55 protein-coding genes (1 of these 55 cut by a window edge) are annotated in these 55,726 nt (G+C 65.4%); 30 read left to right on the top strand and 25 right to left on the bottom strand.

The window, feature by feature from the left end:
- Together FHY06_RS23580 and FHY06_RS23575 are read right to left on the bottom strand one after the other, a co-directional pair.
- A protein-coding gene (locus tag FHY06_RS23580; RefSeq protein ID WP_184606472.1) for a Bug family tripartite tricarboxylate transporter substrate binding protein crosses the window boundary here: on the bottom strand, positions 1-717 show its 5' portion. 279 nt of this gene lie to the left of the window's left edge; only the first 717 of its 996 coding nucleotides appear in the window; its start codon is at positions 715-717; the stop codon falls past the left edge of the window.
- A 609-nt stretch (positions 718-1,326) separates the two neighbouring features.
- Positions 1,327-1,860 (bottom strand): TetR/AcrR family transcriptional regulator, encoded by a 534-nt coding sequence (locus FHY06_RS23575; protein ID WP_221404372.1) that lies wholly within the window; start codon positions 1,858-1,860, stop codon positions 1,327-1,329.
- 126 nt (positions 1,861-1,986) lie between these two features.
- Here FHY06_RS23575 and bdcA point away from each other — a divergent pair, with 126 nt between their 5' ends.
- The gene (gene bdcA / locus FHY06_RS23570) at positions 1,987-2,706 is read left to right on the top strand and encodes an SDR family oxidoreductase (RefSeq protein ID WP_221404371.1); all 720 of its coding nucleotides are present in this window, start codon (positions 1,987-1,989) and stop codon (positions 2,704-2,706) included.
- A gap of 5 nt (positions 2,707-2,711) precedes the next feature.
- On the opposite strand, the gene FHY06_RS23565 is transcribed toward bdcA, so the two are convergent.
- Both FHY06_RS23565 and FHY06_RS23560 read right to left on the bottom strand, forming a co-directional pair.
- Positions 2,712-3,689: a Bug family tripartite tricarboxylate transporter substrate binding protein gene (locus FHY06_RS23565; protein WP_184606469.1), complete on the bottom strand. Its 978-nt coding sequence runs from the start codon at positions 3,687-3,689 to the stop codon at positions 2,712-2,714.
- Positions 3,686-4,675, bottom strand: coding sequence for an amidohydrolase family protein (locus tag FHY06_RS23560; RefSeq protein ID WP_184606468.1), 990 nt, complete (start codon positions 4,673-4,675; stop codon positions 3,686-3,688). The genes FHY06_RS23565 and FHY06_RS23560 overlap by 4 nt, the downstream gene beginning before the upstream one ends.
- A 93-nt stretch (positions 4,676-4,768) precedes the next feature.
- On the opposite strand from FHY06_RS23560, the gene FHY06_RS23555 reads away from it, so the two are divergent.
- Positions 4,769-5,674, top strand: coding sequence for a LysR family transcriptional regulator (locus tag FHY06_RS23555; protein ID WP_184606467.1), 906 nt, complete (start codon positions 4,769-4,771; stop codon positions 5,672-5,674).
- Between the two features lie 269 nt (positions 5,675-5,943).
- On the opposite strand, the gene FHY06_RS23550 is transcribed toward FHY06_RS23555, so the two are convergent.
- The gene (locus tag FHY06_RS23550) at positions 5,944-6,813 is read right to left on the bottom strand and encodes an AraC family transcriptional regulator (RefSeq protein WP_260310620.1); all 870 of its coding nucleotides are present in this window, start codon (positions 6,811-6,813) and stop codon (positions 5,944-5,946) included.
- A gap of 194 nt (positions 6,814-7,007) precedes the next feature.
- Between FHY06_RS23550 and FHY06_RS23545 the strand changes: the two genes are divergently transcribed.
- From FHY06_RS23545 to moaA, 4 genes are read left to right on the top strand one after another with little or no spacing between them, the layout of a single operon-like run.
- Entirely contained in the window at positions 7,008-9,134 is a 2,127-nt protein-coding gene (locus FHY06_RS23545; RefSeq protein ID WP_184606466.1) for a molybdopterin-containing oxidoreductase family protein, read from the top strand.
- Positions 9,135-9,172: 38 nt separating this feature from the next.
- Positions 9,173-9,478, top strand: a complete 306-nt coding sequence (locus tag FHY06_RS23540) for a ferredoxin family protein (RefSeq protein WP_019657184.1) — start codon at positions 9,173-9,175, stop codon at positions 9,476-9,478.
- Between the two features lie 26 nt (positions 9,479-9,504).
- Positions 9,505-10,830 carry an FAD-dependent oxidoreductase gene (locus FHY06_RS23535; protein ID WP_311733722.1) on the top strand — a complete coding sequence of 442 codons (1,326 nt, stop codon included), beginning with the start codon at positions 9,505-9,507 and terminating at the stop codon, positions 10,828-10,830.
- Positions 10,824-11,861: a GTP 3',8-cyclase MoaA gene (gene moaA, locus FHY06_RS23530; protein ID WP_221404370.1), complete on the top strand. Its 1,038-nt coding sequence runs from the start codon at positions 10,824-10,826 to the stop codon at positions 11,859-11,861. Before FHY06_RS23535 ends, moaA begins: the two co-directional genes overlap by 7 nt.
- Before the next feature lie 57 nt (positions 11,862-11,918).
- On the opposite strand, the gene gstA is transcribed toward moaA, so the two are convergent.
- Positions 11,919-12,548, bottom strand: a complete 630-nt coding sequence (gene gstA, locus FHY06_RS23525) for a glutathione transferase GstA (RefSeq protein WP_126185645.1) — start codon at positions 12,546-12,548, stop codon at positions 11,919-11,921.
- Between the two features lie 139 nt (positions 12,549-12,687).
- Here gstA and FHY06_RS23520 point away from each other — a divergent pair, with 139 nt between their 5' ends.
- Entirely contained in the window at positions 12,688-13,011 is a 324-nt protein-coding gene (locus FHY06_RS23520; protein WP_019657187.1) for a winged helix-turn-helix transcriptional regulator, read from the top strand.
- A gap of 289 nt (positions 13,012-13,300) precedes the next feature.
- Here the strand turns inward: FHY06_RS23520 and FHY06_RS23515 are convergent, their stop codons facing one another.
- Positions 13,301-14,530, bottom strand: a complete 1,230-nt coding sequence (locus tag FHY06_RS23515) for an MFS transporter (protein WP_184606464.1) — start codon at positions 14,528-14,530, stop codon at positions 13,301-13,303.
- A gap of 119 nt (positions 14,531-14,649) precedes the next feature.
- On the opposite strand from FHY06_RS23515, the gene FHY06_RS23510 reads away from it, so the two are divergent.
- The 6 genes from FHY06_RS23510 to FHY06_RS23485 all read left to right on the top strand — a co-directional run bounded on the left by FHY06_RS23510 (position 14,650) and on the right by FHY06_RS23485 (position 20,840).
- Positions 14,650-15,588, top strand: coding sequence for a LysR family transcriptional regulator (locus tag FHY06_RS23510; protein WP_184606463.1), 939 nt, complete (start codon positions 14,650-14,652; stop codon positions 15,586-15,588).
- Positions 15,589-15,966: 378 nt separating this feature from the next.
- Positions 15,967-17,088, top strand: a complete 1,122-nt coding sequence (locus tag FHY06_RS23505; RefSeq protein ID WP_260310617.1) for an ABC transporter substrate-binding protein — start codon at positions 15,967-15,969, stop codon at positions 17,086-17,088.
- Between the two features lie 13 nt (positions 17,089-17,101).
- Complete coding sequence (locus FHY06_RS23500; RefSeq protein ID WP_184606462.1) at positions 17,102-18,139, top strand: adenosine deaminase; 1,038 nt, start codon at positions 17,102-17,104, stop codon at positions 18,137-18,139.
- A gap of 31 nt (positions 18,140-18,170) precedes the next feature.
- Positions 18,171-18,977: an ABC transporter ATP-binding protein gene (locus FHY06_RS23495; protein ID WP_019657192.1), complete on the top strand. Its 807-nt coding sequence runs from the start codon at positions 18,171-18,173 to the stop codon at positions 18,975-18,977.
- On the top strand, positions 18,977-19,798 hold the full coding sequence (locus FHY06_RS23490; RefSeq protein ID WP_126185640.1) for an ABC transporter permease: 822 nt from the start codon (positions 18,977-18,979) through the stop codon (positions 19,796-19,798). Before FHY06_RS23495 ends, FHY06_RS23490 begins: the two co-directional genes overlap by 1 nt.
- A 31-nt stretch (positions 19,799-19,829) precedes the next feature.
- Positions 19,830-20,840, top strand: coding sequence for an isopenicillin N synthase family dioxygenase (locus tag FHY06_RS23485; RefSeq protein WP_184606461.1), 1,011 nt, complete (start codon positions 19,830-19,832; stop codon positions 20,838-20,840).
- Positions 20,841-20,852: 12 nt separating this feature from the next.
- Here the strand turns inward: FHY06_RS23485 and FHY06_RS23480 are convergent, their stop codons facing one another.
- Positions 20,853-21,803: a LysR family transcriptional regulator gene (locus tag FHY06_RS23480; protein ID WP_184606460.1), complete on the bottom strand. Its 951-nt coding sequence runs from the start codon at positions 21,801-21,803 to the stop codon at positions 20,853-20,855.
- A 260-nt stretch (positions 21,804-22,063) separates the two neighbouring features.
- Here FHY06_RS23480 and FHY06_RS23475 point away from each other — a divergent pair, with 260 nt between their 5' ends.
- Complete coding sequence (locus tag FHY06_RS23475; protein ID WP_184606459.1) at positions 22,064-22,393, top strand: hypothetical protein; 330 nt, start codon at positions 22,064-22,066, stop codon at positions 22,391-22,393.
- The gene (locus FHY06_RS23470) at positions 22,393-24,231 is read left to right on the top strand and encodes a RecQ family ATP-dependent DNA helicase (protein WP_184606458.1); all 1,839 of its coding nucleotides are present in this window, start codon (positions 22,393-22,395) and stop codon (positions 24,229-24,231) included. The genes FHY06_RS23475 and FHY06_RS23470 overlap by 1 nt, the downstream gene beginning before the upstream one ends.
- 63 nt (positions 24,232-24,294) lie before the next feature.
- Here FHY06_RS23470 and FHY06_RS23465 read toward each other — a convergent pair whose 3' ends face one another.
- Positions 24,295-25,428, bottom strand: a complete 1,134-nt coding sequence (locus FHY06_RS23465; RefSeq protein ID WP_184606457.1) for a YihY/virulence factor BrkB family protein — start codon at positions 25,426-25,428, stop codon at positions 24,295-24,297.
- Positions 25,429-25,767: 339 nt separating this feature from the next.
- On the bottom strand, positions 25,768-26,670 hold the full coding sequence (locus FHY06_RS23460) for a LysR family transcriptional regulator (protein ID WP_132753128.1): 903 nt from the start codon (positions 26,668-26,670) through the stop codon (positions 25,768-25,770).
- Between the two features lie 127 nt (positions 26,671-26,797).
- Between FHY06_RS23460 and FHY06_RS23455 the strand changes: the two genes are divergently transcribed.
- On the top strand, positions 26,798-27,808 hold the full coding sequence (locus FHY06_RS23455) for an aldo/keto reductase (RefSeq protein WP_184606456.1): 1,011 nt from the start codon (positions 26,798-26,800) through the stop codon (positions 27,806-27,808).
- A gap of 24 nt (positions 27,809-27,832) precedes the next feature.
- On the opposite strand, the gene FHY06_RS23450 is transcribed toward FHY06_RS23455, so the two are convergent.
- On the bottom strand, positions 27,833-28,054 hold the full coding sequence (locus tag FHY06_RS23450) for a hypothetical protein (protein WP_019657201.1): 222 nt from the start codon (positions 28,052-28,054) through the stop codon (positions 27,833-27,835).
- A 155-nt stretch (positions 28,055-28,209) separates the two neighbouring features.
- Entirely contained in the window at positions 28,210-29,103 is an 894-nt protein-coding gene (locus FHY06_RS23445) for an SDR family oxidoreductase (RefSeq protein WP_184606455.1), read from the bottom strand.
- Positions 29,104-29,231: 128 nt separating this feature from the next.
- Here FHY06_RS23445 and FHY06_RS23440 point away from each other — a divergent pair, with 128 nt between their 5' ends.
- Together FHY06_RS23440 and FHY06_RS23435 are read left to right on the top strand one after the other, a co-directional pair.
- Complete coding sequence (locus FHY06_RS23440; protein WP_260310616.1) at positions 29,232-29,753, top strand: TetR family transcriptional regulator; 522 nt, start codon at positions 29,232-29,234, stop codon at positions 29,751-29,753.
- 313 nt (positions 29,754-30,066) lie between these two features.
- Positions 30,067-31,665: a phospholipase D-like domain-containing protein gene (locus tag FHY06_RS23435; RefSeq protein WP_260310664.1), complete on the top strand. Its 1,599-nt coding sequence runs from the start codon at positions 30,067-30,069 to the stop codon at positions 31,663-31,665.
- A 38-nt stretch (positions 31,666-31,703) separates the two neighbouring features.
- On the opposite strand, the gene FHY06_RS23430 is transcribed toward FHY06_RS23435, so the two are convergent.
- The 5 genes from FHY06_RS23430 to FHY06_RS23410 all read right to left on the bottom strand — a co-directional run bounded on the left by FHY06_RS23430 (position 31,704) and on the right by FHY06_RS23410 (position 36,319).
- Positions 31,704-32,246 carry a TetR/AcrR family transcriptional regulator gene (locus FHY06_RS23430; protein ID WP_184606452.1) on the bottom strand — a complete coding sequence of 181 codons (543 nt, stop codon included), beginning with the start codon at positions 32,244-32,246 and terminating at the stop codon, positions 31,704-31,706.
- A 97-nt stretch (positions 32,247-32,343) separates the two neighbouring features.
- Positions 32,344-33,144, bottom strand: coding sequence for an SDR family NAD(P)-dependent oxidoreductase (locus tag FHY06_RS23425; protein ID WP_184606451.1), 801 nt, complete (start codon positions 33,142-33,144; stop codon positions 32,344-32,346).
- Between the two features lie 40 nt (positions 33,145-33,184).
- Positions 33,185-34,138 (bottom strand): enoyl-CoA hydratase/isomerase family protein, encoded by a 954-nt coding sequence (locus FHY06_RS23420; protein WP_184606450.1) that lies wholly within the window; start codon positions 34,136-34,138, stop codon positions 33,185-33,187.
- Positions 34,139-34,161: 23 nt separating this feature from the next.
- On the bottom strand, positions 34,162-35,148 hold the full coding sequence (gene acuI / locus FHY06_RS23415) for an acrylyl-CoA reductase (NADPH) (RefSeq protein ID WP_184606449.1): 987 nt from the start codon (positions 35,146-35,148) through the stop codon (positions 34,162-34,164).
- 259 nt (positions 35,149-35,407) lie between these two features.
- On the bottom strand, positions 35,408-36,319 hold the full coding sequence (locus FHY06_RS23410) for a LysR family transcriptional regulator (RefSeq protein WP_184606448.1): 912 nt from the start codon (positions 36,317-36,319) through the stop codon (positions 35,408-35,410).
- A 94-nt stretch (positions 36,320-36,413) separates the two neighbouring features.
- Between FHY06_RS23410 and FHY06_RS23405 the strand changes: the two genes are divergently transcribed.
- Together FHY06_RS23405 and FHY06_RS23400 are read left to right on the top strand one after the other, a co-directional pair.
- Complete coding sequence (locus FHY06_RS23405) at positions 36,414-36,860, top strand: ester cyclase (protein ID WP_184606447.1); 447 nt, start codon at positions 36,414-36,416, stop codon at positions 36,858-36,860.
- Positions 36,861-36,882: 22 nt separating this feature from the next.
- Positions 36,883-37,803 carry an NADP-dependent oxidoreductase gene (locus FHY06_RS23400; protein WP_184606446.1) on the top strand — a complete coding sequence of 307 codons (921 nt, stop codon included), beginning with the start codon at positions 36,883-36,885 and terminating at the stop codon, positions 37,801-37,803.
- Positions 37,804-37,928: 125 nt separating this feature from the next.
- Here FHY06_RS23400 and FHY06_RS23395 read toward each other — a convergent pair whose 3' ends face one another.
- The 8 genes from FHY06_RS23395 to FHY06_RS23360 form a co-directional block, all read right to left on the bottom strand.
- Positions 37,929-39,317 carry an amidase gene (locus FHY06_RS23395; RefSeq protein ID WP_184606445.1) on the bottom strand — a complete coding sequence of 463 codons (1,389 nt, stop codon included), beginning with the start codon at positions 39,315-39,317 and terminating at the stop codon, positions 37,929-37,931.
- A gap of 33 nt (positions 39,318-39,350) precedes the next feature.
- The gene (locus FHY06_RS23390; RefSeq protein WP_184606444.1) at positions 39,351-40,103 is read right to left on the bottom strand and encodes an SDR family NAD(P)-dependent oxidoreductase; all 753 of its coding nucleotides are present in this window, start codon (positions 40,101-40,103) and stop codon (positions 39,351-39,353) included.
- Between the two features lie 10 nt (positions 40,104-40,113).
- Positions 40,114-40,875, bottom strand: coding sequence for an SDR family NAD(P)-dependent oxidoreductase (locus FHY06_RS23385; protein WP_026346672.1), 762 nt, complete (start codon positions 40,873-40,875; stop codon positions 40,114-40,116).
- On the bottom strand, positions 40,872-41,705 hold the full coding sequence (locus tag FHY06_RS23380) for a polysaccharide deacetylase family protein (RefSeq protein ID WP_184606443.1): 834 nt from the start codon (positions 41,703-41,705) through the stop codon (positions 40,872-40,874). The genes FHY06_RS23385 and FHY06_RS23380 overlap by 4 nt, the downstream gene beginning before the upstream one ends.
- An 81-nt stretch (positions 41,706-41,786) precedes the next feature.
- Positions 41,787-42,578: an ABC transporter permease gene (locus FHY06_RS23375; protein ID WP_126185624.1), complete on the bottom strand. Its 792-nt coding sequence runs from the start codon at positions 42,576-42,578 to the stop codon at positions 41,787-41,789.
- Positions 42,575-43,426, bottom strand: coding sequence for an ABC transporter permease (locus FHY06_RS23370; RefSeq protein ID WP_145759871.1), 852 nt, complete (start codon positions 43,424-43,426; stop codon positions 42,575-42,577). Before FHY06_RS23370 ends, FHY06_RS23375 begins: the two co-directional genes overlap by 4 nt.
- Positions 43,423-44,529 carry an ABC transporter ATP-binding protein gene (locus FHY06_RS23365; protein WP_184606442.1) on the bottom strand — a complete coding sequence of 369 codons (1,107 nt, stop codon included), beginning with the start codon at positions 44,527-44,529 and terminating at the stop codon, positions 43,423-43,425. Before FHY06_RS23365 ends, FHY06_RS23370 begins: the two co-directional genes overlap by 4 nt.
- Before the next feature lie 43 nt (positions 44,530-44,572).
- A complete protein-coding gene (locus FHY06_RS23360) occupies positions 44,573-45,598 on the bottom strand; it encodes an ABC transporter substrate-binding protein (RefSeq protein ID WP_184606441.1) in 1,026 nt (341 codons plus the stop codon).
- A gap of 158 nt (positions 45,599-45,756) precedes the next feature.
- Between FHY06_RS23360 and FHY06_RS23355 the strand changes: the two genes are divergently transcribed.
- The 10 genes from FHY06_RS23355 to FHY06_RS23310 all read left to right on the top strand — a co-directional run bounded on the left by FHY06_RS23355 (position 45,757) and on the right by FHY06_RS23310 (position 55,606).
- A complete protein-coding gene (locus tag FHY06_RS23355; protein ID WP_132753152.1) occupies positions 45,757-46,428 on the top strand; it encodes a MarR family winged helix-turn-helix transcriptional regulator in 672 nt (223 codons plus the stop codon).
- A gap of 287 nt (positions 46,429-46,715) precedes the next feature.
- The gene (locus FHY06_RS23350; protein WP_132753154.1) at positions 46,716-47,861 is read left to right on the top strand and encodes a transporter substrate-binding domain-containing protein; all 1,146 of its coding nucleotides are present in this window, start codon (positions 46,716-46,718) and stop codon (positions 47,859-47,861) included.
- A 15-nt stretch (positions 47,862-47,876) separates the two neighbouring features.
- Positions 47,877-48,476, top strand: coding sequence for an ANTAR domain-containing response regulator (locus FHY06_RS23345; RefSeq protein ID WP_019657222.1), 600 nt, complete (start codon positions 47,877-47,879; stop codon positions 48,474-48,476).
- Positions 48,477-48,733: 257 nt separating this feature from the next.
- Positions 48,734-49,981 carry a transporter substrate-binding domain-containing protein gene (locus FHY06_RS23340; RefSeq protein ID WP_221404369.1) on the top strand — a complete coding sequence of 416 codons (1,248 nt, stop codon included), beginning with the start codon at positions 48,734-48,736 and terminating at the stop codon, positions 49,979-49,981.
- 63 nt (positions 49,982-50,044) lie between these two features.
- Positions 50,045-50,938: an urea ABC transporter permease subunit UrtB gene (gene urtB / locus FHY06_RS23335; RefSeq protein ID WP_019657224.1), complete on the top strand. Its 894-nt coding sequence runs from the start codon at positions 50,045-50,047 to the stop codon at positions 50,936-50,938.
- A 5-nt stretch (positions 50,939-50,943) separates the two neighbouring features.
- Entirely contained in the window at positions 50,944-52,068 is a 1,125-nt protein-coding gene (gene urtC / locus FHY06_RS23330) for an urea ABC transporter permease subunit UrtC (RefSeq protein ID WP_184606440.1), read from the top strand.
- On the top strand, positions 52,065-52,817 hold the full coding sequence (gene urtD, locus FHY06_RS23325) for an urea ABC transporter ATP-binding protein UrtD (RefSeq protein ID WP_184606439.1): 753 nt from the start codon (positions 52,065-52,067) through the stop codon (positions 52,815-52,817). Before urtC ends, urtD begins: the two co-directional genes overlap by 4 nt.
- Entirely contained in the window at positions 52,811-53,503 is a 693-nt protein-coding gene (gene urtE / locus FHY06_RS23320) for an urea ABC transporter ATP-binding subunit UrtE (protein ID WP_184606438.1), read from the top strand. Before urtD ends, urtE begins: the two co-directional genes overlap by 7 nt.
- A gap of 70 nt (positions 53,504-53,573) precedes the next feature.
- Entirely contained in the window at positions 53,574-55,115 is a 1,542-nt protein-coding gene (locus FHY06_RS23315) for an amidase (protein ID WP_184606437.1), read from the top strand.
- A 251-nt stretch (positions 55,116-55,366) separates the two neighbouring features.
- Positions 55,367-55,606, top strand: coding sequence for a hypothetical protein (locus FHY06_RS23310; protein WP_184606436.1), 240 nt, complete (start codon positions 55,367-55,369; stop codon positions 55,604-55,606).
- Positions 55,607-55,726 lie beyond the last annotated feature (120 nt).

The raw sequence follows: 55,726 nt of genomic DNA, 5'->3' as shown, positions 1-55,726 counted from the left end.
TGGCGCCAAACGCGTCGGGCCCATGATGGCCAACGCGCGCAGGCGACCGTTGAGCACGTAGCCAGACGTGGAGTCGGCCGTCACGAACATGGCCTGGATGTCGCCGGCCACCACTCCCTGTACGGCGGGCGAGGCGCCGCGATACGGCACATGCGTCAGCGGTGCGCCGGTGCGGGAGGAGAAGAGTACGCCCCCCAGGTGCGGTGCCGTCCCCGGACCTGGCGAGCCGAAGTTCACCTTGTCAGGATTCTGCTTCGCGTACGCAGTGAATTCCGCGAATGTCTTGACGGGCAGCGCGGGGTTGACCATGACAACCAGGGGTGAGTTGACGACCATCGTGATGGGCGCGAGGTCCTTCAGGGGGTCGAAACTCATCCTGAAGAGGAATTGGTTCATCACGTAGTTGTTTGTCGCTCCCAGCAGCAGCGTATAGCCGTCGGCGGGAGCACGCGCCACTTCGGTCGCACCGATGTTCCCCGATGCGCCGGACTTGTTGTCGACGTAGAAGGTGGTGCCCAAGGCTTTCTCGAGATAGGGCTGAATCGTCCGGAACGCCACGTCGCCGGAGCCACCCGCGCTGTACGGGACCACGACCCGAATAGGTTTGTCGGTCGGCCAGCCCGCCGCGGCGGCGGATGTGGTCAGCACCGCGAGGCCTGCCAGTGATATCGCCGCGGCGCGGCAGGTGAAAATCTTGGTGAGAAGCTGTTTGTTCATGTCGGACCTCATTCGTCGCGCCCCGTGGGAACCGCCGCCGCGGGGTGATGCTGCGCCAGGACCTCGTGCCACCGGCGCCAGGCGCGTACGTTCCTGGTTGCGGCGGTATCGGCAGCTAGCTCCACGGATACATGGGAGACTGTGGCGCTGGGCATGGCGCGATTAGAGGCGAGGCCCCGCGTCACAACAAACGGGAAATATTCATCGACTTAGAAGTCGGCCTTCTGAATTCGTTGGCGGCGAAGGCGGATGCGAGTGCCAGCGTGCCTGGAATGAGGCATGGGCATGGATTGCGGAACAGTCGTTGCCTCGTCCTCTATGCCTTTCAGGATCACATGCCGCGGAATTGGCAGACGCGGCTCGTTCTCGAAAGTCAGAAGCCGTTTGTCCAACGGATGCAGGCCCGATGGCGCAGCGAACCTGCGCACCCGTGCTCTCACTGCAAGGTGAATCGACGCAACGCGCTCTGGAAATGTCTCGAGCTGGTCTACACCTGATGAAGATCGAGGTACGCATTCGCTGAGACGTTCGGGCCGAGCTTTTTCGAGCGTCGGAGGCAGGCATCGCCGGTCAACGAAGACGCATGGACGGCTGCTGCCGTGCACCCGGTCATTCAGGCGGGATGCAATGTGCAAGCGCCGTCGCTGCGATGCGTGCGGTGGCCAGCAGGCGATCCAACGACTGACCATGGCGAGCGCTCGCGGACATGCCGGCCATGGTGGTGGAAACGAAGTCCGCGAGCCTGTCCGCGTCCCGCGGATTGCGCTCGGCGATGAAATCGCGGATCGCCTCTTGCGCCGCGACGTGGAAGACGCAAGCTGCCGCTCGTGCATCCGGATCGTTGCTGCGTGTCCCCTCCAGCACCAGGCAACCCGAAGTTGCAGGGTTGCCGGCGTAAGCCTTGGCAGCCTCTACCAACAATTCCGCCAGCGACTCCGCCAACGGCCTGTCCGGCCGGAGGATCCTTTGCAGCGGGATGGCCCCCGTCTCGGCATAGTGGTCCAGGATGCGCGCATACAACCCCGCCTTGCTTCCATAGGCCGCGTAGAAACTGGGCGGATTGATGCCGAGTGCCGTGGTGATGTCCACCACGCTCAACGCGTCGTAGCCCTTCGCATGGAACAGCTGTTGGGCAGTCGCCAATGCCTCCTCGGGGTCGAAGCGGCGCGGCCGACCCCTTGGGCGAGATTGTTTCGTAGTAACCATTACAAAAATCGTTGACAGGCCTGATGGTTGATTATGTAATCAAGATTACATTAATCACAAGGAATGACCATGTCAGTGTTCAAGGGCAAATCCGTTCTGGTGCTTGGCGGCAGCCGGGGAATCGGCGCCGCGATCGTTCGGCGCTTCGCGTCGGAAGGTGCCAGAGTCACCTTCACCTATTCGGGCTCGCCGGATGCAGCGAAGCTCGTGGCCGACGAAACGGGCGCGATCGCGTTTCAGACCGACAGCTCCGACCGTGACGCGGTGATCGCCCGGGTCCGCGACAGCGGGCCGCTCGATGTGCTGGTGGTGAATGCGGGCGTGGCCATCTTCGGCGATGCGCTGGAGCAGGACCCGGACGCCATCGACCGTCTGTTCCGGATCAACGTCCAGTCGCCTTACCACGCTGCGGTGGAGGCGGCGCGCAAGATGCCGCAGGGCAGTCGCATCATCGTGATCGGCTCGGTGAACGGCGACCGCATGCCGGTGCCGGGAATGGCTTCCTATGCGCTCAGCAAGTCTGCGCTGCAGGGCATGGCGCGGGGATTGGCTCGCGACTTCGGCCCTCGCGGCATCACGATCAATATCGTGCAGCCCGGCCCGATCGATACGGACGCGAACCCAGAAGACGGACCGATGAAGGACCTGATGCACAGCTTCATGGCCATCAAGCGCCATGGACGTCCGGAGGAGGTGGCAGGTATGGTGGCCTGGCTGGCCGGTCCGGAGGCCGGCTTTGTCACCGGAGCGATGCACACGATCGATGGCGCGTTCGGAGCTTGACCTCGTCAATTGAGTCTGATGCCGGACGCCTCGACCACCTCCTTCCATTTGCGGTTTTCCGAAGCGATGAAGTCCCGCGCTTCCTTCGGACCGGCTGCGAACGGTTCGATATCCAGGTCCTTCAAGCGCTGTTTCATCTCTTCCGCTCGAACCGCGCCGATAGCCGCCCGGTAGAGCTGGTCGATCACGGCAGGAGGCGTCGCACGAGGCGCCACGAGGCCGAACCAGACCGGAATTTCCAGATTCGCGATACCCGCTTCCGCGAGCGTGGGGACTTCCGGAAAAAGCGCGCTGCGCTTTCGCCCTGTCACGGCCAGGGGCCGCAATGCCCCCGATTGCACATGAGGCAACGCTGTCGTGGTGTTGTCGAACATCGCGCTCACTCGGCCACCCAGCAGGTCCGAGTATGCGGGGGCGGTGCCGCGGTACGGCACATGCAGCCACTCCGTCCCTGTCCGCTGCTTGAAGATCTCTCCAGCGAGATGCAGCGGGCTGCCTGCGCCGGCTGATGCGTAGGTGTATGTGCCGGGCGCGGCTTTGAGCAATTCGACGAAGTCCGCCAAATTGCGTGCCGGGACTTTTGAGTTGACGACCAGTACGAGCGACGAAAGGCCGAGAATGGTGATCGGCTCGAAGTCTCGCATCGGCTGGTATCGCAATGATGGATAGATGCTCGAGTTGATGGCCAGAGACGCGGTGTTGCCCAGCAGCAGGGTGTAGCCGTCCGGAGTTGCACTGGCGACCATCTGGGCGCCCACCGACCCGGCCGCACCGCCGGAACGGTTGTCGACAACCAGGGTTCCGTGCAGCAGTGGCCCCATCGCCTGAGCGAGCGATCGTGCAATCAGGTCGTTGGCCCCTCCAGGCGGGAAGGGGACCACGATGGTGATTGGCTTGTCGGGATATTTCGCCGCCGCAGCCGCGCCGTGCAGGCCGGCCGCAAGCGGCGACGTTGCAAGGGCGAGGAAGTGACGTCTTCTCACGCCTTCACCTTTGCAGGCTCGATGCGCAGGAGGCGGGCGGCGTTCGACCAGCCGATTTTTCCCCGCGTGGCGTCGGACAGCTCGAGCTTCTCGAAGAAAGCTGCGCCTGCCCGGTTGGACTCATACGGCCAGTCCACCGAGAACATGATGTTGTCCTCACCCATGATGTCCACGGCGCAACGAAACGCAGGGGCCGAGAACGCACCACTTGTCGTGATGTAGAGATTCTCGCGGAAGCAGTCGCGAGGCGATCTCTTGAGCCCTCGCCTGGAAGCTACGTAGGGCGTGTGATCGACCATGCGATCGAATCCGAACGGCAGCCCTTCGCCGAGATGACCCAGAATGATCTTCAGTCGAGGAAAGGCGTCGAAAACGCCTGCAAAAACCAGCCGAAGAAAGTGCATGCTGGCGTCCATCGCGAATCCCCATGCTGGTCGCGCCAGATCTTCGTAGCCGTTGAAGTAGCTTCCCATCAGGCCTGGATGCGGTGCACCCGGATGAATGTAGATGGGCACATCCTTGGACTGGGCCAGCTCGAACAGCGGCCAGAACTTCCTGTCGTCGAGAAAGAGGCCGCCGGTATGCCCGCTGATCAGCGCGCCCACAAAGCCGCGGCCCAGGTTTCGCTCGAACTCGGACTGGCTCGAACCCACATCCGAGGTCGGAAGCGCCGCGAAAGCACGGAACCGGTCAGGATGCTCGGCCACTGCGCGAGCCATGCGATCGTTCGCGTCGATTGCGATCTCCAAAGCGAGCGGACCAGAAAAAGCCTGCGTGCCTGGCGTCGTCAGCGACAAGACCTGCAACGAGATACCGCTGCGGTCCATTGCGGCAAGTCTGCTCTCGCCGACATCAAGCAACTCCTTTTCGATGTCGTGACCGATGTGAGCACTTCGGTCCCGGTACCACTTCTGCCTTGTTTCGTCGTACGTGTTCGTCTTGTGCAAGGGCGTTGTGATGTGTTCTTCAAGAGCGATTAGCGGCATGGTGGTTTGCAATGAACTGGGGAAAGACCGATTACGCCCCGGCCCCATGCATGCGTAAAGTTCAAAACTTCGATATCGCTATTGATGAAATTCATGAATCGGGTCAAGCTTCGCCAGCTCGAGGTCTTTGTCGGCATCTTTCAACGAAAGAAGATCGCGGCTGCGGCTGCCAGCCTCGGTATGACGCAATCCGCCGCCAGCATTGCATTGCGCGAGCTGGAACATTCGATCGGTGCCGCACTGTTCGATCGCACAACGCGCTCGATGCTGCCGACGAAGGCCGCACTGGACCTGTTGCCCATTGCCGAGCGAATGCTGCGTGATGCGAGGCTGGCCGTGGGCATGTTCCGCAGCGGATCCAACCCCGCTGCGCGGCTTGGCATCGCAGTCACCCCGACCATCGCCCAGACGTTGCTGCCCGGGCTGCTCCAAGAGTTCCTTCGGCACCATCCGGATGTGGAGGTCGACATCCTTGACGTTCCGCCGTCTCGCTTCGTGATGACGATGGTCTCGGGACAGGCCGACCTTGGGCTTGGCTACGTTGGAGCCGAAGAGAAGGACCTGCGCCAGCACCGGCTGCTGAGCGACCAGCTTTGCCTCGTGTCACGCAGAGTTCCTGGAACCGCTGCGGGTCCGTCGCCGACCTGGAAATCCATCCAGAACCTTCCACTGGTGCTGATCCAACCGGGCTATGGCATACGCGCGCTGATCGATGACACGGCCCGCGAAGCCGGCATCTCACTGAAGATCTCGCATGAGGTCAGCCTGCTGACCACAGCGCTGGCGATGGCGCGCATCGGATTGGCGCACACCATCGCCCCTTCGCAGATTGCAGGCATGGGTATGTTTCCAGACCTGGACGCGCGCCGGATCGGCGCACCGATCGTCAGGCGGGACATGTCGGCGGTTTTTGCAGTGGACCGATCGCCCACACCTGTGGCACTCAAGTTCTTGAGCCACTGCCGCGAGACCTTGAAGCGCGCGCCACTCAATGACTAACGAGCCCTCGGCCGTCGATGCAGTTTCTGATGCCGCAATGTCCCGTGAGAGATGTGAGCCGAGACATTCTTCGAAAGCAATTGAGGATAAGACGGTTGCTTGTGGGGCTTCCAGGAATTGAGGAGGCGGTGGGTCGAGTCCGCACCCAAGCCCAGGGAGCGGGGCAGGGGCTACGCTTCGCCTTGTCCACCGTCAAGCAGTTGCTTCCATTTCGGGATTGCGAAAGAGATGCAAGTCAGTCTCGGGCCATCTCTGCGCGCGCTGCGCGTTCAGGAGCGGGCCCTGAACTGGCTGGGCGACAAGCCGGTCGAATGACGGAAGGCCTTGGAAAAGTTGGCCAGAGACGAGAAGCCCGCCGAAAACGCGATCTCCTCGATCGAGCAGCTTTCGTCGCGCAGACGGCGCTTCGCCATCACGAGCCGCCGCTCGGCTACGAAGGCATGTGGCGCCCGCCCCGTTGCCGCACTGAAGCTGCGCGTGAAGTGGCCCACGCTCATGCAGGCAATGCCTGCGAGATCGAGCACGGTGATGTCCTGGTCGAGATTTCCGTCAATGAAGTCGACCACACGCGACAGACGCCGGCTGTCCAACGGCTTGGCCGTCCTGTCCGCTGGCGGCCGGATCAGCCCCAGCTCCGAATAGTTCTTCAAAAGGTGGGCGCTGAGCGCCACCGAGAGACTCTCGACGAACAGCCGCCCTACGCCCGTCTCGTTGGACAGTTCACCCACGATTTGGTCCGCGATCATGCTCACGAAGGGATCGTGGTCGATCGCCTGGTAGCGCAGGCCGGCGCGCGCCGGATCGATGTCGAACTCACGCTGAACCATATCGGAGAACGGCCGGCCGGGCAGGAACAAATGCAAGCAATCGCCTATGGGCTCAGCCACGTTGATGTACTCCTCCTCGACACCTGCGGGGCAAAGCCAAATGGTGCCGCGATGGCCATGGGTGTGCTCGCGCCGGCCACCGCCCGCACGATCGACAAGTGACCGGCCGCTCAACTGGATGGCTACCTCGGTGTCGCGTGGCACCAGTCTCGGAAGCTCGCCTGCTGAATGACTCCAGCGCTCAGCCAGTATGTTCGACCAGCCCTGCGCGTTGGAGGTCTGGCGCATCGTGCTGTTGACGTACTTGTCCAACGAATGCGCGAACATGGTGCGAGGCCGGCTCAAGAGGTTGATTGCAGGTGGCAGGCGCAAGAAACGTGCCGAATCATCATTCGCACACCAGGAAAAGTAAAGGTCGCAATCGGATAAGGCGCCACGGCCCCTTGCTCGCCAGACTTGCTGCGTAACGCCAATCGCATCAAAGCACCGGAGAGAAAGGACACGCTATGGCCCGACACGTTGTCGTGGGCGCCTGCCCCCACGATTGCCCCGATACCTGCTCGATCCTGACCACTGTCGAAGATGGCAAGGCTATCGCGGTGCGCGGCAATCCGGATCACCCTTTCACGCGAGGGCGCCTCTGTGTGAAGGTCAACAACTACCAGGACCGGACCTACAGCGAACAGCGATTGCTCTACCCAATGCGCCGCAGCGGCCCCAAGGGCAGCGGCAAGTTCGAGCGCATCTCGTGGGACGAGGCGCTGGCCGAAATCGCCAGCCGCTGGAAGGCGCTCATCGCCACGGATGGCCCGCAGTCCATCCTGCCCTACAGCTACCTCGGAACCCAGGGCATCCTCAACGGCCTGAACGTGGGGGACCCCCTTTTCAACAAGCTGGGCGCCACGGTGTGCGAGCGCACCTTCTGCGACTCGGGCTCGTGCACCGCCTACATGATGACCATCGGCCACACGCCAGGCGCGGACCCCGAGAGTTTCGTGCACTCGAAGTACATCGTGCTGTGGGCCTGCAATACGCTGAGCACGAACTCGCATCACTGGCCGTTCATCGAGCAGGCGCGCAAGAACGGCGCCAAGCTGGTGGTGATCGATCCTGTGCGCACGCGCACCGCGCGGCTGGCGGATTGGCACATTCCCATCCGTCCGGGCACTGACGGCGCACTGGCCCTGGCGATGGCGCACATCCTCATCAAGGAAAACCTGATCGATCGCGACTACATCGAGCGGCACACGCTGGGTTTCGATGAACTCGCCGCGCGCGTGGAGACGTACACGCCGGAATTCGCCGCGGAGCAAACCGGCATTCCCGTGGAGGACATCCTCAAGCTGACCCGCGAATACGCCGCGACGCCCCCCGCGGTCGTGCGCATCGGCGTCGCGGTGGAGCGCCATGCAGGCGGCGGACAGACGGTGCGCGCCATCGCCTGCCTGCCCGCGCTGATCGGCGCCTGGAAGCATGTGGGCGGCGGCTTGCTGCAACTGCCGATCTGGGCCTTTCCGGTGAATTGGCCGGGGCTGATGCGCCCGGATCTCCAGCCCGAATCGATGCGGGTGATCAACTCCTGGCGCCTGGGCCCGGCGCTCACGGGCGACATGCCGCTCGACCCGCCGATCCGCTCGCTGTTCGTCTACAACGCCAATCCCATGGCCATGGTCAGCGACCAGGAAAGGATAGAACGGGGTCTCGCGCGCGACGACCTCTTCACCGTGGTCAGCGAGCACTTCATGACCGATACCGCGCGCTACGCGGACATCCTGCTGCCGGCCACGACGCAACTCGAGCAGAAGGACATCATGTTCTCCTGGGGCCATCTCTATCTCTCGTACAACAACCAGGCCATCGAGCCGCTGGGCGAGGCGGTGTCCAACACCGAGCTCTTCAGGCGCCTGGCCAGGGCGTTGGGCATCGATGACCCGTTCTTCTTCCGGTCGGACGATGAGATGATCGAAGCCTCCATGGACTGGAGCAGCCCGGTTCTCGAGGGCATCACCCTGGAGGAGCTGAAGCGCAAGGGCTTCATGCGCCTGAACATGCCTGCATCCGACGACTGGGCGCCGCACCGTGAAGGCAACTTCCCGACGCCCTCGGGCAAGTGCGAATTCAAGTCGTCGATAGCAGCGGGCGGAAACTTCGTGGCGCCGCTCTTCAGGCAGGGGTTCGGCGGCCAGCAGTCGGGTGAGCCGGTGGACCCGCTGCCGCACTACATCGCGCCGAACGAAAGCCCGGCAACCGCTGCCGCCCTGGCGCAGCGCTATCCCCTGAGCCTGATCTCGCCCAAGAGCCACGCCTTCCTCAATTCCAACTACGGCAACCTGCCGGCCCAGCGCGCGCAGGCGGGCGAGGAACAGATGGTGGTGCTGCATCCAGACGACGCGAGTGCACGCGGCATCACCGCCGGCACGCCGATCCGGGTCTTCAATGATCGGGGCACCTTCGAGGCCAAGGCCACGGTCTCGGCGGACGTCTCGCCGGGGCTCGTGATGGCGCCCTCGGGTTACTGGCACCGCTCGAACCGCGCCGGCCCTACGGTGCACGCGCTCACGCCCCTGGCCTTCGCCGACCTGGGCAGCGCGCCGACCTTCTCCGACGCGCTGGTGCAGGTTGTCGCGCTCTGAGCAGGCGCCTCCTTCCCATCTTTTGTTCTTTCACGCAAATGGCCTACGTTGTCACCGACCTCTGCACCGGGTGCCGCTACACGGAATGCGTCACCGTCTGCCCTGTCACCTGCTTCCACATGGATGAGCGGATGACCTACATCGATCCGGAGAACTGCATCGACTGCGGCGGCTGTGCCACCGCATGTCCGGTGGGCGCCATCCAGGCCTCATTCCTTCTTCCTGCCGACAAGGCGCCGTGGATCGAGATCAACAGGCTTCGCTCGGCCGAGACGCCAGTGATCGCCGAACGCCTGCCGCCGTTGCCCACTGCTGAAGCGCGACGAACGGAGTTGGGGCTATGAGTGATGCCGGCACCTCACCTTTCAGGGTGGCCATCGTGGGCGCGGGACCCAGCGGCTTCTACGCCGCAGAGCGCCTGCTGGGCTCGGCGCTGCCGATGCGCGTGGACCTGCTGGAGCGCCTGCCCGTGCCCTACGGCCTCGTGCGCTACGGCGTGGCCCCGGACCACCCCAAGCTCAAGCAGGTGACCGCCGTGTTCGACCGCATCGCGGCGATGCCCGGCTTTCGGTTCGTGGGCGGCCTCGAACTCGGCCCGGACGTGTCGGTCGACGATCTGCTGGCGAGCTACCACGCGGTCATCCTGGCCACGGGCGCACCGCTCGGCCGGCACATGGGCATTCCGGGTGAAGACCTGCCTGGCAGCCACCTGGCCAGCGATTTCGTCGGTTGGTACAACGGACATCCGGACCAGAAGAACCGGCACTTCGACCTGTCCGGGGAGCGCGCGGTGATCGTCGGCCAGGGCAACGTCTCGCTCGACATCGCGCGCATCCTGCTCAAGAGCGTGGACGAACTGCGCCGCACCGATATCGCGGCGCACGCGCTCGACGCCCTGGCTCACAGCCGAGTTCGCGAAGTGCACATCGTCGGGCGCCGTGGACCTGCCGATATCCGCTTCTCGCCCAAGGAGCTGCATGAGATCGCCCAGCTTCCTTCATGCGAGGCGCTGGTGGACGTCGCCGACATCCGCACCGAAAGCTTTGCGCTGCCCGCCGGAACGGATGCGGAGAAGGCCGCGGCCATCGCGATGCTGGAACGCCTGGCATGCGTCGGCGCTGCCAGGGAACAAAACAAGCGCTGCGTGTTCCGCTTTCACCTGGAGCCGCAAGGCATCGAAGGCGCCGCTTCGGTCGAGCGTATTCGTTTCGGCAGGCCGAGCGGCTGGGCGGCGGAGCCGGAGTCCGTCGGCATCGAATGCGGACTGGTGTTCTCCAGCATCGGACGCCGGTCCTGCTCGCTCGAGGGCGTGCCCTACGACGATGGGCGGGGCACGCACGCCAATCTCCACGGCCGCGTCGTCGACGGCGGCAGGCTGGTGAGCGGTCTCTACGTATGCGGCTGGAGCAAGCGCGGGCCGCAAGGCACCATCGGCACCAACCGCGCCTGCAGCCACGAGACCGCCGCGGCGGTGCTGGCCGACCTGCCTGCCCTGGCGCATCGGACGCTGGCGGCCGAACATCCCCTCCTTGGCATCGGGCCCACGCACCGTGCCGGGAAATACATCGACTTCCAGGACTGGGTACGCATCAACGCCGCCGAGGTAGCGCGCGGCGCCAGGCTCGGCAAGCCCAGGGAGAAATTCGTGTCCCTCGAGCATCTTTACGCGGCGGCGCGCGAGGAGCTTCCATGCTGATGGAGCTGCGCCGGCCTGCGTTGGTGCCCTCCGTGGCGCCGCTGGCCGACAGTCTGGGGCGGCGGATCAGCTATCTGCGCCTGTCCGTGACCGACCGCTGCAACCTGCGCTGCGTCTACTGCATGTCGGAGGACATGCAATTTCATTCCAGCCCGGAGTTGCTCTCCATCGAGGAACTGGACCGGGTCGCGCGCCTGTTCATCGCGCGCGGCGTCAGAAAGCTGCGCATCACCGGCGGCGAACCCCTGGTGCGCAAGGGCGTCATCGAGCTGTTCCGTTCACTGTCCGGCTGCCTGAAGGACGGCTCCCTGAACGAGCTGACACTGACGACCAACGGCCTGCGGCTGGCGCACTTCGCGCAGGACCTCGCGGCGGCGGGCGTCCGGCGGGTGAACGTTTCGCTCGACACCCTGGATCCGCAGCGCTTCGCACAGATCACGCGCGGCGGCGCGCTGCAAAAGGTGCTGGACGGCATCGAGGCCGCACAGGACGCGGGCATTGCCGTCAAGCTCAATGCGGTCGCGCTGCGCGGCGTCACCGACCTGGAGATCCATGAGTTGATCGAATTCGCGCACGCTCGCGGCATGACCCTGACGCTGATCGAAACCATGCCCCTGGGCGAGACCGGCTGCGACCGCACGAAGCAGTTCCTGGGGCTGGATGCGCTTCGCCGCGAGATCGGCAGGCGCTGGACTCTGAGCGACGTGGCCGATCGCAGCGGCGGCCCCGCGCGCTACGCAAGGGTCGAGCAAACCGGCGGCCTCGTCGGCTTCATCACACCGCTCACCGCGCACTTCTGCGGCGACTGCAACCGCGTCCGTGTGACGGCTGACGGCACTCTCTATACCTGCCTCGGGCATGAGAACGGCGTCGATCTCGGAAAGCTGCTGCGCAACTCGATGAGCGAGGCGCGCCTGTATGAAGCCATCGGGCATGCCGTGGAGCAAAAGCCCAAGGGACACGACTTCTCGCTTCAAGGACGCGTCTTGCCGGTCAAGCTGATCCGCCATATGTCCGCGACTGGCGGGTAGGCATTGCCTCGTCGTTCCTGATCCCAAGGTTGCTGCATGCTCGGCATCCTGCGCAAGCTACTTCAGCCTTTCTGTGTCCAGCGCTTTGCGGACGGAAGGTCGTTCGCGCATGCGGACATACCAGGCTTCGAGGTTGCCAAGGCCGTCGAAATGGATGTCGGCCCTGTAGACGGATGCCAGCCACGGTGCCTGGCCCCATCCAGCGAGCGCGTACAGGTAGGCGTCGGCCACGGTGAACCTGTCTCCCATGAGGTAGTCGCGGCCAGCCAACTGTTCGTCAATCCAGCTGAAGCGTCTCTCCAGCTTCGGCTTGACGGCTTCCACGTATTTGCCGGCAAGCACCGGGTACAGGAGCGGAATGAAGCCCTTGTGGATTTCGGAAGTCAGGAAGCTCAGCCATTCTTGAAGGCGGTAGCGCTCGATGGTGCCGTTCATCGGTGCAAGGCCCGATTCGGGCTTCAAGTCGGCCAGGTATTGCACGATCGCAGGGCCTTCGCGCAGTGCCGTGCCGTCGTCGAGCTCCAGGAGTGGGACATAGCCGAACGGACTGATTTCGCGGAAGTCGCGGCCGTCCTCGGTCTTGTGAGTCTTGTAGTCCACTTTGACCAAGTTGGCTTCCAAGCCCAGTTCATTGAGGACGATATGGGGCGAAAGCGAGCAGGCCCCGGGTATGTAGTAAAGCTTCATGCAGGTTCATTCCAATGTGGGAGGCGTCGAAGCGCGCCGCCGGGCCATGCTATGGCGCAGGGATAAGATTGGAAGAAGGCAATAAAACTGCACGTAGGTTAAAAAAGTATACTGACGGCCCTTTTCTGGAAGACGTGCTATGAAAGCAAACGTGACGGGTTGCTCGGTGGAGGAAGCCATGCGCCTCCTGGGTGGCAGATGGCGGCTCCTTCTCGTGTCCTATCTCGTCGACGGGCCCAAGCGCTTCAGTGAGTTGCGGCGAGACGTCCCCGGTATTTCGCAGCGCTCTCTCACCCTTGACCTTCGCGCGCTCGAGGAGGCCGGCTTGGTCAAGCGCACCGTGCATCCCACCGCACCTGTGAGGGTCGAATATGCGCTGACTGCCGACGGTGAGCGCTTGAAGCCCGTCGTGAAGGTGATGATGGACTTCGGGCTTTGGCTGAAGCAAAAGGCGCAGGCTTGAGTTCATCGAAGCTCCGTTCGCCCTCTCCACTCCCGACAGCAGGATCTGTGACGAAGTGCGGCCCGGCGAGTGCGCCCCGTCGGCTCGAGGTATCGCGCCGATGTCATGGGAAGTGGCAGGCTGCTGCGGCCCGCAGCCACCTTCCCTCATGAACCTTCGGATGTGCCTTGAAAGCACCTTGATGCCTGTTGAAGTGGCCTGCGCCGTGGCGCGCACCTGACCCGCACCGAGGCGTCGCTGGGCAGTTGCCCGGAGCGCAGGGGTGCGCAACCGCAAGCACAGGCGCCCCTCAACCCTCGGATGCGCGCCGGCGCCCGGATGGAAATCCCCGGCTCCGGCCGCGCCATGCGATGAACCATCCGGCGAACGCCAGCGCGGTGAGCATCCAGGGAAACACGAAGCTGCCCACCGTCTCCAGCAGCACGCCGCCGAGGAGGCCGCTGCCCGCGAAAGACAGGTTGAAGACCGTGACCAGCATGGACTGGGCAACATCCGCGTCTTTGCCGGCCGCGTCGGCCAGGGCCGTCTGCAACAACGTCGGTGCTCCGCTGAAGCTCAGTCCCCAGAACACAACGCCGGCCAGCATTGCCGCAGCCGATGAGCCGCAGAGGCCGAACACGAGACCCGAGGCCGCAAACATGCAAAGGGAAGAAAGCAGCAGGGCGCGAGGGCATCGATCGATGAGCCATCCGACCACCCACAGGCCCGCCATGGTGCAAAGCCCGAAGATCAGCAGCACCGCATCGAGTCGGTCCGCCAGGCCGACGGAAGCGAGGAATGGCGCGATGTACGTGTAGAACAGGTAGTGCGCAAGAATCCAGAGCATCACGACGAGCAGCACGGGGCGCACGCCCGGGATGGCCGGGATCTGACGGAGGTTGGTGCGCTGTGTGGCGGCTCGACCCGGGAAATCGGGAACGGCGGTCAACACCCATCCCATCAGTACCAGCGCAATTCCCGCCATGCCGCCGAAGATCCAGCGCCAGCCGACCATGCGGCCGAGCCACGCGGCCAATGGCACGCCCAGCGACAACGCCAGCGGCACGCCGATCATCACCACCGCCAGCGCACGACCCTGCAACCGTGCCGGGACGAGCCGCCGCGCGTAGGTCGCCAGTTCGCTCCATGCCAAGCCGGTCGCCAGACCGACGAAAAATCGCACCACGAGCGTCAATCCGAAGTGGGACGAAAGGGCCGTGAAGGCGTTGCAGACGCAGAACGCGCCCAATGCGAACAGCAACACCTTGCGCCGCGGCCAACCCTGCGTGAGTGCCGTGAGCGGAATGGCCGCCAAACCGGCACCGAGCGCGCAGAGCGTGACGAATTGGCCCGCCCATCCCTCGGACACGGCCAGACCCTGAGCGATCTGGGGCAGCAGACCCGCCGGAACCGTCTCGTTGGCGGTCGCGAGGAAACTGGTCAAGCTCAATGCGAGCAATGCAGCCCACGGGAGCCTGTCTGATTGCTCCGGGATCGGGTGATCGAGCGCGACCGCTTGCGCGTCGGAAGGTGAAGTCATGTGCGGCATTTCCTTTTGTCATCGGGTCCCTCCAGGGGACGACAAAGGGGAGTCTGGCGACGTGCCTCATTCTTGAGAATTGATGGCAAACTTGAACCATCTTCAAACCTGCTCGAAAGATGGCGACGGATCATCTGGGTGATATGCGGCTCTTTGCCGAGGCAGCGTCCGCAGGCTCTCTCTCTGCGGCAGGACGCAAACTGGGCCTGTCGCCCGCGGCCGCCAGTGCCCGGCTGGCCAAGCTCGAAGCCACGTTGCAGGCGAAACTGTTCGAGCGCACTTCGCGTCATCTGCAACTCACGGACGAGGGACGCGTCTATCTCGCGCATTGCACGACAGCGCTGCAGATCATTGACGACGCGCAGGCCGAATTGCGAGCGGGCAGGGGGGCGGTTCAGGGAAAGCTGAGGATCTCCGCATCAACCGACTTCGGTCGCCAGCTCTTCGGCCGATGGCTCGATGCCTTCGTCGACGCGCATCCCGACGTCAGGGTCGCGCTGACACTGACAGACTCGCTCTCCAATCTCCATCAGGATGCGGTCGACATCGCGATCCGTTTCGGGCAGCCCGAGAACAGCGCCTTGATCGCACGGCGCCTGGGACCCAACTGCCGCGTGCTGTGCGCCTCGCCCGACTATCTGGCCCGCCATGGAACGCCGCACACGCCGGAGGACCTGGGGCAGCACCGCTTCATCGTGCTGGTCACGGCCAGCGGACCGCTCAACCAGTTCCACTTCGCCAAAGGCGACCGTTCCTGGCAGTACACCGTGCCGATGGCCGACGCATGGGAAAGCAATGACGGTGCGCTGGTGCGCGCATGGGCGCTGGCAGGACGCGGCATCGCGCGCAAGACGATCTGGGATGCGGCCGAAGATCTGCGCGCAGGCAGGCTTCGAATCCTGCTGCCGGACTACGTGGCACACGAAGCGGGTGTCTATGCCCTGCGGCACGGCACGCGGTACATGACGCCGCGTGTTCGAGCGTTCCTCGACTTTCTGGTCGTGCAGTTCGCCCGCGAGGCAGCCGCGCTGTCCGACGTGTTTCCGTTCCAAGAGTAGGCCCGCAGCATCGCAGCCGAGGGCTCGTTCGTCTCAGCGCTCGGACGGGAGGCATTTTTCAGCGGCGCGGTCGGAATTGTCCTGGCGGCCCGGCACGCAGCTCGCTGCCAGGTCTTTGAGCGTGACGTGTCTCTCTCTGGGGTGGCCGGCCACAAGGTTCCTTGTGGTTTTCTTGGCGCACCAACCAAGTGCCGCGTCGGCGCTGCATGCAAATCCACGCCTCTACGTGCTCGAGCGGGGTGCGAAATGCGCCAGAGCTGCGCGGGCAACACCCCAAAGAATGCTCTGATTATTCGATCATTTCCTTCTAAATATTGATCTGCAGTCGCGCATTCCAATCGATAACCTTCGTCGGAAGTTTTCCCTCAAGGCCACTCGATGAAGCACTCTCTTCGCACCCGTTGGAATCGCCTCGCGGCATTGGCGGCAGCCACCGCATTCGGCCTGCTGGCCCTGCAGGTGCAGGCTCAGCAGTCATCCGCCAAGCCCCTGAAGCCCGTCACCATCGCCCTGGGCACCCAGGTGGTGAACGTCACCTACCCATGGCTCACCCTGCCCATCGCGCTGGGCTACTGGAAGGACGAGGGCTACGACGTCAAGATCGTCACGACCGGCGGATCGCTGCAAGGCATCCAGCAGATGGTGGCCGGCGGCGTGGACTTCGCGCAGGTGAACTCCACAGGCCTGATCCAGGCCAACGCCGAGAACAACGTGGCGGTGCGCGGCCTCATGGGCACGGGCGTCATCGACTGGGGCGTGGGCGTGCCTCAGGACAGCAGCATCAAGACGGCGGCCGACCTCAAGGGCAAGAAGATCGGCATCTTCAGCCTGGGCACCGGCGGCATGCCGCTGCTCAAGGGCTACCTGCGCGCCAACGGGGTCGATCCGGACAAGGACGTGCAGATCATCGCCACCGGTGCCGGCGCACCGGCGCTCGAAGCCCTCAAGTCGGACCGCGTGCAGGCGTTGATGTTCTGGGGCTCGGCACTCACCGGCTTCCAGAACACGGGCACCAGGATGCGCGTGATCTTCGACCCCAGCTGGCGCGCGCTGCCGGACTTCACCTTCGCGACCATGCAGAAGACCATCGACGCCGACCCCGCAATGGTCGAGGCGATTTCGCGTGGGGCGGCCAAGGCCACGCTCTTTGCGCAGACCAATCCCGAATGCGCACGCAAGATCCATTGGAAGAACTTCCCCAGCACCAAGCCCACAGGGGCGGACGAGGCCACCCTGGCCAAGTGGGATCTGGCCCTGCTGCAGACGCAGCTGGACACCATGTCCGCCGCGCAGACGATGAACGGCGGCAAGCTGATCGGCTCGATGAGCCCGGCCGCCTACGGCCGCATGCAGGACCTGATGCTCAAGGACGGCCTGATCAAGCGCACGCTGCCGCCCGAATCCATGCTCTACCTCAAGCCGGGCTTCGTGGAAGCCATCAACCGCTTCGACCGCAACGCGGTCATCGATGCGGCCCGGTCCTGCAGCGTGGGCCTGTGAGCCGGCGGCCGCGATGACACCGGAGCAATTCGTGGCCGGCCTGCCGAAGGCCGAGTTGCACATGCACGTGGAGGGCTCCATCGAGCCCGACCTGTTCCTTCGCCTGGCCCGCCGCAATGGCGTGGCGATACGCTGGAGCACCGAGGAAGAGCTGCGAGCGGCCTACCGTTTCAGCGACCTGCAGGACTTCCTGGACCTCTACTACGACGGCTGCCGCGTGCTGGTGCAGGCGCAGGACTTCCATGACGTGACGCGGGCTTACATGCGCCGCGCGCATGCCGACAGCGTGCTGCATTGCGAGCTGTTCTTCGGCCCGCAGGGGCACACCTCGCGCGGTGTGCCGATCGCCGCCGTGATGGATGGCGTTCTGGGCGCCATGGAGGAGGCCCGCGCGCAGGACGGCATCACCGGCGGCCTCATCGCGGTGGCGCAGCGCCACCGCAGCGAGGAGGAGGCGCTGGCCATGCTCGACGAACTGGCGCCCTGGCACGAACGCCTGCTGGGCTTCGGGCTGGGCGGCGCCGAGGTGGGCAACCCGCCGGCCAAGTTCACGCGCTTCTTCGAGCGCTGCCGCACACTGGGCTTCAAGGTGGTGGCGCATGCCGGCGAGGAAGGCCCGGCCGCCTACGTGCGCGAATCGGTGGAGCTGTTGCAGGTGCAGCGCGTGGACCACGGCAACGCCTGCGTGGACGATGCCGCGCTGGTCAGCGAGCTGGCACGGCGCCGCATGCCGCTGACCATGTGCCCGCTCTCGAATCTCAAGCTGCAGGTGATCGACTCGGTGGCTGAGCACCCGCTCAAGCGGCTGCTCGATGCGGGCCTGTGCGTCACCGTCAACTCCGACGATCCCTCTTACTTCGGCGGCTACGTCAACGACAACTACCTGGCCTGCCGGCAGGCCTTTGGCCTGAGCCGGCAGGACCTGGCCCAGCTCGCGCGAAACAGCTTCGAGGCCGCCTTCATCCCGCAAGAGCAGCGCCTGGCCGCGTTCGCACAGGTGGACGACTGGCTCGCGCGCGCCGTCGGGCCTGAGCTGGAAGCGAAGGAATAGCAACGCCATGTATCTGCAAGCAGGACACCCCATGAGCGCTGCCGCAGCAGCTCAGGCCGCACCAGAGGTCGCGACGGCGTTCCGTTTCGACCGGCTGCGCAAGACATTCCGCTCCAAGGATGGCGGCGATGTGGTCGCGCTGCAGGACGTGGACTTCCGCGTGCGTCGCGGCGAGTTCGTCACCGTCGTGGGCCCCAGCGGCTGTGGCAAGAGCACCCTGCTTCGCATCCTCGCGGGGCTGGAGCGTGCGAGCAGCGGCAACGTCGAGCTGGGCGGGCGCGAGCACACCGGCCCCAGCCGTGACGTCGGGGTGGTGTTCCAGGCGCCCGTGCTGCTGCCCTGGCGCAACATCATCGACAACGTGCTCGTGCCCGCGCAGATCCAGGGCCGGGACGCGAAGACGTCGCGCGAGCGCGCTCTCCACTACCTGAACCTGGTGGGCCTGTCCGGCTTCGAGACCAAGTACCCCAACGAGCTCTCCGGCGGCATGCAGCAGCGCGTGGGAATCGCCCGCGCGCTGGTCAACGATCCGATGCTGCTGCTGATGGACGAGCCCTTCGGCGCGCTGGACGCCATGACGCGCGAGACCATGAACGTGGAGCTGCTCAAGCTGCGCGAGCGCACGGGCGCCACGATCATGCTCGTCACGCACAGCATTCCCGAGGCGGTGTTCCTGGGCGACCGCGTCATCGTCATGTCGCCAAGGCCCGGCCGCGTCACGCAGGTGATCGAGGTCGACCTGCCATCGCGCACGCTGGATGTCATCAACACCGAGCGCTTCGGTGCCTACGTATCTGGTATCCGCGCCAACCTGAACGCCAGTGGAGGGCTCGACTGATGAGCAGCAACGCCAACACCCCCGCGAACCTGCCGGGCCGCCTCACGCCATCCCGGCGGCGCACGCTCATCGCGTTGTTCTTCATCGCGGTGATCGCCTTCTGGCATGTGATCGTGTCCGCCTTCGGCGTGTCGCATCTGATCTTCCCCGGGCCCGCGGGCGTTCTCGGCGCGATGCGCGACGTGCTCGCTTCGGGCGAGCTGTGGCCGCACCTGGGCGTCACCCTCTACGAGATACTGGCTGGCTTCGCGGCCGGGGCGCTGGCCGGCTTCGTGCTGGGCGCGCTGATCGGCCAGAGCGCTGTGCTGGAGGCCGTGCTCTACCCGTACGTGGTGGCCTTCCAGACAGTGCCGAAGGTGGCCGTGGCGCCCCTGTTCGTGCTGTGGTTCGGCTTCGGCACCACCTCCAAGGTGGTGATCACCGCGACCATCGTCTTCTTCCCGGTGCTGGCCAACACCATCGTGGGGCTGCGCTCGGCACCGCGTGACCAGGTCGACCTGATGCGCGCCTTCACTGCCTCGGGCTGGCACGTGTTCCGCATGGTCCGGCTGCCGCACGCCCTTCCCTACGTATTCGCGGGGCTGGACATCGGCATCGTGCTCGCCGTCATCGGCGCCATCGTGGGCGAGTTCGTCGGCGCGCAGGCGGGGCTGGGCTACCTGATCCTGCAGCGCAACTTCTCGATGGATGCGGCGGGCATGTTCGCCATCCTCATCGTCCTGTCCCTGATCGGGATCGTGCTGCACGCGGTGGTCAAGACCATCGCGCGGCGCGCCATCTTCTGGGCCGACGCGTTCACCGACCTGTCGCGCGGCTCTTGAACACCTTCATGCCAACCAAGGAGCCAAACCCATGAACACCCAAGAACACCAAGTCGACGCGCCGCGCCGCGCCTCCGCCGAGGAAATGCCCATCCTCGACCTGGGCGACTGGCTGGCCGGCGGCTCCATCGAGCCGCTGGTGACGCAGTTCAAGGCGGCCTGCACCAACACCGGCTTCTTCTACGTGAAGAACCACGGCGTGCCGCAGGCCACCATCGACAAAGCCTTCGAGGCGACGCGCCGCTACATGTCGTTGCCCATGGAGGAGCGGCTGCGCGACAGGATCGACGAGCGCTTCCGTCGCGGCTTCATGCCCATCGGCGTGACGCAGCACCCCGGCCACAAGCCGGACCTGAAGGAAAGCTACGAACTGGGCCTGGACCTGCCCCTGAGCGACCCCGACGTGGCCAGCGGCCGCCCCCTGCACGGCCCCAATCGCTGGCCGCAGGACAAGCCGTGGCTGGAATCGGCTGCCATGGATTACTTCAATGCCACCATCGCACTGGGCCGCAACCTGCTGCGCGTGTTCGCCGTGGCGGTCGGAAAGGACGAAGGCTTCTTCCTGCAGTACGCGCAAAAGCCGATGGTGCAGGCGCGCCTGTTCCACTACCCGCCGCAGGAATCCTTCACCAACCTCGAGCTGGGCGCGGCGGCGCACACCGACTACGGAATGATCACGCTCCTCGCGCAGGACCCGATCGGCGGGCTGGAGCTGTGCACGCGCAGCGGCGAATGGGTGGCTGCGCCTTTCATCGAGGGCACGCTGGTCATCAACCTGGGCGACCTCGTCAAGGTCTGGACCAATGGCGTGTATGTGTCCAACCCGCACCGCGTCGCCAATCGCACAGGGCGCGAGCGCTATTCGATCCCGACCTTCTTCAACCTGGACTACGACACGCCCGTGGCCTGCCTGCCGGAGTTCGCGCCCGAGGCTGGCGAGCCGCTGCATGCGCCGATCAAGTCCGGCGAATACCTCGTCAAGCGTTTCGCGGCGGTGCAGAAGTACAAGACGCCCGCCGAGCTGGCTGCGGCCGCCGTCTGACGACTCCCCGGCTCAGGTCGCGGCCGCACGCGGCGGCCCGGCCTTGGCACGCCGCTCGATGTCTTCCAGCGTGGCCGTCAACTCGCTCAGGAAGGCCTCGACCGCCAGCGGCAGGTTGCGGCCCTTGTGCACGCTCAGCGCGAAGCGCTGCGGACGGGCGCGCGGGTCCTTCAGCGGCACGTAGGAACCGGCCCTCGGGTTGCCGAAGGGGTCGTCCAGCGGCCGGGTGGTGAAGGTCAGGCACATGCCTGCGGCCGCCACGTTGCGCATGAGCTCGTAGGAGTTGGTCTCCAGCGCCACGCGCGGCCGGATCTTGGCCTTGGCCAGCATCTCGTCGTACTGCTGTTTGGCCCACAGGGACGTGTCGAGCGTGGACATGCTGTATTCGGCGCAGTCGCTCAGCCGCAGCGTCTCGTAGTGCTCCAGCGGATGCCCCTTGGGCACGAGCACGAACAGCGGCAGCAAACGCGAATAGAGGATCGACAGGTCCTGCATCGCGACGTCGCCGAAGGTGAAGCAGGCATCCAGTTCATCCTCCAGCACCAGCTTGGCCAGCGTGGGGCTTCCGGCCACATGCACATTGAACGAGATGCCGGGATAGCGGCTGGCGAACTTCGACAGGAACCTGGGCATCAGGTCGCGCACCAGCGACTCGGGCATGCCGAAGTTGATGGCCCCGCGCTTGAGGCCCTGGAGCGATTCGATCTCCGAATGCAGCCGCCGCGTCTCATTACCGACGTTCTTGTAGTAGCGCATGAGCGCTTCGCCTGCGGCGGTCAGCTTGACCTTGCCGCGTCCCTGGCGCCGCTCCAGGACCGGCGCGCCGAGCGCATCCTCCAGCATCGCGAGCTGTCGGCTGATGGCCGAGGAGGCCACGAAGAGGGTCTCCGACGCCGCACGAAGCGAGCCGGTGCGCACGACCTCGGCGAAGTAGCGAAGCGATGTGGTCGAAACGGCATTCAAGGGGCGGCTCCGCAACGTGACAGGGACACAGGATTCAGCCGCGATGATGCCCGAGATGGAATGCCGTACGGGACCTGCGAATGTCTGTGCACCCGGCTGGAGGCGGGCGGACGTGGCCGAACGCACCGCGCAGGCATCTGCCATGCCGTGCTGGGTCTCGACCGATTTCGGAAGCGGTCGGAACGCGCAAATCTCCTACTTTCTCGACGCCCGGCAGCGCGCAGTCTCGCCGCATCCTTTCTATCGAGGCATGGCAGATCATGGCAACCAGCAGCATCCTCGGCGGCGAGCGCGCGCCGATCACACCCAAGGGCACCGATGCGGAGAGCCTCGGACCGAGCGACTCCAGCGACAGCGGCAGCGACGCATCAGGCGTCAATGAAGCGGCGGCCGAAGGCGGACTCGAAACCCCGACCAATGCCGACATCCTTCCGGACCGTGTGGGCGTCCTCCTGGATGCCGCAGCCGAGGTCGAGGGTTCGGTGGACGACCCGGAGGCGCTGAGCACGCAGGACCTGGCCGACGAGATTGCAGTCGATTCGGAAGGCGAGGGCGAAGAGGCCGACGACCAGGGCAGCGGACAGCGCTGATGCCTTCGACCCGATCCCCTGCCACCGCCGGGCGGCGGTCATCCTCCAGCCAGTTGAATCGAACCCTGCGCGGCGTGTTCGGCCACACCCGATTGCGCGCCGGTCAAGCCGAAGTCATCGAGCGGGTCATGCAGGGGCTGTCCACGCTCGCCGTGATGCCCACGGGTGCGGGTAAGTCGCTGTGCTATCAGTTGCCGGCGATGTTGCTGGAAGGGCGCACGGTGGTGGTCTCGCCACTGATCGCGCTGATGAAGGACCAGTGCGACAAGCTCAGGGCCCTGGGTGTACAGGCGATCCAGGTCAACAGTGCCCTCTCGGCGGACGAGCTCGCTGCGGCCGAGACGGCGCTGCGAGACGGCAGCGCGCGCATCGTGCTGACAACGCCCGAGCGGCTCGCCGACCACGCCTTCCTGCAGCAACTCGCGGCCCATCCGGTCGCCCTGGTGGCGGTGGACGAGGCGCACTGCATCTCGCAATGGGGCCATGACTTTCGGCCGGCTTTCCTGGACATCGGCCCTGCCATCCGGGCGCTGGGCAGTCCCACCGTGCTGGCACTCACCGCCACGGCCGGCTCGGAGGTTGCCGCCGACGTGATGAAGCACCTCGGAATCCCGCGCAGCGGGCTCATCGACACGGGTGCCTATCGCGCCAACCTGCACTTCGCGGTGGAGCAGATGCAGCACGAGGACGACCGCCAGCGACGCATCGTGGAGCTGGTGCAGGAGGAAGGCGGCAGCGGCATCGTCTACGCAGCCACGGTGAAGGCCGCCGAGCAGGCCTTCGAGACTCTCCGTGCGCGCGGCGAGTCGGTCGCGCTCTATCACGGCAAGTTGGGAGCGCGCGAGCGTGACGAAGCGCAAGAGCGTTTCATGAGCGGTGCCGCGCGGGTGATGGTGGCAACCAACGCCTTCGGCATGGGCATCGACAAGCCCGACATCCGCTTCATCGTTCATTCCCAGATGCCGTCGAGCCTGCACGCCTACTACCAGGAAGCAGGCCGCGCCGGCCGCGATGGACAGCGAGCACGTTGTGTTCTGCTCTTCCACGCCAAGGACCGTGCGGTTCAGCAGTTCTTCCTGGCCGGAAAGTATCCCCAGCTCGAGGACCTCGATGCGGTCTATCGCCAGCTGCTTGCCGCGCCGCCTGCCCACGAGAGCTGGACCTCGACCAGCCTCCTTGCCGCCCTGGATCGCCCGCGCAGCAGGATGCAGGCCGCGGTGGCGCTGCTGCGGCAGGAGAAGCTGCTGCGCATCGGCCGGCGAGGAGAGATCTCGCTTCGACGGGAGGCAGTCTCGGGCGCCGACCTGGGCAAGATGCTGGACGCCTACAAGGAGCGCCGGGTGCAGGACCGGGAGACGCTCGAGCGCATGCTCTCGTACGCGCAGTCGGGTCAGTGCCGCTGGCAGATGCTGCTGGCCGATCTGGACCCTTCGGCCGACGCGAAGCGCTGCGGCACATGCGACAACTGCCGTCGTATCGCAGCCCACGAGGCCGCGCTGGCGCAGCCGATCCTCGTGAACACGCAGTCGACAACAGCGACTGCGGATGTGGCCCGGGGCCCTCAGGAGAAGACGCCCGCCCGCGCGCCGGTGCGTTTCGCCGAAAGCGATCCGGTCAAGGTCAGGCGTTTCGGGGCGGGCGTCGTCGTCGCCTCGACGGAGGGATCCATCACCGTGGCTTTCGAGGACGGCACCCAGCGTTGCATCCACCCGGACTACGTCACCCGCCGCCGCGTGCCACGAAAGTCCGCGGGCTCCGATCCCGGGACGGAGGCCGGTGCGCTCTTGGCCGGTGGCGCTCCGGCGCGCGGCCTGCTCAAAGCAAGCATGCCGGCCTGAGTGCCTTGTCCGGGCGATGTGTCGCCTCGGAGCCGAGGCCTCGACAGCATGGCGACGCCGGGCTCAGGTCGGGCCTCGGCGATGCCGCGCGCGTGAAGTGCGGCGCCTGCCGCTCAGCAGTGAGCGGAGCATCGCGAGACCCGCCACCACGATGACCCGCGAAGCGATCGCCACGATCAGCTCCTTGCGCTCCACAGCCGCGTGCGCCTCCGAAGGTTCGCGCAGGCTCCGGGGCGTTCGTTCGACATCGTCCGTTCCCGCTTCGGCCTGGCGCGCTGTTTCCTGGGTGGCAGCTTGTGCCTTGCTCGCTGCCACGGAACCGTGCGCATGGGCGTAGACCTTGGTGAACTCCGCGCCGAGCAGGAAGATCTGCGCCGCGTAGTAGACCCAGGCCAGCAGGACGACGAGCGAACCTGCCGCCGCAAACGACTCGTTGACGCCGCTCTTGCCCAGGTACAGACCGATCAGCACCTTCCCGATCTCGAACAGCACCGCCGTGACGGCCGCGCCGGTCCAGACATCCCGCCACGCGATCGGTGCGCTTGGCATGAACTTGAAGATCATCGCGAAGAGGACCGTCAGGATGGTGAGCGACACCAGCAGGTTGAGGCCCTGCAGCATCAGCTCCCATCCCGGTACGAGGTTCGTGCTCCAGGTGCCGAGAGCGGCTAGGGCGGCACTCACCACGAGGGAAACCATCAGCATGAAGGCCAGGCCCAGGATCAGTCCGAACGACAGCACGCGCGCGCGCAGGACGCCCCACACGCCGTGCGGCTTTGCGCGCTCCGGCACATGCCAGATGCGATCGAGCGCGCTCTGCAGTTCGGCGAAGACCGTGGTTGCTCCCACGACAAGCACGATGATGCTGATCGCGCCGGCGATGAGTCCCCGTTCGGGCTCGCTGGCACTTCGGATCAGGCCTTGCACGGCGAGCGCGCCTTCCTCGCCCACCAGGCCCGACAGCTGCGCGGCGATCTGGCCCTGCACGGCCTCCGTGCCGAACAGCGCGCCCGCCACCGCAATGACGATGATCAGCAGCGGCGCCAGCGAGAACATCGTGTAGTACGCGATCGCCGCTCCCATGCTGGGCGCCAGATCGTCGATCCACGCGCTGATCGCCTCCTTGCACAAAGGCAGGAGGCGGACTGAGCGAGGGCTGCCTGATGCATCGGCGGCCAGGAGAGACGCTTTTGTCATCCGCTGGCCTTCCCCGCACGTGGCGCATGACGCTGAAATCGGTCCATGGCTGCATGATGCGCAGCCGAGCGACTCACCCCGTAGGAGGGCGGCGGCAGAGGGCGTCGGGCAGCACTGCGGCCGGGGATATTGCTCACTGTTGGATCCGGTGCGCGAGGTCAGCCTCAGTGTGTCGATGGCCGGTTTCCGTCGTTGTCGCTCCCGATGCGTCCTGCGCATTCAGTAGGGAGGGCATCCGTGGAGAAGCGGCCGCCGAAGGTGGAGCGTCCAGGGGCAAGGCACGCGCTCGAGCGGGCTGAAAGCCTCCGGGCCAGCGCGATGGCTCCGCAGGATATGGCCTCAGGTCGACAGGCTCTGTGCCTTCAGGAAATCGACGAATGCCCGCAGCGGCGCCGGCATGTGCGTGCGGCTCGGGTAGTAGAGAAAGGGCCCCGAGAAGCTCTGCCACCAGTCCTCCAGGACCGGCACCAGCGTGCCCTTGTCGATGGAAGGGCGCAGGTACTCGTCGAAGGTGTAGATCACGCCCAGGCCCGACTCGGCGGCATGCAACTCCAGGTCGAGCATCGACGCGATCAGCGGCCCGCTCGGCGTGATCTTCACGGCCTTTCCCTTGCGCACGAAGCCCCAGGCCGCAAGCACGCCGCTCGGGAAGCGGTGGCCGATGCAGGCGTGCTGCAGCAGATCGGTCGGGTGCTTCGGCACGCCGTGCTCGGCGAGGTAGCCCGGTGACGCCGCGGCCACGAAGCGCTGCGTGCGCGGACCCAGGGGCACAGCGATCATGTCGCGGGCGATGCTCTCGTCGTAGCGCACGCCGGCGTCGAAGCCCGCTGCGAGTACGTCGATGAAGGTGTCGTTGGTCGTGATCTCCAGCGTGATGCCCGGGTGCGTGCGCAGGAAGCGGCTGGCCAGCGGCGGCAGCACGCGCTGCGCCACGATGGTCGGTACGTTGAGCCGCAGGGTGCCGGTGGGGCTGTCGCGAAAGCTGTTGAGCGTATCGAGCGCGCCGGCGATGTCGTCCAGCGCGGGCGAGATGCGATCGAGCAGCCGCTGGCCCGCTTCGGTGGGGGTCACGCTGCGTGTGGTGCGGTTCAGCAGGCGCACGCCGAGTTGTGCCTCGAGCCGCCGCATGGCCTCGCTGAGCGAGGAGGGCGACACGCCGCGCAGGGCGGCCGCGCCCCGGAAACCGCGCGCGCGCGTGACGGCCACGAAGGCGCCCAGGTCGGAGAGATCGGGTTCTGTCATCGGGCAATTGTGCGTTTTTCCGCACAACCCGTGCAGTCTCGGGTGGATTATCGAACGGGGTGTTTGCTTCCAGACTACCGCCATGCCGCTCGCCATCGCGTCCGGCCCCTCTGAAAGGACAGATCCAATGAACACCCTCCAACTCGGTGCCACCGGCCCCAAGGTTTCCGCGATCGGCCTCGGCTGCATGGGCATGTCGGGCATGTATGGCCCCTCCGACCGCGCGGAAAGCATCGCCACCATCCACGCCGCCACGGATGCGGGCATCACGCTGCTCGACACCGGCGACTTCTACGGCAGCGGCCACAACGAGATGCTGATCGGCGAAGCGCTCAAGAGCCTGAAGCCCTCGCAGCGCGACGCGGCACTGCTCAGCGTGAAGTTCGGCGCCATGCGCGATCCGGCCGGCGGCTGGGTCGGCTACGACGCGCGGCCAGCAGCGGTGAAGAACTTCGCCACCTACTCATTGCAGCGCCTGGGCGTGGATCACATCGACATCTACCGCCCCGCGCGGCTCGATCCGAACGTGCCGATCGAGGAGACGGTGGGCGCCATCGCCGACCTGGTGAAGGCGGGCTACGTGCGCCACATCGGCCTCTCGGAGGTGGGCTCGAACACCATCCGCAAGGCCGCGGCGGTGCATCCGATCAGCGACCTGCAGATCGAGTATTCGCTGATCTCGCGCGGCATCGAGGACGACATCCTCGCGACCTGCCGCGAGCTGGGCATCGGCATCACCGCGTATGGCGTGCTGTCGCGCGGCCTGATCAGCGGGCACTGGAAGAAGGACGCCGCGGGCGAGAAGGATTTCCGTGCGCACAGCCCGCGCTTTCAGGGCGAGAACGTGGAACGCAATCTCGCACTGGTCGAGGCGCTGCGCCGGATCGCCGACGCGAAGGGCGTGACCGTTGCACAGATTGCCATCGCCTGGGTGGCGGCACAGGGCGACGACATCGTGCCGCTGATCGGCGCACGGCAGCGCACGCGGCTTGAAGAGGCGCTCGGCGCGCTGGCCGTGAAGCTGGGACCTGACGATTTCGCGGCCATCGAGCGCGCGGTGCCCAAGGGCGCCGCCGCCGGCGACCGCTATGCCGCGGCGCAGATGGCCAGCCTGGACAGCGAATCGCGCAGCGCCTGAACGGCGCCCTCCACGCAGACGCAGTCAGCCAGGCGTCTGCCCGACCTCGCCGGCAAACCAGCGGAAGATGTTGTTCTGGCTTCGTCTTCCGTTGCTCAGCCGCACGAACAGAAAGCCATGCTGCGCATTGCCCATGGCGTCGACCGGTATGCCGGCCGCCCGCAACGCGGTGAGTTCCGCGTGGGCTCCAATGTCGAAGGGTAGCTTCAGGGTCACGGTTGCGTTGTGGATGGTTCGTTTGGACATGCGCTGGCTTCCTCACCGTGGATGCAGTGGAATCGCAAAGCGCGGTGTCTGGAATCCCATGTTCATAGGAGGACCGGCGAGAGGTCGCGCAGCGCCGCAACCCGCCGCGACATGCCAGCCAGGTGCGCGGCTTCAGGAGAGGCTCCCGATGCCTTTCAGGTGCCCGGATAGTGGCCCGCCGCGATGTCTTCGAGCAATGTCGGGTGCTGCGGCTTCCAGCCCAGCAGTTCGCGTGTCTGGGCACTTGAAGCCGGTGCGTCGGCACCGAAGAACATGCCGATCCAGCCGAAATGCGCGGCCGCAAGGTCCGAAGGAATCGATTGCACCGGAACGGCCAGCTGCTGCCCAAGCGCAGTGGCGATCGTGTGCGCGGTGATGGCCTTCTCGGCGACCGCGTGGAGTATGGAGCCGGGCGCAGCCTTGTCGATGGCAAGCCGCACCAGCTTCGCGGCATCGAGCCGGTGGACCGCCGACCAGCGGTTCTGGCCGGTGCCCAGATAGGCCGAGACACCCTGAGTGCGCGCGGTCTTGGCCAGCGTTGCCACGAAGCCGTGGTCGCCGCCGGCGCCATGGACGGTCGGCGCAAAACGCACCACCAGGGATCGGATGCCGCGATCGGCCAGGCCCAGCGTGTAGGCCGCATTGCCGACGCGGGGATGCACCGCCGGGTCCGGCACGTCTGCTTCGGTGCCGATGCGTCCCGGCGCCAGGCCCAGCGTGCCCGAGGCGATCAGCAGCGGGCCGCCGGTGCCCTGCAGCACCTCGGCGAAGGTGTCGATCGCCGCGCGATCGGTTCGCGCAGCGTCGGCCATCTGGGAAAAGTCGTGCTTGTAGCCCAGGTGCGCGACGCCCTCGGCGCGGGCGGCAGCAGCGCGCAGGCTGTCCAGGTCGTCGAGCGAGCCGTGCGTCACCTCGGCTCCCAGGGCCTTGATCCTGGTGGCGGCCGCGTCGTTGCGTGCAAGTCCGATCACGTGGTGTCCGGCCGCGATGAGCTCGGTGACGCTGGCCGAGCCGATCCAGCCGGAAGCGCCGGTCACGAGGATGCGCATGGATGTCCTTTTGATGTCATTGAGTGACATCATTGTAGGCCTATGATGTCACTTTGTGTCAACACCATGAGGAAGCGACGATGGGGCGTTGGGAGCCGGACGGCGAGGGCCGTCTTCGGATGGCGGCCATGGAACTGTTTGCGGAGGTCGGCTACGAACAGACGACCGTCGCCGCCATCGCCGAGCGCGCGGGGCTCACCTCGCGCACGTTCTTCCGCTATTTCGCCGACAAGCGCGAAGTCCTCTTCAGCGGCTCGGAAGTGCTGCAGGCGTCGATGGTGGCGGCGCTTCGAAGCGCGCCGGTGGATGCCACGGCCATGGATGCGATGGCGTTCGCGCTGCAGGCACCTGCCGATTTCTTCAGCGAGGACCGCCGCGACTTCGCCCGCCTGCGCGCCTCGGTCATCGCCGCAAATGGCGAACTGCACGAACGGGAGCTCATCAAGCTGGCGAGGCTCTCAGCGGCGCTGGCTGCGGCGCTGCGCGCAAGAGGCATCGGCGACCCCGACGCGAGCCTCGTCGCGGAGGCGGGCATCGCCGTCTTCCGGGTGGCATTCGCGCAGTGGGTCGGGCCGTCCGAGCGGCGCACGTACAGCGGCATCGTCGGTTCGCTGCTGGCGCGACTGAAGACGCTCGCGGCGCTTCATTGAGGTTGGCAGGTCCGTCTGCCGGGGCGATGGCCTGCGGTCGTGCAACGAATGAAGGCTGCTTCCCGGTGCAGTGCCGTGGTACGGGCCATATCGCGGCGCCCGCGCTCATCGCCAGGTAGGCAGAGATCGAGAGTCGGCGGGCTGTGTAGACGGCGCTGTCCGTCGCTGCTTCGGGTTCGGATTCGGGCTTCCGACGGTCGACTGACACTGCGCCACCGAGGCCAGCGCCTATGACGGCTTGTGGGCGAAGTTTGCGCACTGCATAATATGACCGGTCGTCTTAAAAAAGACCTGTTGAGGAAAGACCGTGATCATGTCGAGCTGGCGCCTGTGGGGCCTCAGGTTCTTTGCTTCGGCCGCATGGGTGGCCGCCACCATCGTGATGAGCGGGTGCGCCACGCCGTTGCCGAACGCACCGCGGGAAACCTCCCGCGCGCTGCCGCCGGCGTCAGGATCGCCCCTGGTGGCGCTCGTCGAATCATCCGGCATTCCATCCGGGCAGTCGGGCTTCTGGCCGATCCCGCAGGGGGCCTATGCACTGGACGCGCGCCTGACTCTGCTGCGTGAGGCCACCCATTCCTTGGACTTGCAGTACTACTTGCTTGGAAACGACGGTGTTGGCCGTGCGGTGATGCGTGAGTTGCGCAATGCGGCCATGCGTGGTGTCCGCGTGCGCTTGCTTCTCGATGACCTGTACACCCAGGACATCGAACCGGACCTGCTGGCGTTGCAAACCTTTGCGAACGTCGAGATTCGACTTTTCAATCCGTTCACCTTCGGGCGCCAGTCGGCCAGTGGTCGCCTGCTCAACTTCGTCGGCGATTTCCGACGACTGAACCATCGGATGCACAACAAGACGTTCATCGCGGACGGTGCCCTGGCGGTGGTAGGTGGGCGCAATCTTGCCGATGAGTATTTCCTGCGCAGCAAGGACGCCAATTTTCTCGATATGGACGTCCTGGTCGGCGGCCAACTGGTTCCGGAGCTCTCTTCGATCTTCGACCGATACTGGAACAGCGATCAGGTCTTTCCGTTGCATGCGGTGGAGGCGGCACCGGGCGCAGCGTCGGATCTTCAACGGGCCTTTGCGCACCGTGTGGAAGATCCCGCCCTGAACCCCGTCATTTCGGCTCCCGAAGAGCCGGACGCCATGGGACGGCCACCGTTGAGTCGAGCCCTGCGGCAGGGCCGGCAGCCGTTCGTGCCAGCCAGGGCGATCGCCGTGGCGGACCTTCCATCCAAGGCCGATACGCGCGACCACCACCCCGCGCCGGCGTTCGAGGACACGGTCACGCACCGCTACATCGACACCCTGCGCCGTGCGCAGTCCGAGATCGTGATCTTCTCTCCCTACTTCGTGCCGGGACGCAAAGGCGTCGAGTACCTGCGCGAGGCCCGGGATCGGGGTGTGGAGGTGCGCGTCGTCACGAACGCCATGAGTACCAGCGACGAGCCCATCGTCAATGTGGGATACCAGCGATATCGAGAGCAGCTGCTTCGCATGGGCGTGCAGCTCTACGAGCTCAGTGCAACACGCTCGGCGACCGACCCGGCGCTCATGCAAGCGCTCGGTGGTTCGCGGGGGAGACTGCATGCCAAGATGGCGTTCGTCGATCGGCGCATCGTCATGGTGGGATCGATGAACGTCGACCTCCGCTCCGCCTACAGCAACACCGAGATCGGGGTGGGGATCGACAGCCCGGAGCTTGCGAAGCTCATCCTGGATGCCTATCGTGCCGACAACTTCTCCGGCGTGTACCAGGTACAGCTCAAGCCCGACGGTGGCGGGGTGCAGTGGAGCGGACACGATCCCCAAGGAGAACAGGTGCTCGTCGACGAGCCCGAAGTCAGTGTGATCCAGCGGTTCAAGCTCTGGCTTCAGTTCCTGTTCGTGCCAGAAGACCTGCTGTGATCCGCCTGGACTCTGTCGTCCTGCGGATGAGTCCTCTCCTATTTCAAGAGGACATCGAAGACCATCGCGATGAAATCCTTGAGGGGCCCCTCTCCCTTGACGACCTTCATCCGTACGAGCGTTCCCTGCCATGCGTTCAACACGAAGCGGGAAAGGAGCGCCGGGTCGCGGTCTTTCGCAACCTCGCCCCGTTCCTGCGCTTCTTTGATGGCCCGCTCGATGAGCACGCTCCATACCTGGAATACGTTCAGGAAGGCGGCACGCGATTTTTCGTGCGTGTCGGCGATCTCGGAAGCCATCGTGCCCAGGAAGCAGCCTGCCGTATAGCCGCGGTCCTTGGCGGTTTTCCAGTTCGCGCGGAAATGGCGCTTCAGCCGGTCGAGCGGCTCGAGCCGCTCATCGCGCAGAATCTCCGCGCCGCTGCATTCCAGATACAGCTTCAACGCCTCCAGAGCCAGGTCTTCCTTGCTCTTGAAGTGGTTGTAGAACGATCCCTTGGGAACACCTGCAGCATCGGTCAGGTCCTGCACGCTGGAGCCGTTGAATCCGTGCGCCTGGAAGACCCCCAGGGATGCCGCCACAAGTTGCTCTCGAACGCTGGGTCGTCCCATGCTGCACCTGACAAAGAAAGCGCCATTATCCCGTACGGTGTGGCGGGCGGCTGACGCTGTGCAGGGGTCAGTTCTTTCGATACCGGGACGCGGGGAGCCCCCTCCGGGTGGCGCCGAACAAGCGGGCTCGGGCCTGGTCGAAGTCATTCCACAATTGCACGTCTTCCACCGAAGGCCAGGTCACCGATTCGCCGTCGTCCAGTCCTCTCAGGGCGGCGTCCACGAGGTCCCGTGTCGACATCACGCTGTCCTTGTCGAGCACCGCAAGCGGCACGCCGGACACATCTTCGCTCCAGAGGTCGGTCGCAGTCACGCCGGGGAGGACCAGCTGCACCCTCACGCCAGTGCCGGCGAGCTCGCTCTGCAAGCTCCTCGTGAAGGCCATGACATAGGCCTTGGTCCCGCTGTAGACCGCGCTGATCGGCAACGACTCGATCGCCAGCACCGAGGCGACGTTGACGATGGCCCCGTCGTTTCTCGCAAGGAAGCCAGGCAGCGCGGCCCGGGTCAAGCGCGTCAGCGCGACGACGTTGAGCGAGATCTGCGATTGCGAGTCGTGGCCGGAAGCCTTCGCGAACGGCGTGAGGCGGGCAACGCCAGCGTTGTTGACGAGCATCCTGATGCCATCGTCCTCGGCCAGCACGGCTTCGATCCGGCCGACGTCGGCATCATTCTCCAGGTCCGCAACAACGGAACGGATCCGCACGCCATGGGCTTGCGACAGCGTCTGCGCCAGGGCTTCGAGGCGATCAGCCCGGCGGGCCACCAGGATCAGGTGGTAGCCGCGCGCGGCCAAGTGCTCGGCATAAACGGCGCCGATGCCCGAGGAGGCGCCGGTGACGAGCGCCGTCTTGTCAGAAGGGGACATGGTTGTCTCTTCTAAAAAAATGCGGTGTTTGCGGATGCGGTCATGGCCCGACCTTGCCCAGGTATTCGCCCAGCTGGAGTTCGACGTCGAGTCCCTTGTCCGCCACGAACTTGCCGAGCCTGGGCACGCGTTCGCGATACCCTGCCCAGCCCAGCGAGCGCGTGTATTCGCCGTAGGCGGCCCGCAGATCCGCATCCGGCGGCAACGACGCGCGATTGACCTGCTCCTTGGCCATCATCAATGCTGCCTTGTCGAAGGACGCGAGACGCGCGGCCATCGTATCGACGAGGTGATCCAGCTGCGCATCGGGAACGGCGCGTGTCACCCAGCCCAATTGCCGGGCCGATTCGGCGTCATAGTCCTGGCTGCTCAGGATGGCCTCGAGCGCGCGGTCGCGTCCGATCAGGCGCGGCAATCGCTCCGAACCGCCTCCACCGGGCAGGATGCCGGTGCCGACCTCCGGCTGGGAAAAGAACGCCTGCTCCTTGCTCGCGTAGCGCAGGTCCATCGCCAGGGCCAGCTCGTTGCCGCCGCCCCGCGTTCGCCCACGCACCAAGGCAATGCTGACGAACGGCGCCTTCGACAGCCGGATGACCAGGTCGACCCAGGCGGGAGACGACGGGTCGCCGGGGACGCTCGGAAATTTCGCGGCCTGACGCAGGTCGAAGTGGTTGTAGAAGAAGCGAGGCGTGCTGCTGGTGAAGATGACGACCTGAACGTCAGGATCTGCACTCAGGGCGATGACGACCTCGCGCAGGCTGGCCACCGTTTCCGGAACGATCAAATTGGCGGGTGGATTGGAGAAGATGACCTTGCGGATCTTCGGCGTCACCGTCTCGACGGTGATGGTGGAGCCCGGCTTCGTCGCAGGTGCCTGGGATTGGGCGACGGCGGCATGGAAGGGCGCCAGCGCAGCAGCCGCAACACATGTCGCCAGCATTCTGGAAAAGGTCTTCATGACGCCCCGGCCCAGCGACACCTGCAGAGCCGCCATCGTCGATCGCACTTCAGGTCGCCTCACAGGTTCACGTCGACCAGGGTCCGACCGCGCACGGCGCCCTTGAGCACCTGGACGGCACGGGCGGCAGCTTCGCCCAGTCCCACCGTCGAAACCATGCCTTCCAGCAGGCCCGGGTCCAGGTCGGTAGCGAGCCTGGCCCAGGCACGCTCGCGCACATACATGGGCGCATTGACGGTGTCGATGCCCGCGAGCGTCACGCCGCGCAGGATGAACGGGGCCATGCTGCCGGGAAGATCCATGCCTTGCGCCAGCCCGCAGGCCGAGACCGTGCCGCCGTAGCGGGTCTGGGCCAGGACATTGACCAGCGTGTGGCTGCCGACCGTGTCGACAGCGCCGCTCCAGCGTTCTGCGCCAAGAGGCCGCTGCGCCGCAGCGGAAAGACTCGCCCGGTCGATGATCTCGGCGGCACCCAGATGGCGCAGGTACGCCTCCTCCGAGGAGCGCCCCGTGGATGCCAGTACGCGGTATCCCAGCTTCGCGAGGATGGCGATGGCCACCGAGCCGACGCCACCGGCGGCACCCGTGACGAGCACCTCGCCGTCTCGAACGCCTCCGTGCTCCAGCGCAAGAACACTCAGCATCGCCGCGAAGCCGGCGGTTCCGATCGCGGCCGCCTGCCGGGTCGAGAGCCCCGGTGGTAGCTTCACCAGCCAGTCCCCTCGCACACGCGCGCGTTGGGCGAAGCCGCCGTGGTGAGTCACGCCGGCCTCATAGCCGTTGAGGACCACCTTGTCGCCCGCCTGGAATTTCGGGTTGGACGACGCCAGCACGGTGCCGGCCAGATCGATCCCCGGCACCATCGGAAAGCGCTTGATGAAGCCACCGAGGCCGGTGATGGCCAAGCCGTCCTTGTAGTTGACGGTCGAGTACTCCACGGCGACGGTGACGTCGCCCGAATCCAGATCTGCGTCGCTCAGGTTCGCCACCGTGGTTGCCAGCTTTCCTTCTTCCTGCGTGACGCGTACGGCCTTGAATGTTTCCATGAATGCTCCATTGATTGCACGTCCGGCCGGCAGCGATTGCCGTCAGAGTCGAGTGCGGTCGATATTAAGATGACCGGTCATATTGTGCAAGAGCAAGAATGGAGACGCAATGCCGACAATTAAGGGCGTCTTTTTGCTGATGGAGATGGCGAGTTGGCGCTGCAAGCCACTGCGAGCCTCCGGCTACCGCCGCGTCGATGGCGCTGACTGCATCCGAAGCACGCATCAACTCAGGGGTGGCTTTCTGCCGCGCATCCGGTCACAACAACGCCGCATGCTCCCCGATGAACTTTCTGAACCATACCTGTGCAGGATGCGTGTCACTGCGTCGATGCCAGATCAGGTCGAATTCAACTTTCGGCAGCGAGACTGGAGGCGGAAAAAGGACGAGCTTCCGGCCGGCTTGCGCGTGAAGGGCAACGCGTTTCAAGACGGTGGCCGTCATGTTCGTCTTGGCCACGATGGCTGGCACGGCGAACATCTGTGGCAGGGTCAGCGCAAGCGTGCGCCTCTTCCCCTGCTGTGCGAGTGCCTGGTCCACGATGCCGTGGAGCTCGCCTTCGGGAGACACGAGTACGTGCGGGAGCTCCAGGTAGTTCTTCATGTTCATCCCACGCCTGGCTGCCGGGTTGCCGTGCGCGACGATGGTGACGAATTCATCCTGCAATACAGGGCGCATCAGTATCCGAGCGTCTGCATGGGTGGGCGGCACACCGATGGCGGCGTCGATGAGGCCTGCATCCAGCAGGTCGACGGCCTGATCCCGGTCGTTGAAGGCCTGCACGTTCAACGACACGCCGGGCGCAGTCTTCCCAAGCGCCTGCAGCAGTGAAGGAAGCAGCGCGAACGCTGGATAGTCGGACAGCCCCAGCTTGAAAGTGAACGACGCCTTCCCGGGCACGAACTCGGGCTTCTTCACCAGTGTCGACTCGAGCTGTTGCAAGGCCCGCGCAATCGGCTCGGCCAACTCCCTTGCGCGTGCCGTGGGCGTCAAGCCCTCGGCGCTGCGCATGAACAACGGGTCACCGAATAGTTTTCGCAACCTCGAAAGGGCTGCACTCATTGCGGGTTGGCTCACGCCAACTTGCGTCGCGGCGCGCGTGACGCTCTGCTCGTTCATCAGCGCGTCGAAGGCCACCAGAAGGTTCAGGTCGATGCCATGAAAATCCATGCGACGAATAAAAAGATATATCAGATATTTGTTGGACGGATTCTAGGTCGATGCCCAGAATCGCGCCATCTTCAACAACTAGCGAAGCCCAGCCATGAGCACCCTGCCTACCGAACACACCGAGCGCCTTCGCATCGAGCGTCAGGCGGTGGAAACCTTCTACCGAGCCTTCTCCGACAAGAACCCCGACCTCGTCGATGAGGTTCTCGCGCCCAACTGGGACGACATTCCGCTTGCTCCAGGCCAGGGTCCCGGGCCAGACGGCATCAAGCCCATCATCCGCAGCGTCGCTCAAGCATTTCCCGATGTCAGGATCACCGTCCACGACATGGTCCAGGAGCCCGGCCGTATCGGCGTCCGCGCGGAGATCAGCGGCACGCACGAGGGCGAACTGTTCGGCATTGCCCCGACGGGCAAGAGCGTCGGTTTTCGCCTCCATGAATTCCACACACTCGTCGACGGGCGTCTGACGGCGACCTGGCACATGGAGGATTGGTTCGGTCTGTTCCTCCAGCTCGGCCAGTTCCCACCGCAAGCCTGAGCCCGGCTTTGGAGATATTCAAATGAAAACTGCATCCATCAATGCCTTCGGCAGCCCCGACGCCGTGGTGATCGGGCAGCGCCCTGTGCGCGCAACCAACCCCGGCGAAGTCCTCGTGCGTGTGCAGGCCGCGAGCGTGAACCCACTGGACGTGAAGATGATCGCCGGCCACATGCAGCAGGTCTTCCCCGTGAAGCTTCCCTATGTGCCGGGAACGGACTTCAGCGGGGTCATCGAGTCCGTCGGCGCCGAGGTCATCGCCGTCAAGCCGGGCGACCGCGTTGTCGGACGCACGACTCCGAACGCCGGCGGCGCCTTTGCTCAGACGGTGGTGGTTGGCGTCGATGATGTGTGCATCATCCCGGCGGACATGAGTGCCGAACAGGCGGCGGCCCTTCCAACCGCCTTCGGCACCGCTCAGCAAGCCCTGTTCGATTTCGGTCAACTGAAGCGCGGGCAGCGCGTGTTGATTCATGCGGCGGCGGGAGGCGTGGGCAGCATGGCCGTCCAGCTGGCTCGCCAGGCGGGCGCCTACGTTGTCGCCACCGCGTCGGCAAGGAACACGGATCTCGTCAGGAGCCTCGGTGCGGACGAAGTCATCGACTACCGGACGCAGGACTTTGCGACAACGCGCGACATCGACCTCGTGCTGGACACCGTCGGGGGAGACACACTGGCGAAGTCCTGGTCCGTGCTGCGCGCAGGCGGGCGCATCGCAACGCTCGTGGAGTTCGAAATCAAGCCGACCAACGGATACCACGGCGAGTTCATCTTCTTCGCAAGCGCGTCGCCTTTTCTCCCGCGAGCCACCCACATGTTCCAGGTGGGGCACCTGCAGGTCATCACGGACTCCATCTTTCCGTTGGAGGAGGCCCGATCAGCGCTGGAAAAGGTAGCCACCGGACATGCCCGCGGCAAGGTGCTCATCCGCGTCGACAACTGACCCGTGGCCGCTCCTGTGGCAAGCGATGCGCAGGTGGCCCTGGGGAAAGGAACTACTGCACAGGATTGCGCCTGGGCATGGTTGGCTCTAGACAGCGCGAGGAAGACGGACGCGCGAGGCGGAAGCTATGCAGATGCCTGGTCGATCACGCGCTCGATCAGACCTGCGATGGCGAGCAAGTAGTCGTCGTCGTACCAGCGTCCCGCGAGCTGCAGTCCGATCGGCAGGCCGTTCGAGCTTCTCCCGGAAGGCATCGACAACGCCGGATGCCCGGTGAGGTTCATCGGGTAGGTGTACGGATACCACGCGCCGCGGACGGTGCCGGCGGGTCGGCCTGCAATCTCGATCTCGCCGCTTACGTCCATGTCGATGGGAAGCGGGGGCGCAGACACCGTTGGAGAAACCAGCACGTCGAAGCGGTCGAGCAGCGCCTGCAACTCGCCAAAGCACCGGGTCTTGGCGAAGGTCGCGTCGTGCAGGTCCACCGCGCTGTGGCGGCGCCCCTTCTGCACCGCGTCGATCAACGTGGGATCGAGCCGTGCTCCGAAGCGCTCGAGGTTGGCACCCACGCGTGCGGCCAGCATCGACTGCAGCACCACCAGGAAATGGCGCTCGAGCGAGACGAAGTTCAGCAGCACGTCCTCCACGATCGCACCTTCGCGTTCCATGGCCCGCACGGCGGCGGTAGTCACGGCTTCGACCTCGGGATCGACCGGGTTACCCGCCGTGGGGAGCCACGCCACGCGCAGGCCTCGCAGCGAAGCTGGCGCTGCACGCCGCGGCATGGGTCCTCCCAAGCCATAAGGGTCGCGCAGATCGAAGCCCTTGATCACGTCGAACAGCAACTGCGTGTCGGCGACGTCGCGCGCCATCGGACCGGTGAAGGAGTTCGCGGAAAACAGATCGGGCGCCTGCAGGTTCGGCACCACGCCGAGCGTGGCCTTGAGTCCGACGATGCCGCAGCATGAAGCGGGAATGCGGATCGACCCGCCGCCGTCGGTGCCCAGCGCGAGCGAGCCCAAGCCTGCGGCGACGGCCACGGCCGCGCCGCTGCTCGAGGCGCCAGGGGTATAGCGCGGATCGATCGGGTTGAGCGTTCGTCCGAAGATCGGCGCGGCGGCCACCTGCTTGTGGCCGAACTCCGGCGTGGTTGTCTTGCCGATGAGGATGGCGCCAGCCGCCTTGGCGCGTGCCACGGCCACGGCATCCTCCCTCGGGATGAAGTCTTCGTAGATGGCCGACCCCATCGTCGTGCGCACGCCCGCGGTCAGCGTGAGGTCCTTGACGGAGTAGGGCACGCCATGCAGCGGTCCGAGCATCTCGCCCTTCATGACCGCCGCCTCCGCCTGACGTGCGGCTTCGAGGGCCTGCTCGCCCGTGACGGTGATGAAGGCATTGAGTTCGCGCCGCCCCTCGATGCGATCCAGTGCCGAGCGCACGGCCTCCACGGGAGAGGCCTTCTTGTTGCGGATCAGCACGGCGAGATCACGCGCGTTGTGGTCCATCAGGTCCATGTTCGTATCCTTGGAACAGCAGCTATGGAAGGCTCAGAGCATCCAGCGGCCGCCGTCGATCAGCAGCGTCTGGCCGGTGATGAAGCGTGCTTCTTCGCTGGCCAGGAAGCGCACCGCAGCGGCTACGTCCTGGGGCGAACCGACGAAGCCCGCCGGGGTGTCGGTGACGATCCTCTTCAGGACTTCGGGCTTGAGCTTGTCATGTGCACGTGTGCGTATGGCACCGGGGCACACGGCATTCACCGTCACGCCATGCGGGGCGAGCTCGCGTGCCAGCGAGCGTGTGAAACCGATCACGCCCATCTTCGCGGCGGCGTAGTCGGCAAGCCCCACGTCGCCAGCGAAGGCGGCGTCGGTGCTCATGTTGACGATGCGCCCGAAGCCGCGGGCCTTCATGCCCGGCGCGGTGCAGCGCGAGGCGCGCATCGTCGTCAGCAACGAGACCTCCAGGACGAACCGCCAGGTGGCCTCTTCGGATTCGGCGAACAGGCTGCCCCGATCGCGCGCGCTCTGGCCGACGTTGTTGAAGAGGATGTCCACCGGCCCCATGTCTTTCTCGACCTGGCCGAAAAAGGCGGAAACCACTGTGGCGTCGGTGCAGTCCCCTGTCACACGCAGGCAGCGCGCCGCCATGTCCGGGTGCGCAGCCAATTCCCGCGTGAGCGGTGCGCAGTCGAGGTCCAGCACGGCGACGCGAGCGCCCTTGTCGAGGAAGTCGAGCGCAGTGGCTGCGCCGATGCCTTGGCCGCCGCCGGTGACGACGGCGATGCGTTGGTCGAAGCCCATGCCTGTCGCCTCAGTGGAAGGTGCGGCCGCCATCGACGGCCAGTGCGGTGCCGGTGATGTAGCTGGCGCCGGGACCGCTCAGGTAGAGCACGGCCTCGGCCACTTCCTCCGGCGCCGCCACGCGGCCGAGCGCGTAGCGCTGCCGGATCTCCTCGAGTGCGCCCTCTGGATCCTCGCTGCGTTCGTAGCTGCTGCGAAACAGCGGCGTGTCGATGGCGCCGGGGCACACTGCGTTGACGCGGATGCCATCGGCCGCCGCCTCGATGGACAGCGCCTTGCCGAACATGATGACGGCCGCCTTCGTCGCGCAGTACGCCGTGCGATTCGGCAATGGCCGCAGCCCCGCGCCGGAAGCGATGTTGACGATGCTGCCGCCTCCGGCCGCGCGAAGGTGCAGCATGGCGGCTCGGCACGTCAGCATCGGGCCGGTCAGATTGACAGCCAGCGTGCGGGCCCATTCGTCGTCGCCGGTCTGCTCCAGCGGCTTGAGCGAATCGATACCGGCTGAGTTCACCAGTGCATCGAGGCCGCCCAGCCAGTCGACGGCGTGGTTCATCGCGGCCATCACGGCCTCGGAGTCGGTGACGTCGCACACCAGTGGCAAGGCGGCGTCACCCAGGGCTTCGGCGCTGGCCTGCACGCGGGACGCATCATGGTCGAGCAGCACGACCCGGGCGCCCCTTTCCACGGCCAGGCGAGCCACCGCGAGCCCGATGCCGCTGGCGCCCCCGCTCACGATGAAGCGCCGGGGGGTGGAGGCTGCGGTGTTCATGCCGGTACGGCCCGGGTGGCCGCCTTCAGGCGTGGGCGCATGTCATCGGAGATGCGGTCGCAGCGATCGATCCACACCTTCGAGTGCGCCAGCGCATGCTCGATCAATCCTTCGAGCACCTTCAGCCGGGACGGCTGGCCGATGATCTGCGGGTGCATGCCGACCATCATCATGCGGTCCTCGGCGTAGAGCATGTCGAACTCGCTCTTCCACGCCTCCAGCGCGGCGGAGGGCGCCTGCAGCGTGCGGCCAGGCAGCGTGATCGAGTATTGGAAGAAGGGCGCGTCGTCGAGCACCCAGCGAAAGGGCAGTTCCACGATGTCGGTGCGCTCGCCCCCGATCTCCAGCAGGTAGGGCGAATCGTCGTCGAAGAAGTTCGAGGAATAGTCGAAGCCGTATTCCTTGAGGAGATCGAGCGTGATGCTGCTGAACTCCGCAGCCGGAGAGCGCCAGCCGCGGGGGCGGGCGCCTGTCAGGCGCGTGAGCGTCTCCATGCCGCGTTCCATCTCCTCGCGCTCCTCTTCCGGGCTGAGGCTGACGATCCAGCGGTGGCTGTAGCTGTGGTGGGCCACCTCATGGCCCCTGTCGACCACCTCGCGTACCAGGTCGGGATGCTTGTCGGCCACCTCGCCGGGGATGAAGAAAGTAGCGGAAATGCCGTAGCGCGCCAGCAGTGCGAGGATGCGCGGCATGCCCACCTTCCAGCCGTAGGCGCCCTGCGACATCAGGATGGGCCGCTTGGCGTTGGCCGGATCGCGTCCGGTCCACATGGTCTCCGCGTCGAGATCGAAGGTCAGCATGAGCGGGAAGCCTTTGCTCGTGGTCGGCATCAGAAAACTCCTTGGCGGATGTCGAGGTGAACGACGTGAGGATGGGGTGGATCGATGAGGCTGGGGAGGTGCCCGGGCGCCTCAGACGTGCTTGTGGAAACCGGTCCACCGTTCGGCCAGCAGCAGCGCGATGCCGGTCGCCACAATCAGCAGGGTGGAGACCGCAGCCACGCTCGGGTCCACCCCTTGTTCGACGGAGGTGAATATCTTCACGGGCAGCGTGGTCTGGCTCGCCGACAGCAGGAACACCGAGACCGGCACGTTGTCGAGCGAGGTGATGAACGCGAAGAGACCGCCCGCGACGAGACCGGGCTTCACCAGTGGCAGCGTGACCAGGCGAAAGCTCGTGAGGCCGTCGGCACCCAGCACGCGGGCGGCATCTTCGAGCGACTCGTCGACCGCCGCAAGGCTGCTGAGGCTGGCGCGCACCACATAGGGCACCGTGATGACCACGTGCGCGATCCAGAGCCCGAAGGAGCTTCCACGCAGGCCGGTCAGCGTGTAGTACTGCAGCAGCGCGACGCCCAGCACCACCGATGGCAGGATCAGCGGCGCCATGAACAGTGAGGTGAGCGCCGTGGCACCGGGCAGCATGCGGCGGTGGATCGCATAGGCCGCGATGAGCCCCAGGACGAGGGCGGCGGCGGTCGAGGCACCAGCCAGCCACACGCTGGTCCACGCGGCGCTGAGATATTCCGGATCGCGCAGCACCACATCGAACCAGTGGAACGTCAGGCCCCTGGGCGGAATCGTGAGGTAGGCGGTCTTGCTGAAGGCCGCGAGCATCACGACCAGCACCGGCACCTGCAGGAACACCACCACCGCGATGGCGGTAGCCGCGAGCAGCGGCATCTTCCTGTTCTCGAGGTTCATGCATGACCTCCCCAGCGCCTGAGCATGCGGCTCGACAGGCCGATGACCACGAGCGTCAGCAAGGTCAGGGTGAATGACATCGCGGCGCCTGCCGGCCAATCGAGAGTCTGCAGGAAGTCGTCGTAGATCAGGGTGGCCATCACCTTGTAGGTCGGGCCACCCAGCATGCGTGGCGTGACCAGCGCGCTGATGGTCAGGACGAACACCAGGATCGAGCCCGACAGGATGCCGGGCGCGCTCATCGGCAGCGTGACCGACCAGAACACGCGCAGCCGGCTCGCCGCCAGCGTGTACGCCGCAGCCTGCACGTCCTTGGAGACTGCCTGGATGGCTGGCACCAGCATCAGCACCATGAAGGGCAGGAAGATGTGCGACATGCCCACGAGCAGGCCGAACAGGTTGAACATCATCTTGATGGGCCGCTCGATCAGGCCCATGTCGATCAGCAGGTTGTTCACCAGGCCCCGATTGGCCAGCAGGGCGATCCACCCGAAGGAGCGAACCACGAGGTTCAGCAGCATCGGAAAGATGACGAGCATGGTGAGCGCGAGCCGCATCTTCGGTCCCGCGTTGGCGATGTAGCAGGCCAGCGGATAGCCCATCAGCAGGCAGATCAGCGTCACGCCAAAGCCCAGCACCAGCGTGCGCACGACGACCTCGCGGTAGTACTCGTCGGTGACGATGCTGGTGTAGTTGGCAAGCGTCCAGCCCGAGGAGATGCCGGTGCCCGGCTCGTACGGATGCAGGCTCAGCGGCACCATCAGCAGCACTGGCGCGACGAAAGCCAGCAGCAGGAGCAGCAGCAGCGGCGACGCCAGCAGCGCGCCGTTCGTCTTGCGCGTCGTCATGGCGCGGTACGCACTTCCGCGGGCGCGGCGGGCGTCACGTAGACATGTTGCGGGTCGATGCTCACGCGCGCAGGCGCGTCGACCGCCAACCCGGCATGCGGTCCGTTGGTGGCGGTTTCGGCGAGGAGTTCGATGCCGCCGAAGGAAAGCAGGTATTGCACGCGGGCGCCGATGAAGGAACGCATGGCGACGCGGCCCGACAGGGCATGCGCGTGGGATGGAGGCGTTTCGCCGAAGCTGATGTCCTCCTGGCGGATCACGATGTCCACCGGGCTGCCGGGCGCCATGCCGTCCGCGCCGGACGCCGCGAGCACGGGACCGTCGTCGATCTGCACGCCGGCACCGCCGGACGGCGTTCGCGCGACCCGGCCCGCGAGGCGATTCGGGCGGCCGATGAAGCTTGCAACGAAGCCTGTGGCAGGGCGGTGGTAGATGGCCTCGGGCGTGTCGAACTGCTGCACGACACCGTGCGCCAGGACACATACGCGGTCGGACATCGACATCGCCTCGCCTTGGTCGTGCGTGACGAACAGCGTCGTGATGCCGACGTCGCGCTGCAGGCGCTTGAGTTCGATCTGCATCTCGTCGCGCAGCGAGGCATCGAGATTGGACAGCGGTTCGTCGAAGAGAAGGATGCTCGGCCGCGGCGCGATCGAGCGCGCCACCGCCACCCGCTGCTGCTGGCCGCCGGAGAGTTGCCGCGGCATCCGCGCGCCGAGTGAGGAAAGGCGTACATCCGCCAGCGCCTGATCCACGCGCCGCTTCAGTTCGGGGCCCTGCACGCCCTGGCGTCGCAGGCCGAAGGCGACGTTCTCGAACACGCTCATGTGCGGGAACAGCGCGTACGACTGGAAGACCAGCCCGATGTTGCGCTTGTTGGTGGGCAGCGCCGTGATGTCGCGGCCGTCGACCAGGATGCGCCCGCCGGTGGGCTCGATCAGGCCGGCCACCATGCGCAGCACAGTCGTCTTGCCACAACCCGAGGGACCGAGCAGCGAGATGAACTCACCATCGTGCACGTTGAGGGAGACCGACTTGGCGGCGGTATGGGAGGGAGGGCCCGGGTAGTGTTTCTCGAGTCGATCGAGCGTGAGCGCAGGCATGTCGGTCGGTCCAGGAGTGGGTGTGCGAGGCGTCGCGAAGGCTTCAGCGGGCAACCTCGCGCTGCCAGCGCTTGGTCCAGTCGGGAAGCGACTTGGCCACAGCCTCCGGGTCGGGCAGCCACAGGTTGTCGAAGGTCTCCTTGTACGGAACGATCCTGGCGGCCTTGTCGCTGAGCTTGACCTGTGTGTTGACCGGGCCCGCGTACTTGCGTTCGGCGAAGCAGGTCTGTCCTTCTTTGGACAGCACCTCGTCGATGTACTTGAGCGCGAGTGCGGGCGACTTCGCGCCCTTCGGTACCACCAGCGCAGGCAGGATGCCCACCGCACCTTCCTTCGGGTAGACGATGGCCAGCGGCAGGCCCTTGTCGATGGCGGAGCCTGCGCGGTCGGGATACCAGACGGCCGCGGCGATCTCCTGGCGCTCGAAGAGCGAGACGATCTGGTCGGCCTGCGTGTAGAGCGTGACCGATGACTTCGCGATCGGCTTGACGGCGGCGAAGCCCGCGTCCATGTTCGCGAGCGTGCCGCCCTTCATGCGATTGAGCGCCATCAGGAACTGCGAGCCCGAGGTCCCGCTGATGTCGCCGATGGCGAGTCGCCCGTCGTACTCCGGCTTGGCGAGATCGGCCCATGAGCTGGGAGGCGTCTTGATCTGCTTGGTGTCGTAGACGATCACGGTCGCACCCGTCATGAACACCACGTATTGCCCGTCCTTGTCGAGCGCACGCGGCGAGATCTCGGCGACGTTGGCGAGCCTGCCTTTGTCGATGGTCTCCAGGAGCTTCTCGTTCTTGAGCTGCGCCGCGAGCGAGTTGTCGATGTAGACCACGTCGAAGTCGGACTTGCCGCCCGTCGCACGGATCGAGGCCGCGAACTGCGACGAGCTGCCAAGCTTGAGCGAGACCTTCGCGCCGGTTTTCTTTTCGAACGAACTGATGTGGCAGGTCTTGGAGTCTTCGGCGAACGAGCCGCCGAAGATGCCGACCACGAGCTCTTCGGCGTGTGCCGCACCCGCGAGAACGGTGGCCACGAAGCCGGAGACGACACAACGCGAGAACGTGCTTTTCATGAAGAGCTCCTGTGAGGCGAGGGCCTGATGGCCACGTCGGAATTCACTTTATCTTTCGCGAAAGATAAATGCAAGGCATTTAAGATAGGTGCCAACCCGAGCCGTTTCGCTGCACCAGAATGGCGGTGCGATGGCATCAACCAGGAGAGAAAGACGTCATGCCGCACAAGAAGGAAGCATCGATCCGACGTTCGCCCCAAGCCGATGCGCGGCACCAGCGCGACGCCGTGGGAGCTGCCGAAACTGCCTTCGTGGACCAGGAGTCACAGGCAAATGCAGATGCCGACCTGGTGGAGCGGGGCATACGGCAATGGCAACGCGAGCGTCCTGACATCGACAGCAGCGGCAAGGCCGTGGTTGGCCGCCTGCTCAGGCTGGAGGAAGTGGTGCTGCGCACGCTGAACCAGGTGCTGGAGCCCTTCGGCCTGAAATACCAGGAGTACGCCGTGCTCGCGACGTTGCGCGTTGCCGGTGCCCCCTACAGGCTCTCGCCCTCCCGCTTGCAAAGCACGCTGCTGTTCACTTCGGGCGGCCTGTCGAACCTGCTGAAGCGGCTCGAGAAGGAAGGATGGATCAAGCGCTCCATCGATCCGAACGATGGGCGGGGCGTATTGGTCAAGCTCACGGCCAAGGGAATTCGCTTGGCCGACGACGCGATGCCACGACATGCGGCCGCAGAATTGCATCTCCTGCGAATGTTCGATGCGTCTCAGCGCGACGCGCTGGCAACCCTGCTGAGCCGGATGATGACCGAGAATGCGCCGGAGACGGGGCCGATCCTCGGAGGGGGCAACCCGGCCGTTTCGACTGGCAGCCCGTTGCGCGACTGAGGCGATTGCACGGAGAAGAGACGAGGCATTGTTCGATTCCGCCGATCGCGGACCTTCGTCCTTTTCAGCTCCCTGAACCCGGCCGTGCTGGGTCTCGTGACCGCGTCCCGCCGATGAACTCCAGGGCAGGAACTGCTTTCCGATTTGCCCGCGGCCCTTCGTGGTTTTCGCACGAGGCTGCTACAGTAGCGTGGACGAGGCCGCAAAGCCTCGACATTGACATGGAGCAGTGAAGCTCCCGGCGGCCGCGATGGCTGCTGGGAGCTTTTTTCTTTTGGAGTTCGGAAATGACCAGATCCACAGCGCAGCCTTGGCGTGTCGGAGTGCTCTTCTCTTCCACGGGCGTCACCGCGGCGGTGGAGCGAACCCAGCAGGCCGCCACCCTGCTGGCGATCGAGGAAGTCAATGCGGCGGGCGGGGTCCTCGGCAGGCCGATCGAGCCGCTGGTCCACGATCCGGCCTCACGCCCTCCGCGCTACCGCGAGCTGGCCAAGCAGCTGTGCGACGAAGCGGGCGTGCCGGTGATATTCGGCTGCTACATGTCGAGTACACGAAAAGCGGTGCTTCCCGTGGTCGAGGCTCACCGCGCACTGCTGTTCTACCCGACGCTGTACGAAGGCTTCGAGTACTCGCCGAACTGCGTCTACACCGGCGCTGCACCGAATCAGAACTCGGTCCAGCTGGTGCGCTACATGGCTAGCCACTTCGGCAAGAGACTGTTCCTGATCGGTTCGGACTACGTGTATCCCTACGAGTCCAACCGGATCATCGCGGACCTGTTCAGGCAAGCCGGCGGTGAGGTGCTCGACGAGATGTACATCCCGCTGCGGGTGGCGGACATCGATATGGCCAAGGTCATCCGGCGGATCGAGGCGGCGAAGCCCGACGTCGTCTATTCGACGGTCGTGGGCGATGGCATTGCGCGCTTCTACGAGGCCTACCGTGCTGCGGGCTTCGACCCGAATACGCATCCGATCGCCAGCCAGTCGACCCAGGAGGCGGAGATTGCCCAGATGTCGCCACGGGCTGCCGCGGGCAGCATCACGGCGGCGCCGTATTTCTCGACACTGCAGACACCGGAGAACCTCAGGTTCGTCGCGGCCTGGCGCAAGCGCTTTGGCACAGGTTTGCCGATCACCGCGTGTGCCGAGTCGGCCTACTTCCAGGTGATGCTCTACGCGCAGACCCTGGAGCGCGCGGGCAGTGATCGGCTTGAAGCGATGCTGCCCCACCTGCACGAACATGAATTTGATGCGCCCCAGGGGAAGGTGCGGATCGACCAGGAAAACCACCATACCTATCTGTGGCCGCGCGTCGCGCGCGTGGATGCACAAGGGGTGTTCCAGGTCGTTGACGACCCCGGTCTGCGGGTCAAACCCGACCCGTACATGTATGAGAGTCGCTTCGACCCGCTGGCGGGGCGCCCGGCGTGAAGGAGGCAGGGCGCCATGACCATATCGCTGCTGAGAGAGCTGCCCGAACTCAAGATCGTCGTCGTCCATCCGCCTGACGAGGAGGGGGACGCACTGGTAAGCCACTTGCGGCGCGTCGGCTGCATGGTCACCACGGCCTGGCCGATGCCCGCCAGCGTGCCGCCCAATGTCGATGTCCTCTTCCTGCTGGTGGAGGGGGAGGCGCGCCACGCGACCGAGGCGTTGCTCAAGACGCTGCCCCGACCCGAGCCGACGGTGATCGCCATCGTGAACTACGAGGATCCCACGACCTTGCAGCTGGTGCTCGAGAGTGCCGCATTTGCGGTGGTGCAAAAGCCCATCAAGCCATTCGGCCTGCTGGCGCACCTCGTGACGGCGCGAAGCCTGTGGGCCGAGCGCCAGGCCATGCTCAAGGAAAACCGCAAGCTGCGCCGCAAGATCACCAGCGACCAGGCCATGAGTCGTGCCAAGACGATCCTCATGGCCTCCAAGGGAATCAGCGAGGTGGACGCCTACCAGGCGATCCGGGCACAGGCGATGGCCAAGCGCCTGTCGATGGAACAGATTGCGAGTTCGATCATCAACATGGAAACCCTGTTGCAACCGCCGCCCTAACTCGTTAGCATGAACGCATCGAGTCGGCATGCCGATTCGGTGGTTGCATCCCCTTGATATTCAGGCGCCGATGCGACCGGCTCCGGGAACCATGTGTGTTCTCCGGGCCACCTGGCAATGAAGCCCACACCGCGGTGCAAACCGCGTTGTGGGTTTTTTTTCGCCTGAAACCGACAGTGTTGTCGGCTGGTCCTGTTAGTCGAGCTCATCAACCATCGGCAGCGCATGGTTCGCTGCGTCACGTCCTGAGGTCCCCTATGTTGAAAACCAACCGTCGCCACTTCCTTCTTTCCTCGGCTGCTTCTGCGACCGCGCTCGCATCGCCGGCCCTCATGCGGCCCGCGTACGCAGCCGACGCCATCAGGGTCGGCGCGCTCTATTCGCAGACCGGCGGACTCTCGATCGTCGAGAAGATGCTCGCCAACGGCGTGCGCATGGCCGTCGCCGAGATCAATGCCGCAGGCGGTGTCATGGGGCGCAAGGTCGAAGTGGTGCTCGAGGACGGCGCCTCTGACCCGAAGACTTTCAACGAGAAGGCCTCCAAGCTGATCACGCGTGATCGCATCGAGACCGTGTTCGGCTGCCACACCTCGGCGAGCCGCAAGGCGGTATTGCCCGTCTTCGAGCGGCGCAACGCGATGCTGTTCTATCAGACCCACTACGAAGGCTTCGAGTGCTCGAAGAATGTCGTCTACAGCGGCGCGGTCGCCAACCAGCAGCTGGCCAACTACATTCCCTGGATCGTCGAGAAGCTGGGCAAGAAGAAGTTCTTCATCGTCGGCTCGAACTACGTCTATCCGCGAGAGATGTCCAAGGTCAGCAAGAAGCTGATCGAGCAGGCCGGTGCCAAGTGGGTGGCGGACGAGTACCTCGAGCTCGGTCATTCCGAATGGGCCTCGGTGGTGCGCAAGATCAAGGAGTCGGGCGCCGACGTGGTGCTCTCGCATGTGGTCGGTGACTCGCTGGTGGCCTTCTACCGGGAATACAAGAACCAGGGGATGTCCCAGGCTGCGGTGCCGATCTGCGCCACGGTGATCAGCGAGATCGAGATCGCAGCAATGGGGGGCGAATACGCGGCCGGCAGCTACACCTCGGTGCCCTACTTCATGTCCATCGACACGCCTGCCAACAAGTCCTTCATCGAGCGCTACCGCAAGTTCGTCAACGACCCGAAGGCGGTGACCTATCACTCGCTCGAAGCCGCTTACTTTCAAGTCTTCCTCTGGAAGCAGGCGGTGGAAGCGGGCAAGGGCACGACGGCCGATGCGATCCGCGCCAACATCGGTGGTCAGAGCTACGACGCACCCGGCGGCAAGGTTCTCATCGATCCGGAGAGCCTGCATGCATGGGTCACGCCGCGCATCGGCCAGTGGCAGGCCGACGGCCAGAGCAAGGTGGTCGATGCCAGTCCCCAGCCCGTTCGCCCGCTGCCTTACTTCGCCTACGGCGAGACCGATGCCAACCTGATCTGCAAGCGCACGGGCGCCGCTCCGGTCAAGGCCTGAGACGCCCAAGACCTGCAAGGCGCGCGCCTTGCGGGTCGAGCCTCTTCGAGAGAAAGACTTCCGATGCTGGATGTAATACTGATCGGGCTCAGCATGGGCTCGATACTTCTGCTGGCCGCGTTGGGGCTGGTCATCATCTATGGCGCGATGGGCGTGGTGAACATGGCCCATGGCGAGATGATCATGGTCGGTGCCTATGCCGCCGTGATGGCGCAGATATGGCTGGGCCTCGGCCTGTTCGCTGCGATCCCGATCGCGTTCGTCGTCTCGGGTGCACTGGGCCTGCTGATTGAGCGATGTGTGGTGAGGCGCCTTTACGGCCGGCTCGGCGACACACTGCTTGCGACCTGGGGGGTTGCCATCCTGATCCAGCAGGCGGTGCGGCTCGAAGGTGGCCTGGCCTTCTTCGGCATTCATATCGAGGGACTGGGGCCGGGGCTGCAGAACATGCCCATTCCGCAGATGCTGCAAGGCGCGGTGATGATCGGCCAGACGCCGATCAATGCCTATCGCGCGTTCATCGTGGCCAGCACCGTGGTGCTCACCTTCGCGACCTGGCTGCTCCTGTATCGCACCCGCATCGGCATGCAGGTGCGCGCCATCATTCGAAATCCACGCATGGCGGCGGCCTGCGGCATCGATGTGCAACGGGTCAATGCATGGACCTTTGCCTTTGGTGCCGGTCTGGCCGGCATCACCGGCGTGCTCGTGGCGGGCTTCAAGACGGTATCCCCCGACATGGGAACGGCCCTGGTCGTCGACAGCTTCCTGGTGGTGGTGTCGGGCGGTGTCGGCAGCCTGCTCGGCGCGATCGTCACCTCGATCGGGCTTGGAGAAGTCACCGGCGTGGTGGCGGCGTTCAGCAACGACATCCTCGCGCGCGCAGTGGTGTTCGGCCTGGTGATTCTTCTCATCATCGTGCGCCCGCAGGGGCTCTTCTCGTTCAAGGGGCGGTGATGGCCATGGGAACCTCTCTGGACAAGCGTCTGACCGTGGCTGCGTATGCACTGTTCCTGGGGCTGGTCTTCCTGGCTCCGCTCGTGCTCGACGGCTTCGGACTCAATCGGCTCGCCAAGTATCTGGTGTTCGGCATGCTCGGCATTGCCGTTGCCATGTGCTGGGGCTACGCAGGCATCCTCAACCTCGGGCAAGGCCTTTTCTTCGGCCTGGGCGCCTACATGCTCGCCATGTCGCTGAAGATGGCGAGTTCCACCAGCCTGCAGCACGGGGGCGCGAATCCCGTGCCCGATTTCATGCTGTCCAACGCCGAGCCCGGCGCGACAGTGGATCTGTGCTGCATCAACCAGGGCTCGTTCCTCTGGCTGCCTTTCCAATCCCAGGGATTCGGCATCTTCATGGGCGTGGTGTTGCCGGTGCTGGTGGCGTTCCTTCTGGGGGGCGTGTTGTTCCGCAAGCGCATCGCGGGGGTGTTCGTCTCGATCGTCACGCTCGCGCTGGTGTTGCTGGTGCGCCTCCTGCTGGTGGACGCACAGCCGCTGACCAACGGATTCAACGGGCTGTCCGACCTCGCATGGCTGCGCGTTGGCGCGCACGAGTTCGACCCTTACGGCACATCGACGTACTACCTGGTCGCGCTCACGCTCGCATTCGTGCTGATCGGCGCGCGAGTCTTGCTCGCCACGCGCGCCGGCGTGATCCTGCGCGCGACTTCGGGCGATCCGCAGCGCGCGCGCTACCTGGGATTCGACGTGGCGCACTATCAGACCTTCTTCTTCGCGTTGTCCGCGGCCATCGCCGCCGTGGCCGGCATGCTCTATGTGGTGGTGGCGGAGTTCGCTTCGCCCACCTTCATGGACCTGAGCTTCTCGATCACGATGGTGGTGTGGGCTGCGGTGGGTGGCCGGGGCTCGCTGCTGGGTGCGTGCATCGGCGCGATCCTGATCAACATTCTGGAGGCGACCGCGAGCGAGACGCAGTCGCTGGTCGAAGCCTGGCGTGTCATCGTGGGCTTGACCTTCGTGCTGGTGGTGCTCTACCTGCCCAAAGGCATCGGTGGCTGGGCCCACGACCTGATCGCGCGCTTCGACCACCGCACGCGCGCCCGCGCGGCCGGGGGGAGGTCATGACCGCGCTCGAACTCCAGTCGCTGGGCGTGAGTTTTGGCGGCTTCAAGGCCGTGGATGGCGTCTCGCTGCGGGTGGCCGACGGCGAGTTGCGCGTGCTGCTGGGTGCCAACGGGGCAGGGAAGACCACCTTGATGGATCTGATCTCGGGCAAGACCGCGAGTACGACGGGCCGAGTCCTGCTTTACGGACGCGACCTGACGAATCGGCCCGAATACCGGATCGCCCGCGCAGGCATCGGCCGCAAGTTCCAGATCCCCAGTGTGTTCCGCGAACTCTCGGTGCGACACAACCTGTGCGTGGCTGCGAGCCGGGATCCTTCCATCCTGCGCAATCTGCGCTGGGGCTTCGGGCACGGGATCGATGCCCGGGTGGATGAGATCCTGAACCTCATCGGCCTGGAAGCCGAGCAGCACCGACTCGGCGGTGACCTCAGCCACGGCCAGACGCAGTGGCTGGAACTGGGGCTGCTGATCGCGCAGGACCCCAAGGTGATCCTGCTCGACGAACCCACCGCCGGCATGACCGCCGCCGAAACGCGCAAGACCGCACAGATTCTCAAAAGCCTGCGCGGACGCCACACCATCCTGGTGGTCGAGCACGACATGGCCTTCGTACGCGACATTGCCGAGCGCATCACCGTGCTGCATCTGGGGCGCGTGCTGGCCGAAGGCAACGTCGCCGAGATCGAGCGGGATCCCCGCGTGCGGCAGGCCTATCTCGGATCCCACGGAATCGCATCGCCATGTTGACACTCACGAATCTCGACAGCTACTACGGCCGCAGCCATGCGCTGCACGACGTCAGCCTGGTCATTCCCCAAGGAAAGATCACCGCCATTCTCGGGCGCAACGGCATGGGCAAGACGACGCTGCTGCGCGCGCTGATGGGCACCATGGTGAACTCGACCGGCCGCATCGAGCTCGATGGGCGGCGCATCGACGCGCTGCCCACGCACCTGCGCGCTCGTGCGGGCATTGCCTATGTACCGCAGGGGCGCGAGATCATCCCCGACTTCAGCGTCCGTCAGAACATTCTGATGGGCGCCTTCGCCGGGCGGGGTCCGCGCACGATCCCAGCACTGGCGCTCGAACTGTTTCCGTATCTTGCAGCGAATCTGGAGCGCCCAGGCGGCGTGCTGTCCGGCGGCCAGCAGCAGCAACTCGCCCTGGCGCGCGCCTTGGCGATCCACCCGAGCGTGATGCTGCTCGACGAGCCCAACGAGGGCATCCAGCCGTCGGTCGTGCAGGAGATCGAGGCTGCGATCTCGCGCATGAATCGCGAACTGGGGCTCACGATGGTGCTGGTGGAGCAGAACATCGATTTCGTGCGCCGTGTCGCCAGCAGCTTCGCGATGCTTGAGAAGGGATCGATCGTCGCGAGCGGTCCCATCGAGATGCTGAGCGACGAGATCGTCGATCGCCACATGACCTTCTGAACGGGGTATCGCCCCTCCTTTACTTCCATCCATCCATCTTCTTCACGAGATCCAAGCGAGCTTCAACGCCATGAACCAGATCACCCCTGACATCGACCTCACGACCCTGACCCTCGACAGCGTCCAGGAGGGTTTCCGAAGCGGCCGTTTCAATGCAGAGTCGCTTGCACGAGCCTGCCTTGCTCAGATCGAGACCTGGAACGCGCGCTACAACGCCGTCATCTTCCTCAACGACGAAGCCGTCGACGACGCGTGTGCCATTGATCGTCGACGCCAGGCCGGCGAAGCGCTGGGCCCGCTCGCAGGCGTGCCCGTCGTGGTCAAGGATCCGATGGACATGGTCGGCTTTCCGACGACCGCCGGCTGGGCGCTTTTGCACAGCAAGACCGGCGGCGTCGACCTGATGCCTGCGACCGATGCTCCTGTCGTGGCGCGCATGCGCGCCGCCGGTGCCATCATCCTCGGCAAGACCAACGTGCCGATCCTGAGCCACACCGGAACGCACGCGGACGACAGCTGGGCGGGCCCCACGCTCAACGTTGTCATGCCGGATCGCGTGCCTGGAGGAAGCAGCGCCGGTACGGCAACGGCGGTGGGCGCCAGCATGGCGGTATTGGGACTCGCTGAGGAAACGGGAGGCTCCATCCAGAATCCGGCTTCGGCTCAGGATCTGGTGGGCATCAAGCCGACCATCGGCCTGGTGCCCAACGCCGGCGTCATGCCGCTGTCTGGCAACCGGGACGTCGTCGGACCGATCGCACGCACCGTGAAGGATGCGGCGCTCTGCCTCGACGTGCTGGCGGGCTACTCCGCAGAAGACCCGAAGACGCTGGCCGGCGTCGGCAAGAAGCCGGTGGGGGGCTACACCTCGAAGTTCGGCAGCCGCACCCTGGAAGGGGCGCGCATCGGCTTGTATGGGCCCGGCTGGCGCACACAGCCGCTCTCTGGCGAGGCGAACGCGCTCTACCTGCGTGCGGCTGATGAACTAAAGGCGCGAGGTGCCGTGCTGATCGATGACCCGTTTGCAGGCACCGGCTTCGCAGACCTGCGCCAGCCGACGCCGCCACTGGCGAACTTCGACGCCCGCGGGATGGAATCCGTGCCCTATGACCTGCAGAAGTACCTCGAGCGCCTGGGCCCCGATGCGGCGCTCACGTCCTTCGCCGAGTTCGCCGCAGCGACCCAGAGCGAGTCCGCCTTCGGACCGAAGGGGGTGTTGAGCTATCTGCACAATCTGCCGCAGTTCGCAGCCGCCCTGAAGTCGCCCACCGTGCCACCGGACCTTTCGGGTTTCATCGCGTTGAAGGAAGCCTATCTGCGAATCGTGGACGAGGTGTTCGAGCGCGAGCGACTCGATGCACTGGTGTTTCCTCAGATGCGCGAGGAGTTGCCTGCCGTGAAGACCGGCACCATTCAGGAAACCACGGTGGGCGAACTCAACATCGCGGGCCTTCCGGCGGTGACCGTGCCGGCAGGCTACTACGCGTCGGGTGCGCCCTTTGGTCTGCTGTTCGTCGGCCCGCTGTGGAGCGAAGCGGTGCTGCTCGCGCTGGCGCACGACTACGAGCAGGCAACCCAGCATCGCAAGCCACCCCGTCTCCGCGGTGCCTGAGCCGGTCTGGAGCCTGTCAATACGCGCCGGGGCACACCGGAACAGGGGGATCAGCGCAACGACGCGACAGAGCGGGTAGCTGCTCGTGACGCACAGCAGATGCACACGACGCCGTAACTCGCCCGAGTGAACCCACCTCTGCCGATGATTGTGTGTTCCACTGCAGTGCTGTTTTGCAGCGGCTCCTTCATCGGCATCGCGGTCCGGCAGTATCCCGGCGGGCAACGCCTCATGACTTCACGGAGCTCGATATGGAAAAGACGGACGTTCTGGCGGCGACGATCGAGATGGCGCGCGCCGGCCTGGGCTTCACGCCTGCAGCAGGGCTGGACTGCATCTGCGATCTGATTGATGGGGAAGACCCTCAGGACGTGAATCACGACCGGAACGTGGAACGGCTGCTTCGACTCGCTGCCTGTATCTGGAGCCTGAGACATACCCTGCTTGCGCCGACCTCCGTCGCAGCCCTGCATCCGCAGCCACTCAAGTAGCGCGGGGATTGTTCAGCCTGCGGCTCGACGCCGTCGACGGTGGATCGATGTTGGGGCAGGGTCATCACCGCCGCGTTGGGTCCGAACCGGGGCAGTCTGCCGGCTTTGGGTGAGCACACT

It is taken from the genome of Variovorax atrisoli (assembly GCF_014195185.1).
Taxonomy (GTDB): Bacteria; Pseudomonadota; Gammaproteobacteria; order Burkholderiales; family Burkholderiaceae_C; genus Variovorax; species Variovorax atrisoli.
Note: the sequence above shows the minus strand (reverse complement) of the source record. Positions and strands in the feature narration are given on the sequence as shown.

Excerpts from the sequence above, each read along its gene's own strand:
- bdcA (WP_221404371.1), top strand. The coding sequence starts at position 1,987 with ATGACCATGTCAGTGTTCAAGGGCAAATCCGTTCTGGTGCTTGGCGGC.
- FHY06_RS23560 (WP_184606468.1), bottom strand. The coding sequence starts at position 4,675 with ATGCCGCTAATCGCTCTTGAAGAACACATCACAACGCCCTTGCACAAG.
- FHY06_RS23555 (WP_184606467.1), top strand. The coding sequence starts at position 4,769 with ATGAATCGGGTCAAGCTTCGCCAGCTCGAGGTCTTTGTCGGCATCTTT.
- FHY06_RS23545 (WP_184606466.1), top strand. The coding sequence starts at position 7,008 with ATGGCCCGACACGTTGTCGTGGGCGCCTGCCCCCACGATTGCCCCGAT.
- FHY06_RS23540 (WP_019657184.1), top strand. The coding sequence starts at position 9,173 with ATGGCCTACGTTGTCACCGACCTCTGCACCGGGTGCCGCTACACGGAA.
- moaA (WP_221404370.1), top strand. The coding sequence starts at position 10,824 with ATGCTGATGGAGCTGCGCCGGCCTGCGTTGGTGCCCTCCGTGGCGCCG.
- gstA (WP_126185645.1), bottom strand. The coding sequence starts at position 12,548 with ATGAAGCTTTACTACATACCCGGGGCCTGCTCGCTTTCGCCCCATATC.
- FHY06_RS23520 (WP_019657187.1), top strand. The coding sequence starts at position 12,688 with ATGAAAGCAAACGTGACGGGTTGCTCGGTGGAGGAAGCCATGCGCCTC.
- FHY06_RS23515 (WP_184606464.1), bottom strand. The coding sequence starts at position 14,530 with ATGACTTCACCTTCCGACGCGCAAGCGGTCGCGCTCGATCACCCGATC.
- FHY06_RS23510 (WP_184606463.1), top strand. The coding sequence starts at position 14,650 with ATGGCGACGGATCATCTGGGTGATATGCGGCTCTTTGCCGAGGCAGCG.
- FHY06_RS23505 (WP_260310617.1), top strand. The coding sequence starts at position 15,967 with ATGAAGCACTCTCTTCGCACCCGTTGGAATCGCCTCGCGGCATTGGCG.
- FHY06_RS23500 (WP_184606462.1), top strand. The coding sequence starts at position 17,102 with ATGACACCGGAGCAATTCGTGGCCGGCCTGCCGAAGGCCGAGTTGCAC.
- FHY06_RS23495 (WP_019657192.1), top strand. The coding sequence starts at position 18,171 with ATGAGCGCTGCCGCAGCAGCTCAGGCCGCACCAGAGGTCGCGACGGCG.
- FHY06_RS23490 (WP_126185640.1), top strand. The coding sequence starts at position 18,977 with ATGAGCAGCAACGCCAACACCCCCGCGAACCTGCCGGGCCGCCTCACG.
- FHY06_RS23485 (WP_184606461.1), top strand. The coding sequence starts at position 19,830 with ATGAACACCCAAGAACACCAAGTCGACGCGCCGCGCCGCGCCTCCGCC.
- FHY06_RS23475 (WP_184606459.1), top strand. The coding sequence starts at position 22,064 with ATGGCAACCAGCAGCATCCTCGGCGGCGAGCGCGCGCCGATCACACCC.
- FHY06_RS23470 (WP_184606458.1), top strand. The coding sequence starts at position 22,393 with ATGCCTTCGACCCGATCCCCTGCCACCGCCGGGCGGCGGTCATCCTCC.
- FHY06_RS23465 (WP_184606457.1), bottom strand. The coding sequence starts at position 25,428 with ATGACAAAAGCGTCTCTCCTGGCCGCCGATGCATCAGGCAGCCCTCGC.
- FHY06_RS23460 (WP_132753128.1), bottom strand. The coding sequence starts at position 26,670 with ATGACAGAACCCGATCTCTCCGACCTGGGCGCCTTCGTGGCCGTCACG.
- FHY06_RS23455 (WP_184606456.1), top strand. The coding sequence starts at position 26,798 with ATGAACACCCTCCAACTCGGTGCCACCGGCCCCAAGGTTTCCGCGATC.
- FHY06_RS23450 (WP_019657201.1), bottom strand. The coding sequence starts at position 28,054 with ATGTCCAAACGAACCATCCACAACGCAACCGTGACCCTGAAGCTACCC.
- FHY06_RS23445 (WP_184606455.1), bottom strand. The coding sequence starts at position 29,103 with ATGCGCATCCTCGTGACCGGCGCTTCCGGCTGGATCGGCTCGGCCAGC.
- FHY06_RS23440 (WP_260310616.1), top strand. The coding sequence starts at position 29,232 with ATGGAACTGTTTGCGGAGGTCGGCTACGAACAGACGACCGTCGCCGCC.
- FHY06_RS23435 (WP_260310664.1), top strand. The coding sequence starts at position 30,067 with ATGTCGAGCTGGCGCCTGTGGGGCCTCAGGTTCTTTGCTTCGGCCGCA.
- FHY06_RS23425 (WP_184606451.1), bottom strand. The coding sequence starts at position 33,144 with ATGTCCCCTTCTGACAAGACGGCGCTCGTCACCGGCGCCTCCTCGGGC.
- FHY06_RS23420 (WP_184606450.1), bottom strand. The coding sequence starts at position 34,138 with ATGGCGGCTCTGCAGGTGTCGCTGGGCCGGGGCGTCATGAAGACCTTT.
- acuI (WP_184606449.1), bottom strand. The coding sequence starts at position 35,148 with ATGGAAACATTCAAGGCCGTACGCGTCACGCAGGAAGAAGGAAAGCTG.
- FHY06_RS23410 (WP_184606448.1), bottom strand. The coding sequence starts at position 36,319 with ATGGATTTTCATGGCATCGACCTGAACCTTCTGGTGGCCTTCGACGCG.
- FHY06_RS23405 (WP_184606447.1), top strand. The coding sequence starts at position 36,414 with ATGAGCACCCTGCCTACCGAACACACCGAGCGCCTTCGCATCGAGCGT.
- FHY06_RS23400 (WP_184606446.1), top strand. The coding sequence starts at position 36,883 with ATGAAAACTGCATCCATCAATGCCTTCGGCAGCCCCGACGCCGTGGTG.
- FHY06_RS23395 (WP_184606445.1), bottom strand. The coding sequence starts at position 39,317 with ATGGACCTGATGGACCACAACGCGCGTGATCTCGCCGTGCTGATCCGC.
- FHY06_RS23390 (WP_184606444.1), bottom strand. The coding sequence starts at position 40,103 with ATGGGCTTCGACCAACGCATCGCCGTCGTCACCGGCGGCGGCCAAGGC.
- FHY06_RS23385 (WP_026346672.1), bottom strand. The coding sequence starts at position 40,875 with ATGAACACCGCAGCCTCCACCCCCCGGCGCTTCATCGTGAGCGGGGGC.
- FHY06_RS23380 (WP_184606443.1), bottom strand. The coding sequence starts at position 41,705 with ATGCCGACCACGAGCAAAGGCTTCCCGCTCATGCTGACCTTCGATCTC.
- FHY06_RS23375 (WP_126185624.1), bottom strand. The coding sequence starts at position 42,578 with ATGAACCTCGAGAACAGGAAGATGCCGCTGCTCGCGGCTACCGCCATC.
- FHY06_RS23370 (WP_145759871.1), bottom strand. The coding sequence starts at position 43,426 with ATGACGACGCGCAAGACGAACGGCGCGCTGCTGGCGTCGCCGCTGCTG.
- FHY06_RS23365 (WP_184606442.1), bottom strand. The coding sequence starts at position 44,529 with ATGCCTGCGCTCACGCTCGATCGACTCGAGAAACACTACCCGGGCCCT.
- FHY06_RS23360 (WP_184606441.1), bottom strand. The coding sequence starts at position 45,598 with ATGAAAAGCACGTTCTCGCGTTGTGTCGTCTCCGGCTTCGTGGCCACC.
- FHY06_RS23355 (WP_132753152.1), top strand. The coding sequence starts at position 45,757 with ATGCCGCACAAGAAGGAAGCATCGATCCGACGTTCGCCCCAAGCCGAT.
- FHY06_RS23350 (WP_132753154.1), top strand. The coding sequence starts at position 46,716 with ATGACCAGATCCACAGCGCAGCCTTGGCGTGTCGGAGTGCTCTTCTCT.
- FHY06_RS23345 (WP_019657222.1), top strand. The coding sequence starts at position 47,877 with ATGACCATATCGCTGCTGAGAGAGCTGCCCGAACTCAAGATCGTCGTC.
- FHY06_RS23340 (WP_221404369.1), top strand. The coding sequence starts at position 48,734 with ATGTTGAAAACCAACCGTCGCCACTTCCTTCTTTCCTCGGCTGCTTCT.
- urtB (WP_019657224.1), top strand. The coding sequence starts at position 50,045 with ATGCTGGATGTAATACTGATCGGGCTCAGCATGGGCTCGATACTTCTG.
- urtC (WP_184606440.1), top strand. The coding sequence starts at position 50,944 with ATGGGAACCTCTCTGGACAAGCGTCTGACCGTGGCTGCGTATGCACTG.
- urtD (WP_184606439.1), top strand. The coding sequence starts at position 52,065 with ATGACCGCGCTCGAACTCCAGTCGCTGGGCGTGAGTTTTGGCGGCTTC.
- urtE (WP_184606438.1), top strand. The coding sequence starts at position 52,811 with ATGTTGACACTCACGAATCTCGACAGCTACTACGGCCGCAGCCATGCG.
- FHY06_RS23315 (WP_184606437.1), top strand. The coding sequence starts at position 53,574 with ATGAACCAGATCACCCCTGACATCGACCTCACGACCCTGACCCTCGAC.
- FHY06_RS23310 (WP_184606436.1), top strand. The coding sequence starts at position 55,367 with ATGGAAAAGACGGACGTTCTGGCGGCGACGATCGAGATGGCGCGCGCC.